This is a genomic window from Kitasatospora sp. NPDC001660 (genome assembly GCF_053596725.1).
The window spans coordinates 1-50757 of record NZ_JBSFGU010000052.1 but is presented as its reverse complement, the minus strand read 5'-3'; the positions used below and the strand labels follow the sequence as shown (position 1 = coordinate 50757).

59 protein-coding genes and 2 pseudogenes are annotated in these 50757 nt (G+C 71.5%); 32 read left to right on the top strand and 29 right to left on the bottom strand.

Annotation, left to right across the window (positions count from 1 at the left end; translation table 11 throughout):
• A pseudogene (locus ACWCXH_RS33905) lies at positions 1-757 on the top strand (hypothetical protein); the annotation flags it as partial.
• A gap of 1246 nt (positions 758-2003) precedes the next feature.
• On the opposite strand, the gene ACWCXH_RS33900 reads toward ACWCXH_RS33905, so the two are convergent.
• The 6 genes from ACWCXH_RS33900 to ACWCXH_RS33875 form a co-directional block, all read right to left on the bottom strand.
• On the bottom strand, positions 2004-3284 hold the full coding sequence (locus tag ACWCXH_RS33900; RefSeq protein WP_449805352.1) for a hypothetical protein: 1281 nt from the start codon (positions 3282-3284) through the stop codon (positions 2004-2006).
• Positions 3281-3808: a hypothetical protein gene (locus tag ACWCXH_RS33895; protein ID WP_449805351.1), complete on the bottom strand. Its 528-nt coding sequence runs from the start codon at positions 3806-3808 to the stop codon at positions 3281-3283. Before ACWCXH_RS33895 ends, ACWCXH_RS33900 begins: the two co-directional genes overlap by 4 nt.
• Positions 3805-3993, bottom strand: coding sequence for a hypothetical protein (locus tag ACWCXH_RS33890; protein ID WP_449805350.1), 189 nt, complete (start codon positions 3991-3993; stop codon positions 3805-3807). The genes ACWCXH_RS33895 and ACWCXH_RS33890 overlap by 4 nt, the downstream gene beginning before the upstream one ends.
• Entirely contained in the window at positions 3990-4181 is a 192-nt protein-coding gene (locus ACWCXH_RS33885; protein WP_449805349.1) for a hypothetical protein, read from the bottom strand. The genes ACWCXH_RS33890 and ACWCXH_RS33885 overlap by 4 nt, the downstream gene beginning before the upstream one ends.
• A 251-nt stretch (positions 4182-4432) precedes the next feature.
• Entirely contained in the window at positions 4433-4642 is a 210-nt protein-coding gene (locus tag ACWCXH_RS33880; RefSeq protein WP_449805348.1) for a hypothetical protein, read from the bottom strand.
• A gap of 541 nt (positions 4643-5183) precedes the next feature.
• Complete coding sequence (locus ACWCXH_RS33875; RefSeq protein WP_449805347.1) at positions 5184-5450, bottom strand: hypothetical protein; 267 nt, start codon at positions 5448-5450, stop codon at positions 5184-5186.
• A 103-nt stretch (positions 5451-5553) separates the two neighbouring features.
• On the opposite strand from ACWCXH_RS33875, the gene ACWCXH_RS33870 reads away from it, so the two are divergent.
• Both ACWCXH_RS33870 and ACWCXH_RS33865 read left to right on the top strand, forming a co-directional pair.
• Entirely contained in the window at positions 5554-5685 is a 132-nt protein-coding gene (locus ACWCXH_RS33870; RefSeq protein ID WP_449805346.1) for a hypothetical protein, read from the top strand.
• A 92-nt stretch (positions 5686-5777) separates the two neighbouring features.
• Positions 5778-5960: a hypothetical protein gene (locus ACWCXH_RS33865; protein ID WP_449805345.1), complete on the top strand. Its 183-nt coding sequence runs from the start codon at positions 5778-5780 to the stop codon at positions 5958-5960.
• Positions 5961-6306: 346 nt separating this feature from the next.
• Here ACWCXH_RS33865 and ACWCXH_RS33860 read toward each other — a convergent pair whose 3' ends face one another.
• Positions 6307-6657: a hypothetical protein gene (locus ACWCXH_RS33860; RefSeq protein WP_449805344.1), complete on the bottom strand. Its 351-nt coding sequence runs from the start codon at positions 6655-6657 to the stop codon at positions 6307-6309.
• 309 nt (positions 6658-6966) lie between these two features.
• Here ACWCXH_RS33860 and ACWCXH_RS33855 point away from each other — a divergent pair, with 309 nt between their 5' ends.
• From ACWCXH_RS33855 to ACWCXH_RS33840, 4 genes are all read left to right on the top strand, one after another.
• Positions 6967-7380, top strand: coding sequence for a plasmid mobilization protein (locus ACWCXH_RS33855; RefSeq protein WP_449805343.1), 414 nt, complete (start codon positions 6967-6969; stop codon positions 7378-7380).
• The gene (locus ACWCXH_RS33850; RefSeq protein ID WP_449805342.1) at positions 7377-9611 is read left to right on the top strand and encodes a relaxase/mobilization nuclease domain-containing protein; all 2235 of its coding nucleotides are present in this window, start codon (positions 7377-7379) and stop codon (positions 9609-9611) included. The genes ACWCXH_RS33855 and ACWCXH_RS33850 overlap by 4 nt, the downstream gene beginning before the upstream one ends.
• Positions 9612-9739: 128 nt before the next feature.
• The gene (locus tag ACWCXH_RS33845; RefSeq protein ID WP_449805341.1) at positions 9740-11176 is read left to right on the top strand and encodes a hypothetical protein; all 1437 of its coding nucleotides are present in this window, start codon (positions 9740-9742) and stop codon (positions 11174-11176) included.
• Positions 11177-11188: 12 nt separating this feature from the next.
• Entirely contained in the window at positions 11189-11638 is a 450-nt protein-coding gene (locus tag ACWCXH_RS33840) for a hypothetical protein (protein ID WP_449805340.1), read from the top strand.
• A 61-nt stretch (positions 11639-11699) separates the two neighbouring features.
• On the opposite strand, the gene ACWCXH_RS33835 is transcribed toward ACWCXH_RS33840, so the two are convergent.
• The 8 genes from ACWCXH_RS33835 to ACWCXH_RS33800 all read right to left on the bottom strand — a co-directional run bounded on the left by ACWCXH_RS33835 (position 11700) and on the right by ACWCXH_RS33800 (position 20326).
• A complete protein-coding gene (locus ACWCXH_RS33835) occupies positions 11700-12401 on the bottom strand; it encodes a DUF4913 domain-containing protein (protein WP_449805339.1) in 702 nt (233 codons plus the stop codon).
• On the bottom strand, positions 12398-14143 hold the full coding sequence (locus ACWCXH_RS33830; protein ID WP_449805338.1) for a type IV secretory system conjugative DNA transfer family protein: 1746 nt from the start codon (positions 14141-14143) through the stop codon (positions 12398-12400). The genes ACWCXH_RS33835 and ACWCXH_RS33830 overlap by 4 nt, the downstream gene beginning before the upstream one ends.
• A complete protein-coding gene (locus ACWCXH_RS33825; RefSeq protein WP_449805337.1) occupies positions 14140-15561 on the bottom strand; it encodes an ATP-binding protein in 1422 nt (473 codons plus the stop codon). Before ACWCXH_RS33825 ends, ACWCXH_RS33830 begins: the two co-directional genes overlap by 4 nt.
• A 130-nt stretch (positions 15562-15691) precedes the next feature.
• The gene (locus ACWCXH_RS33820) at positions 15692-17149 is read right to left on the bottom strand and encodes an SCO6880 family protein (RefSeq protein ID WP_449805336.1); all 1458 of its coding nucleotides are present in this window, start codon (positions 17147-17149) and stop codon (positions 15692-15694) included.
• Positions 17146-18792, bottom strand: coding sequence for a hypothetical protein (locus ACWCXH_RS33815; RefSeq protein ID WP_449805335.1), 1647 nt, complete (start codon positions 18790-18792; stop codon positions 17146-17148). The genes ACWCXH_RS33820 and ACWCXH_RS33815 overlap by 4 nt, the downstream gene beginning before the upstream one ends.
• Entirely contained in the window at positions 18789-19577 is a 789-nt protein-coding gene (locus ACWCXH_RS33810; protein ID WP_449805334.1) for a hypothetical protein, read from the bottom strand. The genes ACWCXH_RS33815 and ACWCXH_RS33810 overlap by 4 nt, the downstream gene beginning before the upstream one ends.
• 7 nt (positions 19578-19584) lie before the next feature.
• Entirely contained in the window at positions 19585-19899 is a 315-nt protein-coding gene (locus ACWCXH_RS33805) for a hypothetical protein (protein ID WP_449805333.1), read from the bottom strand.
• Between the two features lie 16 nt (positions 19900-19915).
• A complete protein-coding gene (locus tag ACWCXH_RS33800) occupies positions 19916-20326 on the bottom strand; it encodes a hypothetical protein (RefSeq protein ID WP_449805332.1) in 411 nt (136 codons plus the stop codon).
• A 162-nt stretch (positions 20327-20488) separates the two neighbouring features.
• On the opposite strand from ACWCXH_RS33800, the gene ACWCXH_RS33795 reads away from it, so the two are divergent.
• Both ACWCXH_RS33795 and ACWCXH_RS33790 read left to right on the top strand, forming a co-directional pair.
• Positions 20489-20983, top strand: coding sequence for a helix-turn-helix transcriptional regulator (locus ACWCXH_RS33795; protein ID WP_449805331.1), 495 nt, complete (start codon positions 20489-20491; stop codon positions 20981-20983).
• Positions 20947-22002 carry an NlpC/P60 family protein gene (locus ACWCXH_RS33790; protein ID WP_449805330.1) on the top strand — a complete coding sequence of 352 codons (1056 nt, stop codon included), beginning with the start codon at positions 20947-20949 and terminating at the stop codon, positions 22000-22002. The genes ACWCXH_RS33795 and ACWCXH_RS33790 overlap by 37 nt, the downstream gene beginning before the upstream one ends.
• A 75-nt stretch (positions 22003-22077) precedes the next feature.
• Here ACWCXH_RS33790 and ACWCXH_RS33785 read toward each other — a convergent pair whose 3' ends face one another.
• The 3 genes from ACWCXH_RS33785 to ACWCXH_RS33775 are packed head-to-tail and all read right to left on the bottom strand — an operon-like array spanning position 22078 to position 22786.
• A complete protein-coding gene (locus ACWCXH_RS33785) occupies positions 22078-22275 on the bottom strand; it encodes a hypothetical protein (protein ID WP_449805329.1) in 198 nt (65 codons plus the stop codon).
• Positions 22276-22334: 59 nt separating this feature from the next.
• The gene (locus ACWCXH_RS33780; RefSeq protein ID WP_449805328.1) at positions 22335-22565 is read right to left on the bottom strand and encodes a hypothetical protein; all 231 of its coding nucleotides are present in this window, start codon (positions 22563-22565) and stop codon (positions 22335-22337) included.
• A gap of 8 nt (positions 22566-22573) precedes the next feature.
• Positions 22574-22786: a hypothetical protein gene (locus ACWCXH_RS33775; RefSeq protein ID WP_449805327.1), complete on the bottom strand. Its 213-nt coding sequence runs from the start codon at positions 22784-22786 to the stop codon at positions 22574-22576.
• A 302-nt stretch (positions 22787-23088) separates the two neighbouring features.
• Between ACWCXH_RS33775 and ACWCXH_RS33770 the strand changes: the two genes are divergently transcribed.
• The 3 genes from ACWCXH_RS33770 (at position 23089) to ACWCXH_RS33760 (ending at position 26305) form a co-directional block, all read left to right on the top strand.
• Positions 23089-23814, top strand: a complete 726-nt coding sequence (locus tag ACWCXH_RS33770; protein ID WP_449805326.1) for a hypothetical protein — start codon at positions 23089-23091, stop codon at positions 23812-23814.
• Between the two features lie 32 nt (positions 23815-23846).
• Positions 23847-24215, top strand: a complete 369-nt coding sequence (locus tag ACWCXH_RS33765) for a hypothetical protein (protein ID WP_449805325.1) — start codon at positions 23847-23849, stop codon at positions 24213-24215.
• A 422-nt stretch (positions 24216-24637) separates the two neighbouring features.
• Entirely contained in the window at positions 24638-26305 is a 1668-nt protein-coding gene (locus ACWCXH_RS33760; RefSeq protein ID WP_449805324.1) for a DUF2637 domain-containing protein, read from the top strand.
• A 74-nt stretch (positions 26306-26379) separates the two neighbouring features.
• Here the strand turns inward: ACWCXH_RS33760 and ACWCXH_RS33755 are convergent, their stop codons facing one another.
• Together ACWCXH_RS33755 and ACWCXH_RS33750 are read right to left on the bottom strand one after the other, a co-directional pair.
• Positions 26380-26610: a DUF397 domain-containing protein gene (locus tag ACWCXH_RS33755; RefSeq protein ID WP_449805323.1), complete on the bottom strand. Its 231-nt coding sequence runs from the start codon at positions 26608-26610 to the stop codon at positions 26380-26382.
• On the bottom strand, positions 26607-27473 hold the full coding sequence (locus tag ACWCXH_RS33750; protein ID WP_449805322.1) for a helix-turn-helix domain-containing protein: 867 nt from the start codon (positions 27471-27473) through the stop codon (positions 26607-26609). Before ACWCXH_RS33750 ends, ACWCXH_RS33755 begins: the two co-directional genes overlap by 4 nt.
• Before the next feature lie 242 nt (positions 27474-27715).
• Here ACWCXH_RS33750 and ACWCXH_RS33745 point away from each other — a divergent pair, with 242 nt between their 5' ends.
• From ACWCXH_RS33745 to ACWCXH_RS33720, 6 genes are all read left to right on the top strand, one after another.
• A complete protein-coding gene (locus ACWCXH_RS33745; RefSeq protein WP_449805321.1) occupies positions 27716-28207 on the top strand; it encodes an ATP-binding protein in 492 nt (163 codons plus the stop codon).
• 170 nt (positions 28208-28377) lie between these two features.
• Positions 28378-28761: a hypothetical protein gene (locus ACWCXH_RS33740; protein WP_449805320.1), complete on the top strand. Its 384-nt coding sequence runs from the start codon at positions 28378-28380 to the stop codon at positions 28759-28761.
• Between the two features lie 89 nt (positions 28762-28850).
• Entirely contained in the window at positions 28851-29183 is a 333-nt protein-coding gene (locus ACWCXH_RS33735) for a hypothetical protein (protein ID WP_449805319.1), read from the top strand.
• The gene (locus tag ACWCXH_RS33730) at positions 29180-30076 is read left to right on the top strand and encodes a hypothetical protein (protein ID WP_449805318.1); all 897 of its coding nucleotides are present in this window, start codon (positions 29180-29182) and stop codon (positions 30074-30076) included. Before ACWCXH_RS33735 ends, ACWCXH_RS33730 begins: the two co-directional genes overlap by 4 nt.
• Positions 30073-30363 carry a hypothetical protein gene (locus ACWCXH_RS33725; RefSeq protein ID WP_449805317.1) on the top strand — a complete coding sequence of 97 codons (291 nt, stop codon included), beginning with the start codon at positions 30073-30075 and terminating at the stop codon, positions 30361-30363. The genes ACWCXH_RS33730 and ACWCXH_RS33725 overlap by 4 nt, the downstream gene beginning before the upstream one ends.
• On the top strand, positions 30360-30833 hold the full coding sequence (locus ACWCXH_RS33720; protein WP_449805316.1) for a hypothetical protein: 474 nt from the start codon (positions 30360-30362) through the stop codon (positions 30831-30833). Before ACWCXH_RS33725 ends, ACWCXH_RS33720 begins: the two co-directional genes overlap by 4 nt.
• Positions 30834-30884: 51 nt before the next feature.
• Here the strand turns inward: ACWCXH_RS33720 and ACWCXH_RS33715 are convergent, their stop codons facing one another.
• Positions 30885-31739 (bottom strand): sugar phosphate nucleotidyltransferase, encoded by an 855-nt coding sequence (locus ACWCXH_RS33715; protein WP_449805315.1) that lies wholly within the window; start codon positions 31737-31739, stop codon positions 30885-30887.
• A gap of 42 nt (positions 31740-31781) precedes the next feature.
• Between ACWCXH_RS33715 and rfbD the strand changes: the two genes are divergently transcribed.
• The gene (rfbD, locus tag ACWCXH_RS33710) at positions 31782-32633 is read left to right on the top strand and encodes a dTDP-4-dehydrorhamnose reductase (protein WP_449805314.1); all 852 of its coding nucleotides are present in this window, start codon (positions 31782-31784) and stop codon (positions 32631-32633) included.
• Between the two features lie 99 nt (positions 32634-32732).
• Here the strand turns inward: rfbD and ACWCXH_RS33705 are convergent, their stop codons facing one another.
• The 3 genes from ACWCXH_RS33705 to ACWCXH_RS33695 form a co-directional block, all read right to left on the bottom strand.
• Positions 32733-33665, bottom strand: coding sequence for a hypothetical protein (locus tag ACWCXH_RS33705; RefSeq protein WP_449805313.1), 933 nt, complete (start codon positions 33663-33665; stop codon positions 32733-32735).
• 332 nt (positions 33666-33997) lie between these two features.
• A complete protein-coding gene (locus ACWCXH_RS33700; protein ID WP_449805312.1) occupies positions 33998-34315 on the bottom strand; it encodes a hypothetical protein in 318 nt (105 codons plus the stop codon).
• A 20-nt stretch (positions 34316-34335) separates the two neighbouring features.
• Positions 34336-34617 carry a hypothetical protein gene (locus tag ACWCXH_RS33695; protein WP_449805311.1) on the bottom strand — a complete coding sequence of 94 codons (282 nt, stop codon included), beginning with the start codon at positions 34615-34617 and terminating at the stop codon, positions 34336-34338.
• Between the two features lie 195 nt (positions 34618-34812).
• On the opposite strand from ACWCXH_RS33695, the gene ACWCXH_RS33690 reads away from it, so the two are divergent.
• Positions 34813-35130 carry a hypothetical protein gene (locus ACWCXH_RS33690; protein WP_449805310.1) on the top strand — a complete coding sequence of 106 codons (318 nt, stop codon included), beginning with the start codon at positions 34813-34815 and terminating at the stop codon, positions 35128-35130.
• 53 nt (positions 35131-35183) lie between these two features.
• Positions 35184-35837 carry a hypothetical protein gene (locus tag ACWCXH_RS33685; protein ID WP_449805309.1) on the top strand — a complete coding sequence of 218 codons (654 nt, stop codon included), beginning with the start codon at positions 35184-35186 and terminating at the stop codon, positions 35835-35837.
• Positions 35838-35903: 66 nt separating this feature from the next.
• Here ACWCXH_RS33685 and ACWCXH_RS33680 read toward each other — a convergent pair whose 3' ends face one another.
• The 5 genes from ACWCXH_RS33680 to ACWCXH_RS33660 form a co-directional block, all read right to left on the bottom strand.
• Positions 35904-36059, bottom strand: coding sequence for a hypothetical protein (locus ACWCXH_RS33680; RefSeq protein WP_449805308.1), 156 nt, complete (start codon positions 36057-36059; stop codon positions 35904-35906).
• Positions 36059-36547 carry a hypothetical protein gene (locus tag ACWCXH_RS33675; RefSeq protein WP_449805307.1) on the bottom strand — a complete coding sequence of 163 codons (489 nt, stop codon included), beginning with the start codon at positions 36545-36547 and terminating at the stop codon, positions 36059-36061. Before ACWCXH_RS33675 ends, ACWCXH_RS33680 begins: the two co-directional genes overlap by 1 nt.
• Positions 36547-38178: a 3'-5' exonuclease gene (locus ACWCXH_RS33670; RefSeq protein ID WP_449805306.1), complete on the bottom strand. Its 1632-nt coding sequence runs from the start codon at positions 38176-38178 to the stop codon at positions 36547-36549. Before ACWCXH_RS33670 ends, ACWCXH_RS33675 begins: the two co-directional genes overlap by 1 nt.
• A 172-nt stretch (positions 38179-38350) precedes the next feature.
• On the bottom strand, positions 38351-38947 hold the full coding sequence (locus tag ACWCXH_RS33665; protein WP_449805305.1) for a hypothetical protein: 597 nt from the start codon (positions 38945-38947) through the stop codon (positions 38351-38353).
• Positions 38948-39002: 55 nt separating this feature from the next.
• The gene (locus ACWCXH_RS33660) at positions 39003-39296 is read right to left on the bottom strand and encodes a hypothetical protein (protein ID WP_449805304.1); all 294 of its coding nucleotides are present in this window, start codon (positions 39294-39296) and stop codon (positions 39003-39005) included.
• Between the two features lie 558 nt (positions 39297-39854).
• On the opposite strand from ACWCXH_RS33660, the gene ACWCXH_RS33655 reads away from it, so the two are divergent.
• The 11 genes and pseudogenes from ACWCXH_RS33655 to ACWCXH_RS33605 form a co-directional block, all read left to right on the top strand.
• Positions 39855-40214 (top strand): hypothetical protein, encoded by a 360-nt coding sequence (locus tag ACWCXH_RS33655; RefSeq protein ID WP_449805303.1) that lies wholly within the window; start codon positions 39855-39857, stop codon positions 40212-40214.
• A gap of 91 nt (positions 40215-40305) precedes the next feature.
• Positions 40306-40851 (top strand): hypothetical protein, encoded by a 546-nt coding sequence (locus tag ACWCXH_RS33650; RefSeq protein WP_449805302.1) that lies wholly within the window; start codon positions 40306-40308, stop codon positions 40849-40851.
• 203 nt (positions 40852-41054) lie between these two features.
• Positions 41055-41615 carry a hypothetical protein gene (locus ACWCXH_RS33645; RefSeq protein ID WP_449805301.1) on the top strand — a complete coding sequence of 187 codons (561 nt, stop codon included), beginning with the start codon at positions 41055-41057 and terminating at the stop codon, positions 41613-41615.
• A 78-nt stretch (positions 41616-41693) separates the two neighbouring features.
• Positions 41694-41993: a hypothetical protein gene (locus ACWCXH_RS33640; protein ID WP_449805300.1), complete on the top strand. Its 300-nt coding sequence runs from the start codon at positions 41694-41696 to the stop codon at positions 41991-41993.
• Positions 41990-42229 (top strand): hypothetical protein, encoded by a 240-nt coding sequence (locus ACWCXH_RS33635; RefSeq protein WP_449805299.1) that lies wholly within the window; start codon positions 41990-41992, stop codon positions 42227-42229. Before ACWCXH_RS33640 ends, ACWCXH_RS33635 begins: the two co-directional genes overlap by 4 nt.
• Before the next feature lie 90 nt (positions 42230-42319).
• Complete coding sequence (locus ACWCXH_RS33630; protein ID WP_449805298.1) at positions 42320-42934, top strand: hypothetical protein; 615 nt, start codon at positions 42320-42322, stop codon at positions 42932-42934.
• A 196-nt stretch (positions 42935-43130) separates the two neighbouring features.
• The gene (locus tag ACWCXH_RS33625) at positions 43131-44873 is read left to right on the top strand and encodes a hypothetical protein (protein WP_449805297.1); all 1743 of its coding nucleotides are present in this window, start codon (positions 43131-43133) and stop codon (positions 44871-44873) included.
• Between the two features lie 85 nt (positions 44874-44958).
• Entirely contained in the window at positions 44959-45420 is a 462-nt protein-coding gene (locus ACWCXH_RS33620; protein WP_449805296.1) for a hypothetical protein, read from the top strand.
• A gap of 277 nt (positions 45421-45697) precedes the next feature.
• The gene (locus ACWCXH_RS33615) at positions 45698-46300 is read left to right on the top strand and encodes a hypothetical protein (RefSeq protein ID WP_449805295.1); all 603 of its coding nucleotides are present in this window, start codon (positions 45698-45700) and stop codon (positions 46298-46300) included.
• A gap of 666 nt (positions 46301-46966) precedes the next feature.
• The gene (locus ACWCXH_RS33610; RefSeq protein ID WP_449805294.1) at positions 46967-49501 is read left to right on the top strand and encodes a hypothetical protein; all 2535 of its coding nucleotides are present in this window, start codon (positions 46967-46969) and stop codon (positions 49499-49501) included.
• 433 nt (positions 49502-49934) lie between these two features.
• Positions 49935-50757 (top strand): annotated as a pseudogene (locus ACWCXH_RS33605) (hypothetical protein); the annotation flags it as partial.

Sequence of the window (50757 nt, the reverse complement as noted above, 5' to 3'; positions counted from 1 at the left end):
TGCCGCGTCGGCGACGGCCCGCGCGGAGTCGGCGGAGGCCGAACGCCGGGCCGCCGACCAGCGCACCAAGGCCGCGGAGTTGGCCCAGCACCAGGCCGAGCGCGACCGGGACGCCGCCGAGCGGGCCAAGGACGATGCCGAGCGCCGGGCCGCCGACGCCGAAGCACGGCAGCGGCAGGCCGAGCAGGACCGCACAGCCGAGGCTGGGGCACGGGTCGCCGCCGAGCTCGCTGCCGCGTCGGCGACGGCCCGCGCGGAGTCGGCGGAGGCCGAACGCCGGGCCGCCGACCAGCGCACCAAGGCCGCGGAGTTGGCCCAGCACCAGGCCGAGCGCGACCGGGACGCCGCCGAGCGGGCCAAGGACGATGCCGAGCGCCGGGCCGCCGACGCCCAAACCCGGGCCACCACCGCGGAGGAGACCGCCGCTCGCGCGGTCGACGCTGAGAGGAGCGCGGCCGCGGCGAAGGCCGCCGCAGAGAAGGAACGGGAGCGCCTCGCCGCCGAGCTCGCCGAGCAGACCCAGGCCCGCGAGCTCGCCGAGACCGACCGCGACGAGGCTCGTCGGAATGCCGCCGACACCCAGCAGCGGGCGGACGCCGCGGTGGCCGCCGCCGACAAGCGGGCCGAGAAGGCGGAGGCCCGCGTGGAGAAGGCCGAGGAGCGGGCCGAGAAGGCGGAGGCCCGCGCGGAGAAGGCCGAAGAGCGGGCCTTCGACCGCGCCGCGGCGGAGAACACCGAGGAGGCGAATCCGGCATGAGCAAGATGCCGTGATCACCGCCTCAACAGGACCGGCCCCGAGCGGAGTTGTCCGCCCGGGGCCGGTCCGTCCCGCTCAGCCGTCCGTCACAGCGCGCCCGGATCAAAGCCAGTCGCCGGGCCGCCGGGTGCCGAAGCGGCCGGACGCCCCGGCGAGGACTGCGCGGGCGAAGCCGGGCGGCCGGGAGCGGGCGGGACCGGTCGCGTCGAGGGGGAAGCCGGAGCCGGGCGGCCAGGAGCTGGCCGAGGCGGGGCCGGGTGGTGTCCGCCGGACGGTGCCGCCGGCCCCCGGCCCGCCGAGTCGTCCGCCTCGGGTGTTTCGGGGCCCGCCGGTGAGGGAGTGCCCGGGTCGGGGCTCGGGGGCGGCAGCATCGGCAGCGTGGTGGGCGTGGCCACCGGCGACGGGACTGGGCGCCAGCCCGCGCGAGCTGAACGGGCGTCACCGTCCGGTGGGCGGGCCCGGGTTCGGTCGCGCGGGCCGTGCTCCTTCTATTGACAACGGCGGGGTGGATACCTACTCTTGTCGAAATCCCAATCCGCCCGGGGCTTCAGCATGCCCGCGTGGATCGGGAATTCCGGAGCGCTTGACGCGTCTCCAGGATGAGTGGCAGCATTTTCGCCAGAGAAAAAGGAAAGGAGAAAGCTGGGCTGTTTTTGGCATTTCCATGTTTAATTTCGGCAGGGCCATGTCCCTGCCTTTCGTGTTATCTGAGACAAAGTGAGGGCGCAGGAATGAAGAATAAGAAGAACAACAACAACCAGGCCTTCCGGTGTGAGTGGAAGACGGCCGGCAGTCGGGGGCGCATGAACGTTCCGCTTAACCGCAGGTCAGAGGCGGTTTACCGACGTTTCGGAGCACTCGCTGCGGCGGCGGTGAGCGCCATCGTGGTCATGTGGGGGAGTCAGCATCAGGCGACACCCGCGCCTCCGGGAGTGACCGTTACCCAGAATGTGAACATCAACCAGGGGGCCGCGCAGCCCAGCGCGCCTCCACACTGACGGAGCCGGTCCGGTCGACTCCGCCTGAGCATAAGCTCACAGCGGTTTTATTTTTGCCATTTTCCGATCCGGTGAATCGGATTTAGAAAATGTGGCGGATTTCCAATCTTGCGGTTTTTGGATTCGGGAGAATCAGGTGAGGAGGGACGAGGTGTTCGACGCGCGGCCGCCACGAGCGGCCGACCCGGCACCTTGCCCCCCTCGGGCTCCTGACGCACCGCTCCCTGACCTGCCCTGTCCGGGGGCGGTCAGATCAGGGCCACGGTGCCGTTGCTCTCCCATGGCGGCACGTCATCGAGGTAGCGGCCCAGGGACCGCGACCCGGGCCGGTACCGCCCGTGCTGTTCGATGATGTGCCGGGGCCGTCCCCGCCGCTGCATCGCCCGCAGGCAGCCGCGCCGCATGGAGTGACCGGTGTACCGCGGCCGCGACCGCCGCAGGGCCCGCCGCCGCTTGCGCAGGTCGGCCCGCAGTTCCTCGCGCCGGTAGGGGTCCGCGACACCGGCGAGCGCGGCCCGCTCGGCGGCCGTGCTCAACAGCTCGCGCTCGGCCGGCCCCCAGGCCCGGACCAGGCCGGCCCGCTCCGCCGCCGTGGCGATGATGTTCCGTACGGTGCGGTCCCCGATTCCGTACGCCCTGGCCGGGTCGGCCGGTGGCCGACCGGCCACCGGCGCGGTACCGCCGATCCTCCCCCACCGGTCGATGCGCCGCAGCAACGGCCCGCCGGGCGGCACCTGTTGGGCGTCCAGGAGGGCCGTCCACGCGCGGTGGGCCAGCACCGGGCACAGCTGCGGGTCGTCCTGGCCGACGATTCGCACGCGCTGCGTGTGTCGGCCGTACGGATTCGTCTTGGACGTCCGCACGGTGATTTCCAGGGCTGGGCGGACGACCGGCCGGCCGGTTTCCGGGTCGCGGTAGCGGGCCGTCACCTCGGCCACGTCCAGGCGGTTGAGGGCGGCCGGCTCGCTGCAGCGGCCCGCCATGAACCAGTCCAGCAACATGGTGTAGGCGTCCCGCGCGCCGCGGGGCGTCGAGCGGTGGCAGGTGCCGACCATCGCGGCCAGGTCCTCCACGGTCGCCTCGGTCGCCTGCAGCGGGCCGGGCGCCTCGGAGCCGTCGGCCGCCTCGGTCGCGGACCGCTGGTCGACCACCGCCCGGCACAGCCGTCGGTCCTCATCGTCGAGGCCCTGGCCCGTCATCGACAACCACGCGGCCAGCGTGCCCAGGTGGGCGACCAGCGTCGCGGCCGGGTGGTGCAGGTCCGCTAGGTGTGTGAGGTAGTCCGGCACCGTGCCGCCGTCGGTGGCGATCCGCCCGTGGTCCCGACACCACCGGGTGAACAGATGGACGCGCGATCTACGCGCCGCCCGGGTGCCCCTCGGCACCGAGTTGGCCACCCGCCAGGCTGTCCGGCCGGAGATGGTTTTCCCCGAGGCCGTGACCACCCGGGCGCCGCGGTCCGGGTAGCCGGCGCCGTCGAGCAGGGCCACCGCGCCGTCCGGCTCGCGCGCCACCAGGTCCGCGCTCACCGCGAGGCCTCCGCCGCCGTCGGGACCGGGCGGCCGCAGTCCACCAGCAGCTCGCCGGGCACCCCGTGCTGCAGCCACTCGCGGCACACCGCCCCGTGCGCCAGCAGCGGTTCACGGTGGTGGCCCATCAGGTCGGAGGCGGTGCGCGGGTCGACCGGCAGCCCGAGGTACGCGGCGGCCGTCTCGCGCCACGTTGGGTCGAGCGCGCGGCCGTGCGGGTCGCCGCACCAGGCGTGTTCCATCGGGAACATGCCCGTCCAGGCCATCCCCTCGACATAGGCGAGGGTGTCCGGCGAGCCCCAGGCCCAGGAGACCGAGTCGACGTAGCAGCGGCCCGGTTCGCCGGGGATGCCGTCCGGGTGCGGCCACGGTGTCGGGGTGAACAGCCGGCCGACGTCGAGCAGCAGCGCGTACACCGAGCCGTACCGCCAGCCCGGCCGCGGCGATGCGAACGAGGCCATTCCCCGCATGTCGTCGACCATCAGCGCCTCGGCCGACGACAGCGCGGCGTCCGTCCCGCTCACCGTCCGCTCCGGCCCGCGGGCATCAGGTGCCGCAGCAGCCAGCCGGCGAGCGCGCCCCACGCGCCTCTGTAGAACGTCAGGTAGGTGACGGTCGGGGCGTCGTCGGCGCCGGTCCGCGCGCACAGCAGAGCGGTGGCGAGCGCGGCGACGACCAGGACGAGGGCGAGTGGTGCGTGCTGGGTCACCGGCTTTCCTCCGGGACGGGGCCCCGGCCGAGTGGGCGCCGCTGCGGGTGCGGGCCACCGGGGGCCGGGGCCGGGACCTCGGCGACGTGGGCCCGGTGATGGCGCCGCAGTTCCTCCATGTACCCGAGCGCGTCCCGCAGGCCGGCGCGGTCCAGGCCGTCGCCGGTGCTCTGCTCCGTGTTGTCCACGGTGCCTCTCCCTCCCTCGGGACCGTCACCCAACGTACCGACTATTGACGATCCGTGATTACCGATAAGGGCAGCGTATCGGAAATCAGAACCGCGAACGGGGGTTGACCACCCCTCAACCAGGGGTTCCGAAATTGGCCGCCGTCCGGCCGAACCGGTCGCCGTCCGGTCGGCTCGTGATGAGCCGTGGCCGGCTCACCTCGAGCAGCCCGGCCGCCGAGGGCGTTACCTTCCGCGGCGCCGACGCCGGTTCAGCTTCCCTCCGCCAGCGGCCGCAGCCAGCGGGCCGGTACCACCCACCTGTCCGCGTCCGGGAGCTCCACCCGGTTGCTGGCGGCATCCTCCACGGGCCCCCAGATCGTGTATCCCATCCCGGCCGGCAGGCCGAGCGCCGCGGCCTGGTCGTCCGTCAGCTCCACCCGCGCCTCGGGACCGGTGCGGAACTCCAGGCCGGACCGCACTGCTGCATCTCCCTCTCAAGCCCATAATCTCGCTGGGAAACCGTGTCGGCGAGCGGGAAGAAAATCAGAGTGCGGCGCCCCTATTAATCCCAAGAGCAACCGGCGAACCGGTCCACGCGACCGGTCCGGCGGCTCTCCGGGCCCGGCCCGGGGTCGGGCACCGTTCCCGACATCCGGCCCGTACGGGGGCCTGACGCACCTTACGGCCCGCAGCCGCGCTGACTGCCCGTGCTCACCGGTGCGGCGCCGTTGAAGAAATGCGCGGCGGGGCAGGCGTGGGGGTGGACCGCCGTTACGGATCGGGGATGTGTGGTCGCTGCCGGATCGGGGGCCGCTGTCCGGCGCGGGGCGCCGACCGGCTCTGTGCTCTCCGCATCGGTCTGCCGACTCGGCCGCCGGTGGGGGTGACCCTTCATCGGTTGATCTCCGGCACGGGCGCGGAGTTAGGCCAGGTCCGGCAGGGCCGATTGTTGACCGGCGTCAGCTCCGGTGGCCGCCCGGCCCTGCCGCCGGCTTTTCGGCAACTGGAAGCCGGCCCGGCCTACTTGCCCTTGGCGATCTGGTCGACGCGGGCGGTGGAGAGCCCGCCGAGCTTTTCGCCGATCTCGCGCAGCGTGAACCGGTCCCGGCGGAGCTCCAGGACGGCCCCCTGCCGGATCTCGCGCGCGCCACGGGCGATCTCCGGCAGCACCACGTCCAGCAGCTGCCGGGCAGCGAGCTCGCGATCAACGGGATCGGTGATGTCGGCGATCTCAGCGAGTGCCGTCCGGGCTGCTGCGGCGACGTGGTCGCCAGGGGTCTCTGTCATGGGTGCAGCGTAGTGCATGCCCTGAAGATTTTTCTAGACTGGCTTGAAATCCATCTAGTCACACTATAAACTGGAGTCACAAGGAAGAGGGAAGGAGGGGGAAATGCACGAGGAGATTGCGTTCATCGCGACCATCGTCGGTGCTGTCGCAAGCAGCATCGGCGCTGTGTTCACTGCGTGGGGCGCGTGGCATGCTCGCGAGGCCAACAAGGCTCGCGGGAAGCACCGCCGCTAGCAGAACCGGGGAGGGGGCTATCGCAAGTAGCCCCCTCCCCGGGGCTCCAGTCTCCCATACCAGTACCCGAATTTGAACCCAAGGAGAAGGACATGCAGGCGCGAAAACTCACCCGGTGGGCCGGCGGTTTCACGGTGGCCGCCGGCGGCGTCACCCTGGCTGGTGCCGCCGGCCTTGGCCACGTCGCCGCCGGCTGGTGGATCCTGTGGGCGGTGTGCGTGGCCATCACGGCCGCCGCCTACGTCGACCGCCACCGCTCAGAGCGAGCCGGCTGAAGCGCCACCAGGAGGAAGCTTGCGCGGCCCGACCAGCGGCAGGTGCGGACGGTCACCGGCGGAGGCCGGCCACGACCGAACCGCACGGGTGGGGCCGCCCCCATAGTGGCCCGGGTCCGGGGCAAGAGGCCGGCCGGGTCAAGCCAGCGCGCTAGGTGGGCCGGGCGAAATAAGCGAAGCGCGTCCGGCTCACCGTCGCGCGAGGGCTTGAGGCGGCCGGCCGGGCCCCGGATACTGGCCGCTAGGGGGTGGTCACACCCGCACCCGACAACGAAGCCCCGCCCTGTCTGACCCGTCGTTGACGGAGCCAGACGGGGCGGGGCTTTGCCGTACCCGCAGGATTTTTCTACTCGCTGGAGCTCTGCCCGCCGACGGTCGGCGAAGCCGCGCCGGCCTCAGCGCCGGCACTGGTGCCCTGAACGGGAACGCTCGACGACTTCCGGGGCCGGCCCCGACCGCGCTTCGGCCGCACCGCCGGCTCGCTCGCGCCCATGCTCGCAAGCTGCTGCACCGACCATCCGGCAGCCTCCGCCGCCGCGTACGCCTCACCGTACGGGCCGTCCGTCTTCGCCAGGGCGTCGATCAGGTCCTGTCGCTGCTTCAGGATTTCTTCCAGCGGCCCGAGAGCATCGAGCATCGGCCGCAGCTTCGCCTCAGCCTGCTGCCGCAGCGAGGCAGGCGCGTCATTGGTCGTCATGACCGCCATCGTAGCGGCCGCCCAGCTCCACGCAGGGGAGAACTTCCCGTCCTTGCCGAGCATGATCGCCGCGCGCCGGGGGGCACATCCCCCCGGACCCCCCTGGACCGGACCTACGGCCCGGGCACGACGCCCGACTTGGGGCACCGCACACCACCCTTTTACAGACGAGCGGTACCCCAACCCGGGCGGAGCAAGATATTGCTTAACGTAACGTTAAGCATGATGCGCGCCCCCTGCCTCGCTATGCTCGGCGTACCGGGGTCGCGCGGCGGCCCAGGGATGGGCCACCTTTTGGGATGGGATCGGATGAGCGATCAGACTCCGTCGGTGCCACGGCGTCGGGCGCGTCGGCGCGGCCGCGACGTGCCGCGACCGCACCGGGTGAACCTCGCCTTGTCGGACGACGAGCACGCGGTGATCAAGGCCGCCGCCGCACTTGCCGGCATGACACCGGGCGCATGGGCGTCGGACGCCGCGGCGGCGGTCGCGCGCGGTGAAATCGTGCCGATCCCCACGGGTGAGAAGGACACACTCCACGCTTTCATGGAGGCTCAGAACCAGGTCCGCGCCGTCGGTGTGAACCTGAACCAGGCCGCTCGAAAGTTGAACATGGAGGAGGCAGCGCCCGAGCTTCCGCGGATTCTCGGCATGGTCGAGCGTGCGATGGAGCGGCTGGACGAGGCCATGGTGGCCGTGCTCGGGGGGCGACGGGGACGATGATCTTTCGGGAGCTCAAGCGCGGAAAGCGGACCCTTGGCGCACTGCTGTATCTGTACGGTCCGGGCAAGGCCAACGAGCACACGAACCCTCACTTGGTCGGTGCGTGGAGCGACCACGTGAAGGACCCAGCCCGCAGCAGCGAGAGCAGCTTGGAGCACCTGGCCATGTTGCTGGACATGCCTGTGCACGCGATGCGGGCGAAGAAGCTGGATCAGCATGTCTGGCACGGCGTGATCGCACTGCCGGACGGAGACCGGCAGCTCACTGACGCGGAGTGGAAGGAGATCACCGCGCAGGCCGTTCAGGCCGCCGGTCTTACCGACGGACCCGACGACCCCGGGTGCCGTTGGGTGGCGATCCGGCACGCCGATGACCACGTTCACATCCTCGCGACGCTTGCCCGGCAGGACGGTACCCGGGCCACCAGCGGCGACCGGATGAAGAACAACTGGCTGCGCATGCAGGAGGCCGCCGCCGAGTGGGAAATCCGGTACGGCTTGCAGCAGACGCCGAAGGCGGAGCGGACGGCGAAGAAGCGTCCGACCCGGGGCGAGGTCGAGAAGGCCCAGCGCAATGCGCGCCCAGAGACGCCGCGCGAGACGCTGCAGGCGAAGGTGCGTCAGGCCGCCGCCGTCGCACGATCGGACGACGAGTTTTTCGCAGCGCTGCAGAAGGCTGGCCTACGCGTTCAGCGCCGCGTGGCGCCGGACGGCAGGACCACCGGCTACTCGGTTGCGCTGCCGGGCGACCGCACGGCCAGCGGCCGGGCCGTGTGGTTCTCCGGCAGCAAACTCAGCCCGGATTTGTCGCTGCCGAGGGTGCGGGAGCGATGGGGAGAGACCACGCCCCGTGCCGCCGGCACGCAGGAGCCGGCGGTGGCGAGCCGGGCCGAGGCGTGGCAGCGGGCGGCCGAGCACGTCCACCAGGCCGCCGCGCTGCTTGGCCGGCAGGGCCAGGAGGCGGCAGCCGGGGAGCTCGCCGCCCTCTCGGACTTCCTGACGACCTATGCGACGGATGCCCCGCTCGCCGTGCGCGACGAGATCAAGGCGGCCGCTGTCGCGTTCGAGCGGGCCGGACGCGCGCCGACGTCGCGGCGGCTGGACAGCGAGGCGAGCCGCCATTTCCAGTCGGCTACCCGCCTGATTGTTGGCGGAGCCGCAGCGGTCGCTGGCGGGGGCGAAGCCGCGGCCGCCGTCGCGCTGCTGGCCGCCGCCGCGCTCGCCATCATCGCCGCGATCAGGTGGCACCAGGCCCGCAGGTTCGCAGCCCAGGAACAGGCCGCCCGCGCGGCCGCCGTCCACCTCAGGGCCGCAACCGAAATCGCCTACGGCGCGACCTCCGGCCGAGGCCGTGGCGGTGGCTCGATGTGGCACCGCACCGCGATGCAGCCCGCCGGACCCGAGCTCACCGCGCACTACGAGCAGGCTGTCCGCGCCGCACTGCCGCAGCACGCCGGCACCATCGTGACCGAGGCCGCGTGGCCCGCGCTCGCCGCGACGCTCCGCACGCTGGAGAACGCCGGATACGCACCCGTCGACGTGCTCTCCCAAGTCTCCCGCGCCCGGGGATTCGGCGACGCCGACAGCATCAGCGAGGTTCTGGTGTGGCGACTTCAGCGACGGATGGAACAGGACGCTAGGACCGGCCGACTCCCCCAGGCCGCCGCCACGGCCGCCGCCGCCGGCACCGGAAAAGACGACGCGAGCCCTGCACGTCCCACCCTTCCCGGGCAGTCCACCGGACAGCCCGCGGAGACCATGCCGGGGCATCCGCCGATGCCACCAGTGACCCGGGGTCAGCAGCGCGGACCGGCCGACCCGGACACCCGCCTTGGCGACGCCGACGACGCGCTGACGCTCGCCGAGACCGTCCACCAGGCCGTCCCCGAGCACGCCGCCGCAGTGCTCGCCGATCCCGCCTCAGCCGCGCTCGCCGCGACCCTGGCCACCGCAGCCGGCCAGGGCTACCGGCCCGCCGAACTCCTGGCCCAGGTAGCCGCTGTGCGCGAACTCGACAGCGCGGACAGCGTGGCCGAGATACTGACATGGCGGGCCCAAGGACGCATGCGCCGGGACCAGCAGCCTGCCCCGCGCACCCGCACCGCCCAGGCCCGCACAACGCCTCCAAAGAGCCCAGCGCCGCGCCGCACACTCGGCGAGCAGAGCCCCGCCCAGCGAGCCGCCCAGCAGGCCGCGCAACAGCGCAACCAGCCCCGCCGGCATGGCCGGTAATCCGCCGTCAAATGAAGGGAATCCCACTCGGAGAATTACGGCATCCAGGCCTTTAAAAACCGCTACCGTCGAGCTATGACACCCCGCCGAGGAGGACGCACAGCCATGCGAAAAGGGGCGATGATCGAATGAGTGATGTACAGGCGATGGACAACGCTGCCGCCCAGGCCGGACAGAGCGCGAGCATCGCCCTGCAAGCGCTTGTCCTGTTGGCCCGCGCCGCCGCGAACCGCAGCGCGAACGCCGGTACGAAGACGGCCGATCCGGAGTTGGCCCGGTACGCCCAGGCCGTCCGCGAGCAGATCCGCCCGGAAGCACTCGCCGAGGCGGTGCTGAACAGCCCGCAATGGCCCCAGCTCGCCGCCGAACTCCGGACACTGGAACGGAGCGGCGTCGACGTCCGCCAGTTCCTGAAGGACGCCGCGCCGCTGGTTGCCCGGATCGATGCCGACGTGCGCGCAGCGGCGCCGCATCCCGGGGTGAGCGTCCCGCCGCACGCCATGCAGCCGCGCGACCCGTGGGCACCGCCGCCCAACGACCGCGACCGCGACCGCGGCAGCGACAAGCGGCCCGGCCTCGGTCGCCGTGCCGTCGAGCGCACGACGAGCCCGATCCGGGAAGCGTGGAACCGGTGGCGCGAGCGCCGCAGTCCCTCCGCCCTCGGAGACCGCGCCGGCGAGCTCGCAGCCCAGGGAATCAGCCCCCAGGTCAACGCCCGGTTGGTGATCACGGCGCGTGAGGCCATCGCCGACGAGCGCGTGTTGGGATCGCTGGTCACGTCCCGGCAGTGGCCCGCCATCGCCGGCCAGATGAACCGGCTCCAGGGGACCGGCCGCAACCCCCGCGAGGCCCTGGCCGGAGTTCCCGCGCGAATTCAGCAGGCCGCAGCCGCCGGCATCCGGATCAATGCCGCCGAAGCCGCCCAAGGCCTGCTCACCGAGCAGGCGAAGACGCCGCCCACTCCGACGGAGAATATGCGGCAGACCAACGCGGACCGGCGAGCCGAATCCCCGGCCGTCCAAGCAGCACCCACCGCCGTACCTGCCGCGCCCACCCCGGTACCTGCTCCCGCGGCAGCCCCCGAACCGGCACAGAACGCGGCCGCCCAGAACACCAACCGTGAAGTCTCCTACCGGTGGGAGATCACCGCTCCCGGGGAGAACCAGGCCGAGACACTGGCCCGGGGTGAGGCCGTCGTCCCGGCAGGCCCGGGAGAGCGTGCGGCGGTCGAGGCGGTTGCCGCTCAGCAGCTCGCCAACGCGGCGCGGAACGTCCCGGCCGGCGATCCCCGCCGTGGGGATCTGGTGTTCTCCGCGATCGGCCCCGGCGGGTCCGCCGGGGCCGTCAACATGCGCGGGAACGACCCCAAGGTGACGGCAGCCGTACCGCAGCCCACGTCACCTTCGGCGCGCACCGCCGCTCAGGCCCAGGCCCGCGCCGCGGCCGCCAACGCGCGGTCCACCACGGTCCCGCCCAGCGCGGCGCCCGGCCGCAGCCCCGCCACGCCCGCCCCCGCAGCGAAGCCGCCCACGCCGCTGCCACCCACTCGCAGCCGGACCCGCTGAGAGGAGGCAGCCATGGCAGACCAGCACCGCATCTCCCACCCTGGCCGTGACCGAGACCGCCCGGCCGACGCCGAGCGCCGTCCCCAGCACGCCCCCGGCGGCGCGGCCGCGCGGGAGGCGGAGCGGGCCGCCGCCGCAGTCGCCCGCAGCGTTGCCGACCATGAGGACCGCTCGGCGCTCGCCTTCGCCGCCGCTGACGTTGCGCGCGGCCGCTCCGACGAGGCGGCCGCCCGGGGGGACTTCGGCCTGGCCGCCGCCGCGTGGTCGGACGCCCACGCCTTCGAGGTGATCGGGGCGGAGGAGCACGCCGACGCGATCACCGTCCGGGCACAGGCCGCCCGCGCCCAGTCGAGCACCCTGCCCGCCGACGGGCCCAGGCCCGGCCCGAGCCCCCAACCCGCCACCGGTGCCCGCTCCGTCCCGGCCCCGGCCCGCGTCCCCGGCCGGCAGCGGACGAGCTGACCGGGACACCGAAGAGGGCCGGAGGGAACATCCCTCCGGCCCTCTTCGTGTTGTCCGCCCGTCAGCTCCCAGACCCAGGGGCCGGGAACGCCGGCAGCGGCACGGGCGCCACGCCGGCCGGCTCGCCGTCGGCGCCCGCGGGCACGGGCAGTGCGTACGGGAACGGATCGAGCAGCGGCGCGGGCAACGTCCGGTGCTGTGCCTTGTTCGGGGTGACCATGCAGGCCGCGAACGGCCCGGCGGAGTCCCGCAGTTGGGCCACGGCCGGGTCCAGGTGGTCACGGTGCCACACGCTCGGCCCCAGCCGGCCGCCCGTTTCCGGGTCGGTCAGTTCCTGCCAGGCCAGCCACAGCCCGTGCAGCCGGGCCACCGCTTCCTCATGCTCCCACCAGCGCGGACACCACGGCGCGAGCGACCCCGGTTCCCGCATGTACACCGGCACCAGGACGTTGGCCACCCAGTGGGCGAGCGCTGCCAGCTCCAGGGCGTACGGGTCGCCGTCGAGGCGCAGGATGAACGGCGGTACCGGCGCCTTCTCCTCCTTTTCCTGGCCCTTGCCGCGCTTGTTGCTCTGGCCGGTGTCCTCGGCCGGCTCGCCGCCGTCCTGGCCGCTCTCGTCGTCGGTGGCCGGTTCCTCCGGCGGGAGCTCGCGGAGCTCGTCCAGCAAGTCCTTGTGGAGCTGCAGTTCCGCGGCGAAGCCGTCGCGGTGGGCCTGCAGGTCCGCGATGTCCTCGGCCAGGCTCTCCAGGGTGGGCCCGCTCATTCGCCGATCACCGCCGCCACCGCACGCCGGGCGATTTCCGCTGTCTCGGTCTTCTCGCTCGCCGCGAGTTCCGCGGCGTCCGGCTCGTTGTACCAGGGCCGTAGTTTGATCATCGCGACCCGGGTCCCGGTTGCCAGCAGCAGGGCCCGCCCCTTGGGCATGGCGCGGATCTCCGCGGCTTCCATCACCCGCTCGCGCCGACGACTCGTGCTGACCGATCGGCCGGAGGACGAGCGGGAGACCGAGGTCTCCGTGACCAGGTGAGTGCCCACCAAACTGGAGATGTCTTCGGCGAACTTCGGGTCGTCGATACCCGACCCGAGAAGCTTGATGGTGGCCGCCGACCAGAGCGCCGCCATGCCCGAATCACCCCAGACCCGTTCGCCCTGCCGGTAGGACTGCAGGATGGTGAGCGGGAAGATTCCGCGCGAACCCAGGTGCGAGTACAAGTCCGGGAGGTCTGCGATTTTGCAAATATTCGCCGCCTCATCCAGCACCGCCACCAGCGGCACCGGCATCCGGCCGCCGGCCCGCTCGGCCGCCACGACACCGGCCCGAAGTACGGCATCAGCGGCCGCCGCGATCACCGGAGCGGCACCGCCGCCACCGTCCTTGCTCAGCAGGTACAGCGTGTCCGAGGACTTCACGAATGCGTCGGGCCGGAACTCCGGCACCCGCGAATCAGGGGTCACCCACGCCGCGATCTCCGGGTCGATCAGGCAACTGACCGCCTCACGCGCCGTCTGGTAGATGCCGTCACGGGTCTCCGTCGAGCCGGCGATGGTCGCCGCCAACTGGTCGGCCAGCGCCTGCTTTCCGTACGCGGCCAGGGCGTCCGTCGAGGCACGATCGGCCGGGGTTGCCAGCCACCCCATCACGTCCGCGACGGTCCCGCCGGACAGCGACGCCGAGTGGAACAACGCCGTCAGCAGGTTCCGCGCCGCCTTCATCCAGAAGTCGTCATAGCTCTTGTCACTGCCGCCGCCGAGCGCGAAGTGACCGGCGAGGCGCCGGGCCCCCTCGATGGTGTGCGCCATCGCGAGCATGTTCCACCACATCGCGCGGGGGCTGTGCGTCACGCCCTGGGGGTCGAGGTTCCACACCGTCCCGCGCTCGCGTCGGCGCCCGACAGTCACGGTGTACACGTCGCTCTTGTTGCTGGTGGCCACCGCGGCGCCGGGCGCCCGGACGATCGCCGGCACGGCCAGCGTCGTCGTCTTGCCCGAGCGCGGCGCCATCACCGCAACCGCCACGTCCTCCCAGGACGCCCGCAGCTCAGGACCCGCCACCGCATCGAGCTCGCCGAGCAGGACACCCAGGTCATCGGGGCGGATCTCGTCCTGATCAGCCAGCGCCGGCCGCAACTTGCGCGTCTTCGGCGTCAGCACCTTGGCCGTCAGGTCCCGCACGTCCCGCAGGCTCGCCAGGCCCGAGCGGTGGCCGAAGTAACGGCGCCCGTACCACCCGGCGACCCCGAGACCCGCGAGCACCAGGACGAGGACCAGGACGGCGCCGACTGTCGCCGCCGTGCCGTGACCCGGCCACAGCCGGCCGGGCCCGCCGCCCACCAGGTCGAACAGTGCCGACACGGAGAACGCCGGCGGCCGCCAGCCGCCGCCAACCAGCAGCACGCCGAGCGTGCCGCCGACCCAGGCGCCGGCGAACAGCACCGCCGAGCCCGCGATCACGCCCAGGATGATGAACGGGGCAGCCTCACTGCCGCCCCGGGAACCGTCGTTCATGCCGTCGCCCCCTTGTTGCGCATCGCCGCGTCGGTGTCGTACAGCTTGAGCTCGTCCGGCGTCAGGTCGAGCCTGGCCGGGGCACCGGCGCGGGTGCCGATCTTGATCAAGTAGCGGCCGCGGCCCGGGTGACGCTGTGCCGTGCCGTCAATCCCCGTGCTGTTGGGCGCCGACCAGGACGCCACCAGCTCGCGTTCGGAGCCGGTCAGGGGTTTCTGGGCGTTCACCCGTTCCAGCTCGCCGACGCTCAGCGCGCCGAGGATCAGCGAGTCGCACCGTTCCATCAGGCCCAGTGCTTTAGCCCTGTCCTCGGGGGTCGGGAGGCTTTCCGGGTCGCGCAGGCTGTGCGTGATGAACATGGTGACCTCGCCCTTGGAGCGGTTGAGCCGCGTCATGGCGTCCATCGCGTCGACCATGCCGGGTCCGGCCCGCAGGGCCCGCCACATCTCGTCCAGCGGGATGACGAGCTTCTGTCCCATCATGCCGAGCGCGCGGGCCGAGTCGATCGCGCCGTAGGCGTATGACCAGGTGGACAGCAGGCCGGCCGCCACGACGTGATCGCCCGTCGTCAGCAGCGCGGACAGATCGACGGACAGGGCCGGCGCTTCCAGGTCGAGCGGCTGCGTGGTGGGCCCGTCGTACAGGCCGGCCAACGGGCCGTCGCACAGGTTCTCCAGGGCCATGGTCACCTCGCGCACGAGGGCCCGGTAGTCCTCGCGGGTGTCGACGAGGAGACGGGCCCACAGCTGTTCGGGCCCCTCCCGGAGGATGTTCACCACGTCCGGGATTACCGGATCGTCCGCCAGTTTCTCCGCCACGAGCGAGATCGCGCAGTTGACCACGTTCGCCTCGGGTGCGGTGGGGCGCCTGTTCAGCCCGTGCACGGTGGCGAGCAGGGAGTGGAGCAGGTCCGAGCGGCGGCCGTTGATCTCCGCCCGTAGCGTGGCCTGTTGCTCGGCCGGCAGGCTGGGCAGGCGCCGCCGCAGCGGCCCCGAGTCCAGCGGGTTGATGCGGTCCAGGCCGCGGCCGATCTTGACGACCTGCCCGCCGAGGCGGTGGACCAGCGGGGAGTACTCACCTTTGACGTCGCCTGGCACGACCAGCTTGTACCCGTACGCGGTGTAAACGGTCGAAATGCGCTTGGCGATGGCGGACTTGCCCGACCCGGGCTGAGCCATGATCCAAACACCCGGGTTCTGGACCAACTTTCCGACCCAGCCGCCCGGGTCGAAACAGACCAATTCGGCCGTCAGCAGGTCTGGGCCGATCGGGACCCCCTCGGCCGGCAGGCTTGCCCCAAGCACGAACGGGAAAAAGCCGGCCACCTGACTGGTGGACCCGATGTACACGGCCCCCTTGTCGACGTGCGCGGCCCGGCCGGCACCGGCACCGGGCCACCCCTTGCGGGGGGCGACCACCGACGCGTTCAGCCGGAAGCTAGGCTGTTCCTCAGCGGTCCCGGCCCCTTCGACGGGCCGGGACTGCACCTTTGACCAGCGCTTGCGTCCTGGCATCGCTCCTCCTCTCTACTGTCTTGGTGACGGCCCGTCAGGCCAGCGGGTGAATGCCCACGGGCAGGCCGTAGACGAAAGCGGCGGCCTGGCCGCCGTAGGCCGGGCGGAACCGCAGTCCGCCGGCCCGCCGGGCGGCGGTGCGGATCTCCCGCTGTGCTTCCTTCAGCCGGGCCGCGTCCGGGGCCGTGACGGTGATCGAGATCGTCCACTGCACCAGGCCGGCGCCGTACGCCTCTTCCTCGGCCGTCCGCTCGGCGGCCGCCGCGTCGGCCCGCTCGCGCCGGGTAGTGGAGCGCTGCGTGCGCCGCCGGTACTGCTCGCGCGCGTCGCTCGCGTTCAATTCCCTTTCGACGACCGCGGCCGCTTCCTTGCTGGAGAGCACCCGGTACCCGAGCGTCACCCGGCGGGGAAACTGCCCCGGCGACAGCAACGGCAGCAGCACGTCATAGGTGATCGGCCGACGCGGCGCCTCCCGCAGGACGTAGCTGACCGACACCGCCCCGTCGTGGTGGTAGGCGCCCCACAGGTCCTCGGCCGCCACCGGGCCGGCCTGATCCCACGTGAGCTCGCGGACCTCGGCCTCCGGCGCGTCGCCGTCCTCGGGCCGGAACGCGCCGAGCACCAGGCGCACGATGTCCGTGTCCGTGGCCCGGCGCACCACGTCCGCGCCGGCGCCCATCAGATCCACACCGTCCAGGCTCCGCAGCGTCTCGGCCGCCGCCTCGGCCGGGGTCCGCGGCCGGTCGGCGCCCCGGCCAGGTGTGGTCACCAGGGTGAACCAGGCCGCCAGCGAGGACGAGGCCCGCGGTGCGGCGGCGACCAGCTCGCGGACGGTGGCCGTCGCCGCCGCGGGCGCCGACTTGTCGAGCCGGTCCCGTACGTGATCGGACAGCGCGGCACCGCTGTTCGGGGTGATCTGCAGCGTGAGCGTGGCAGCGTCCACGTCCGCCTCATTGGCCAGACCGGCCAGCGCGTTGCCCCACGACGCCACGTTGACGTCCACCTGCGACCTGTTGGCCAGCAGCGCGCCGTTGGAGGCCAGGAGCAGGGTGCCGGCCATTTTGCCGGTGGCCTGATTCCAGACCAGGCCGACGCGGCCCGCGCGCGGCCCCGAGGTGTCCTCAACGCTCAGCAGCCGCGTGGGGGCCGCGACGCCGGGCAGGTCGAGCGCCTGGGGGTGGGGCAGGAACTGACCGCGGAACGACGTCTCGCCTTTCAGCGCGGCCAGCTGCCACCGGGACCGGGCGATCGCGAGGTCCAGCAGCGGCATGCCCTGCCACTGCCAGCACGCCAGGACGATCACGACCAGGGCGACCGGCACCGTCACCGGGAGGGTGGTCTCCCAGCCGACGAAGTTGCCCAGCATGATCGGCGCGAGGATCGCCGCGACGACGATCGCCGTCTGACCGGTGTTCAGCATGCCGATGCCCATGGACCGGCTCCGGCGCCATCCGCCGTAGAGGCGGACCTGATTCTCAGGCGCGGTTGTCACTGCTCCGTGCTCCCTTCCGAGACGGTGTTCCCGACCTGCTGGATCCCGCGCGCCCCAGCCTCGGCCGCGCGGAACGAGACCGCGATCCCGGGGCCGCCCGACGACGACGGGCCGGCCGGCGCCGGGGTCGTTCCCTGGCCGGGCCCGTTCTGGCCGGACCCGCCCGCCGGGCGGGATTCGCCGTTCTGGCCGGACTTGCCGCTCTGGCCGTTGCCGGCCCGGCCGGACTCGCCGTCCTGGCCGCCAGCGGACTTGCCGCCCTGGCCGCTGCCGGTGGACTGCTTGGGGACGCCGGCGGCCGGGTTGTCCGCGCCGGACACGGCGTTGCCCGCGTTCTGCTTCGCCTGGTTGACGACGCCGACGCCGGCCTGAACCGCGGCCGCCGTCGGGTTGGCGGCCGCCGCCGGATTGGTGCCGCCCTGCTGCGACATGTTGGAGGCCTGCTGCACGGCGGAAGTCTCCGAGCGGCCACCGTCGCCGGACTTCCCGCCGGCCAGCTCGCTGAACGAGGCGGCGCCAGCGAGCGCGCCGGCGAACCCGCCCGCAGTCGCCCCCGCCATCGACATGCCCAGCGGCGCGAACAGGCCCATGAGCGACTTGAGCGCGATCACCGATAGGAGCAGGGTGACGATCCCCCGGATCCAGTCGACGGTCTCGTTGCCGTTCGCGATCTCGACGAATCCGGCGGAGATGATCAGCGCGGCGAGTGGCTTGTAGGCGATCACGGCGAAGATGGACGTGTAGAGCCGGGGGAGCCACTGCCGGGACTTCTCCCCGCCGACCTGGCCGGCCCCCGCGATCGGCAGGAGTAGGGCCTGAATCGGAATACTCGCCTGACGTAGGAACAGGAGGCAGAACTGGATCAGGCCGATGATCAGGACGATCACAGCCATGGTCATCAAGCCGATTGGATTGCCGGCCTGCGGCAGCAGCATCGCCAAAACGCGTTCGGGTAGCTTGTCGTTGCCGTGGAACGACACGTTGATGATGGTGGTTGTGAGCGCGTCGGACGCCACGAGCAGCGCATCGATCACGGCAATGCCGATGACCCCCACCAGCGCGTTGACGAGTAGCCCCTGCAGCGCTTCGACCAGCGGTTTTCCCTTGCGCTGGATCATGGTCCTGATGCCCTGGAACATCAGCAGGATGACGGCGATGACCTCGCCGACGCCCGCGCAGATTCCCTGTAGGGAGTAGGTGACGGTTGCGCCGCTGCTGTCCGTTCCCGTCTGCGACGAGGTGACACCGGAGTTGCTGACCTGCACACTTGGCGTGGTCAGCCACCAGGTGAGCCCCACGCGCAGGACCTGCGCGGTGAACTCCCTCATTCCGTCCGCCATGGGCTTGATGATGGTGCTCTGTAGGGCCGCTGAGACCTCTTTCTTGATCTCAGGTGCCGCCACCTTGCCCGCCTCGCAGAGCGCGCCGCCGCCGGCGCCGAAGACGGGGAGAGCGATCGTGCCGCAGACCGTTCCCCAGATGTCCCAGGTGGGAGCCAACTTGGGTCCGTAGGCAGGGGCGGCGACGACTGAGGAAGCCACCGGGGCCGCCGGGGGTGCCGCCGTTGCGGGTGTGGCCGCGGGCACGGCGAGGACCAAGAGTGCGGCCAGTGCCGCGAGCACCCGGCCGACGGTCGACGTCATCGAGTGTCCCCTTCCTGGATCGCCTTCCACCCGGCCCGGTTGAACCCGTCGCTGCCGAGGTCGAACGGCTCAGGCGCGTGCTGAGGGGGACCGCTCTTGGTCCGCCAGTCGTCGCCCGCCCAGACGATTGAGTTGGTGCTGGCCCACAGCTGCGTCGTCTCGGCCGTGCTGCTGCCGGGGGCGTAGACGATGCGGGTGAGAACGCTGACACTCACTTCGTCCGCGCTGACCGGCGTCCACTGCACACCGATCGGTGCCACTGACAGGTGGGCGCCGGGCGGAAGGGCCCCACTGCCGGGCAGGCCCACCGAAATACGGGACGCGCTCACACTCTGCTCAACCATCTGCTTCGCACGCTGCAGGTCGTCCGGCAGCGAGTACGCCTCGGCCGCGCGATCGGCCACCGTCACGTCCCACGTCCAACTGTTGCGGGTCGCGGTGACCGCGGCCGCGGCGGCGCCCTCTGCGGTGTGCGGGAAGCCGGTCGGCATGCCAAGCCGGGTTCCGGTCGGCTTGGGCAGGAGCGCCCAGGACGACGGCGCGACGAACGTGCCGCCCGGGGCTTCGGTCGGCAGCGGCTTCGTGCTGGGCAGGCTCGCGGTCGGTGCTGGCGTCGGCGCCGGGGCGCCGGAGGAAGACGGGGCCGCCACCGGAACGGATGGCGTGGAGCCGCTGTTGAGGACGAGCGCCACCACGGTGACGGCCAGGACCACGACGACGCCGACCAGGACCACGACGACGCGGCGCATCCGGCGGGCGGCGGCCCGCTGCAGGTCAAGGGTCATGGTCGGCTCACACCATCGCCGTCACGATGCCGACCGCCAGCGACACGACCGACAGGCCGCCCAGGACCCAGACCAGGCCCATGGCGCCCTCGGTGGCGAGGTGCCCGCGGTTGCGGCGGCCGATCATCATCATCATCGCGCAGGCCATCAGGCTGATCACGCCCACGATCAAGGCGACATATTTGGTCCATGAGATGAAGTTGCTGAAGGTGCTGTCCATCCCGGGCGGCGACTGCGGGGCCGGGTTGGGGACGACCGCCGCCGGCGTCGGCGACGGGCCGGCGAGCACCACGTGGTGCGCAAGGTCAAGCAGTTGGGACACGGGTTCTTCTTCCTTGTCAGTCGGCGATGCCGAGGCGCCCGCGCAGAGCACGGCCGGCCTTGGCGATCGGTCGGGTGGAGAGCGCTTCAGATGCGTCGTCGACGGATCGGAGGCCATAGAGGTACGGGACCGTGACGACGCCGAGGACGCGGCCCGCCAGGGTGCGAGAGCGGTAGCGGACAGCCCCGGGCAGTGGCGCGGGTGCATCGCGCACGATCACCAGCCACGGCCGCGGCACGGAGGCGTGCCAGCGGTTCAGCACGTCGACGGCCCGCAGCAGCCCGTACGACGTCGAGCGGGCCACGAGGACCGGGGTGCTGCCCAGCGGCAGCGGCTGACCCTGCGCGAGCTCCGTCGCCCGGCCGACCGCATGCGGGTCGAGGAGGCGCGCGACGGTCGTCGTCCCGGCGCCCCCGTGCGCTCCCATTACGGTGAACTGCCCGGCCAGGGAGTCGAGATGAGGCACAGACGGCGAGCCCTGGCGAGAAAGAAGTCCCATCGGTGCCCCCGGCTTCCAAAACAGGATCTTTACTGAGATGCTATCACTCATAACTGACAGACACTACTGATAATTTCTGGGAGACCGACCGTGGCCGACCCCGACGCGCCAAGGGCATCCCGCCTACGAACGCTCCGAGAGGAGGCCGGGCTGAGCAGGGCTCAGCTCGCTCTCGCGGCGGGCGTGAGCCCCGAGACCGTACGAAGCGCCGAGATCGGGGTGTGCGCGCCGTCGCCACGCGTCACAGCCGCGCTCGCGAGGGTACTAGGCGTCACTGTCAAAGCGTTGGCCGGAAAGCCCCTCACGCTAAAGGAGTTGCGGGGGACGACGGGGTTGACGCAGCGTGCCATGGCCGAGGTGATCGGCATGAGCGGCGGCATGGTCAGCAAAGTCGAGGCGGGGCTGTACGGGGTGAGCGACGTCGGGCGGTGGGCCGCCGGCTACCAGGTCACGGAAGAGGAGTGGACGGCGGCCTGGGAGGCCGGTCGCGATCAGAAGAAGCGTCAGATCACGGCCAGGGCGCGGACAGCACGGAGGGGAGCGAAGACGTGGCAAAAGGACTCGCAGCCGGAGCCGGGGCCGTAGGCGGGGGGCTGGTGCTGCTGGTCGTCCTCGGCACGGCCGCGATCGGCGGGGGGAGCTCGGCCGACGCGGCCGGCGCCGGTGCCGCCGTCGGCAAGGGGTTGCTGGACGGCGCGGTGCCGGCCGAGTACGTGGAGTGGGTCAAGAAGGCCGGCGCGCTCTGCCCGGGCGAGAGCCCCGCGCTGATCGCCGCCCAGATCTGGGCGGAAAGTAACTTCGATAAGAACGCCGTCGGACCGGACACGTCGGCCGGGCGCGCGAAAGGGCCGGCCCAGTTCACTGATTCGACGTGGGCCACGTGGGGGCGGGACGAGCACGGCGACGGTACCCCCGTCTCGCCGCACGACGTCGGAGACGCCGTCATGGCCCAGGGCCGGTTCATGTGCTCGCTGATGGAGCAGGCCCGCACCTCCGGCTATCCGGGCGGATCCGACAGCCTGGCGCTCGCCGGCTACAACGCCGGCTGGGGCGCGGTGGCCAAGTACGGCGGGGTCCCGCCGTACAAGGAGACGACGGACTACGTGTCCAAGATCCTCGCCAAGGCGGCGGTGTGGAACATCGGCGGCGGCGCGGTCGTCAGCGGCACCGGGGCGGGAGCCGACGCCGTCCGCAAGGCACAGCAGTACCTCGGAGTGCCGTACGTCTGGGGAGGCGGGACCGCCGGCGGGCCGAGCGTGGGATTCTGCTCGGACGGTAACGGCATGCTGAACGGATCATGCTTCGCCGGCTCGCACGAGGGGTTCGATTGCTCAAGCCTCGTGCAGAACGCTTGGTGGGCAACGATCAAGCTCCCCCGCGTCGCGCAGGACCAGTACGACTTCACCAGCGCGCACCCGGTCGCCCTGAACGCGCTGCAGCCAGGAGACCTGATCTTCTACCGTCAGAGCAACTACGGCACGATCACCCACGTCGCGATGTTCTACGGCGACGGCAAGATCATCCAGGCCCCCAAGACGGGCGGGGTGGTCGAAATTGTTCCCCTCTATACGAACGGATTCGCAGGAGCGACCCGGCCGGCCTGAGCCCCGCCTAATAGCCCGAGGGCCCGCGCCGGACGACGGCGCGGGCCCTCGGGTGTTTTCTGGCGGCTGGTCAGATCACTTTCGGCCATCCACGTAGAACAGCGGCACACCCGGCATATTCAGCGCCTCGGCCACGGTCGCCCAGGCGTCCGAAGGGTCGGCCGGCGCCAGCTCCACCGGCGGCAGGATCGACCAGCCGCCCGCCGGCTCCTCCAGGACCGCAGCACTGGCAGCGGCCGAGTTGTCCGGGAGGTACACGCTCAGGTCATCCATCACAGATCCTCCAGTCAGCGGCCGGGCGCGGCCTACCTCGTCCGCCCCGGCCGACAAGGTCAGAGCTCGCGGTGACCCGCACCCGAGCGTCGAAGAGCGAGCACGCCACGGATGACAACCGCGAGCGGCCACACGACCAGCAGCACCGCCCAGACCACGACAGCCGCCGCGATCTCACGCCCGCGTGGGGGGCCGGTCCGGTCCGCCTGCAGATCCAGCAGGGCATCAGCCGGAGTAGTCCCCCACCCCAGATAGGCGAAGAGCCCGAGCAGCAGGTAGACGAGCAGCATGGCCACGCTCACGCCGCCCGGCGGTCGACGAGCACGCCCAGGACATTCGCCACCACCACCAACTCGTCAGCCGGAGGCCGCGGCGCCGGGACCGTCGACCGCTCCGGCGTCGACCACCGCCCCACCGCGAACCGCACCGGGCCTGCCGAGCCGGCCGGGACCGCCTCCACCGCCAACTCACGGCGACGCCCGGACGGCGCCACGTCCACTACCCTGACCATCTGATCCTCCCTAAAGGATCAAGCCCGGCCGCCGTCTGCGCGGCGAGCAGGGCACCCCATGAGGGGTCAGGCTGTAGGAGGCCTGGCCCCTCTTTGTGTCCGCCACCCTAACTTCCTAAGTCTTGAAGTTCAAGACTTAGGAAGTTAGGGTGTGTCAGAGACTTGAAGTCGTGTTGTTGATGTCATCCCGAGCATCAGAAGTCTTGGGATCGGTACATTTTGCCGGTGGGTGCGGTGAAGGCCGCACCAAAGCCCTGGACGTCACAGCTTCAAGACTCTTGAAGTTTGGAGGGATCAAGACCATGAATGATCAAGATTTGCCGCGGTGGCTGGCACCGCCGCGACCCGAGGAGGGACCGTTCGTCATCTCGGTTTGGGGTGGCAAGGGCGGTATCACGAAGTCCACGGTCGCGTTCGTGTTGGCCTATGAGCTCGGGAAGATCGGGCCTACGTTGCTGATCAACGCCGATGCTCTGCAGAAGGACGGCGGGGTGACCGAGATGACGGCGTCTCTGCGGGTGCCGGCCACCTTCGAGTTGACGGAGAGCGATGATCCGGCCGAGCTCCAGGCAGTCCGGCAACTGAAGCAGTTTCGGTACGTGATCACCGACAACCAGCCGTTCCGGGACCGGGAGAAGCTGAAGGCCGCCGCGGAGGGTGACCTGGTGGTGGTGCCAATGCCGCCGCGCCGCTCTGACACCAAGTCGGTGCTTCGCAGCATCCGGGACGTTCTGCAGCCCGCGGGCGCCAACTACCGAATCATCCTGTCGATGATCGAGCACAGTGCCAAGGGCCGGGCCAAGACGATGAAGGACACCCTCAACGCCCTCAGCATGCCGGTGTACGACGGGTGGATTCGTAAGTACACGGCTCACGAAATGGTGGGCGGACTGCCCGTCACCTTGAGCGAGGAAGACAACGCGGACAAGGCGGCGGATGACATCTACATGTTCGTTGATGCCACCCTTGCCTACCTCGGAGAGCCCTACAAGGCCATCCGCCGGCAGGCGACGGAGGTGATGGCATGAGCGCGGGAAATGAGCCCCGAGGTTTCGGGGACGTGTTCAAGGACGCCGCTGCGGCCACCGCTGCTGCGGCCGCCAGCAATTCCGGCTCGCAGTCGGCGAGCCAGCCGGCAGCTGGCCGACCGAAGGCGGCCGAGAAGCAGCCGAGCGTCCGGCCGAAGTACGCGCAGATCAGGTCTGACCAGTGGACCGGGCTCGACGAGACCGCCCGCATGCTGATGGACGCACGGACCAGGATCGGCGGTCCGCGGATCACTGCCAACACCCTGATTCGGGTTGCGATCGATGCCCTGTTGGCCACCCGCGGCTCACTGGTCGGCAACGAGGAAGACGAGCTGCGACGCCGCTACTTCGAGACTCTGGGAATCCGGAACATCCCGAAATCCGGACAGCAAGACTCTTGATGTTTCACCCGTGCATTCTCCTGCCAAGGCAAGCACTGCACGAGCTCCCGCCGGAGATATCCAAGAGTTCAGGACTCTGGAAGGCCAATATGCCGGAAGTTCAAGACTCTTGAAGAACTGACCTTCAGGCTCGGAATCCAAGAGAGCCCCAGGAGCGCGGAACGCTCGCCAGCAAGCGCCCCCGGGGACCCAACGACGAGGAGAAGACTCCCCATGTCCCACCACGGTAAGGCCACACACAAACATCTCGGTACCACGCCTGTCCGGACCGCCGCAGTCTTGCCGACGCCCCGGCGGCATCTCGGGTGCGGTCCCTCGATCTCGGAGGCGGCCGGCCAGCCGCACGCCGGATCTCGGAAGCGCCCGCCCGAGCCTCGGGCATATCCCCTCCCGATCTCGACGCTGGCTCAGGAGGGGGAGCGGTGACCACTGCGACAGCAATCGACAGCGCACCGGCGACCGTGCCGACCGCGCGACCGAGCGACGACATCTCGGGGGCAACCGGGCCGGTCTCGGAAGCGGCCCGGACGGTCTCGGCCCCGGGCTGGACGGTCTCGGACAGGGCCCGGCGAGGGCTGGTGATCGCCTTCGTGATCTTGACTGCGCTCGGTGGCGCGGTCCTCGCGGTCGTCGGGTTCGCCGGCTCGTACTCGGCACTGCGTCACCTCGCGGTGAAGCACGAATTCGGGTGGTTCAGCCCGTATTTCCCGATCGGCGTGGATGTGGGCATCGTGGTGCTCTACGCCCTCGATCTGGCGATGATCCGCATCCGCAGGCCGCTGCCTCTCCTCCGTTTCGCGGCGCACGTCTTCACGCTCGCCACCATCGTGTTCAACGCCGGTTCGGGCGGTCCCGTGACTGCGGACCCGCTCGGCGCGATGATGCACGCGATCATCCCCTGTTGCTTCCTGCTCTCCGTCGAGGCGGTGCGGCACTTCCTGACGGGTTGGGTTGAGCGGGAAGCCGGCGAACAGCGCCCCAAGGTGCCGCTGTACCGCTGGATCCTCTCCCCGTGGCGGACGTGGGCGCTCTACCGCCGGATGCGGCTGTGGGAAATGCCCTCCTATGAGGCCACGGTCGCGGCCGAGCAAGACCGGACGGTCTACCGGGCCATGCTGCGGCGCGACTATGGGAGGGGGTGGCGCCGGAAGGCTCCGGCAGATCTGAGGCTGCCCATCGACATGGCGCGCTACGGTCTGACCGTCGACAAGGCATTGGAACTCCCCGAACAGCGGGAGGAAGCGGCCGCGGCTCGCGAGCAGGCCAAGAAGGAGCGCGAGTTGCAGCGCATGGCCCGGGACGAGGTCATGGAGGCTGACGCCCAAATCGCCTCGATGCGGACGGCGAAGAAGATCGCTGGCGCTCAGATCGCCATCGAGACCGAGCACGACATCATCCAGGCCCAGGCGGAAGCCGACCGTGTCGAGGCAGCGGGCAGGGTCGCGGTCAAGCGGTTGCGTGCGGACTTCGACCGGCGTGCGGCCGAGCAAGAAGAGCAGCGGCTCGCCCAGGTCGCCGCCGACGAGGCTGCCGCCAAGGAGAGCGAGGCCGCCGCCGAGACGCGGAAGGCCGCTGCCGAGAAGCTGAAGGCCGCCGCCAAGGCTGAGGCCGACGCGGCCGAGATCCGTGACCGCGCCGCCGAAGCGAAGCTGCGGGAAGCCCAGAACACCAAGGAGGCGGCAGAGGCCGCGCGGCAGGCGGCCGAACTGAAGCTCGCCGCCGCCAAGGACGCTCAGACCGCTGCCGAGATCCAGGAAGCCGCCGCCAAGACGCGGAGCCGTGCCGCCGAGATCGAGCTTCGTGCGATCGAGACCGAAGACCTTGCCAAGCTGACACCCAGGCAGCGCGCTGTCCGCAAGGTGGCCCGGATGATCCTCAAGGAAGCCGGCGGAGTCCCCGAACACCTGCCGCTGCAGACGATCGAGGATGAGTGCCGCGTGTCCAACGGCACCGCGAGCGAGTACCGAACCGAAGCGGCCGAACTTCTCGCGGAGGGGTACCGGCCGGCCCCGGAGCAGGTAGCCGAAGCCCGCACGGTCGCCGTGATTCCCCAGCCCCACCAGCTCCGCGACAACCAGTTGACGGCGTAACGCGCTCGGCAACAGAGAGGGGCCGACCCGAACTCGGGTCGGCCCCTCTGCTGTGCGTGGTGTGTGAACCCGGGTTAGGCGGCCGGCAGGTCGAATTCCCCAGCCTTGACGCCCGCCAGGAAGTCGCTCCACGCCGCGTTGCCGTAGAAGAAGCTAGGCCCAGGCCGGTCCTTCGAGTCCCGGACGAAAATGCCATCACCGGGAACGCGCGCGGCTTCTACACACGCCCCTTGGTCGCCGCTCGCCGTTGCCTTAAACCACGTCAGGGATTGGGGGTCGACGGCAGGTCGGTCGCTATTACTCATGGGCGGTACTCCTTGACAGCCTCACGAAGGCGGTCGATTGTCTCGTGCGGGTCCATCGCCCCCGCAGTCAGGCGGTTGTAGTCGTGACGGAAGCTCTGGATTTGGTGGTCCCGCTCCAGGAACGTATTTCCCGCCGGTCCCTCCACATAGATGATCGGTGACTCATTCGGCGCGAATTCAAGGATGCTGAAAGATCCACGCAGGCCCGGGTGCATTCCCTTGCTCAGTGGGAGGATTTGCAGGGTCACATTGGGACGGTCGGCCATTATCTGCAGGTGCGTGATTTGGGCTGCCATCACCTGGGGATTGCCGACGGGGCGCATGAGGACCGACTCGTCCATAATGGCCCACAGCTCTAGCGGGTCGGTCTCCGTGAGAAGTCGCCCCTGCCGCTTTTCTCGGATCTCCAGCAATCTCCGCACCGTCTCCGGTGGGCTCGGCTTGCCACCCGCCAGGACAGCAGCCGCATAGTCTTCGTGCTGCAACAGCCCAGGAATCCAACCGAGTTCCCAGGCGTGGACGGTTCGAGCATCATTTTCGAGACCGACATAGACGCCCAGCCCCTGCGGCATGATCGACTCGTATTCCGCTTGCTCCCACCAGCCGCTTTCCGCAGCGCGCCGTGCGAGGTCGAGCAGGCCGGCCACCTTGGACTCGTCGGTCACCCCGTACAGCTCCAGCAGGGTCCGGAGTTCCATCGGTTTGATGAGGCCCTTGCCCTGCTCCTGCCTGCTGATCTTCGAGGCAGAGCAGCTGAGCGCGCCCGCAGCGTCCTTCTGCTGGAGCCCGGCAGCCTCCCGGAGCTCTGTCAGGGCTGTGCCCAGCGTGCGACGACGCACGGTCGGTCCACCTGTCTCCGTCACGCGGCCCTCCCTGCCCCTACGCGCGGTTGCGTGCTGCAAGTCTGCCCTACGTGGGCGGCGTGGATTCGGCACGGTACCTCTCAGACGTCCGTGAGCACGGGTTAAGCGGCTAACGCTCGGTCAGTTTCAGTCTTGCACTTGCATGATGGGATTGCATGGAGCAATCTAAGTACGCTCCCGCTACCGCGTGTAGTCCCCTGGTAGCGGGGGGTCCGCCTGCCCGCGCAGCGAGAGGGGGGTACGTGCGTACGCGCTACCCGGCCGGAGCCACCGCAGCTGACCAGCCGAAACGAGTCCCCGCGCCGTGGCCGCGCTTCGCGCCCGCTGTCCGGCCCGCGCTGTCCGTGCTGTGCACGATGGCCGCCGAGCAACGGACCGTCCGCGAGATGCGGGCACTCGCCCGCGCGCTCGGCGAGTTCCGCAGGATGCCGGACTCCGTGGTGGACGACCTCCTGTTGGTCGTCTCCGAGTACGTCACCAACGCGGTGACGCACAGCGGCAGTCCGGACGTGGCGGTGAAGCTCGTGTTCGGCCCGCGAAGCGTGTCCGTCGCCGTCCGCGACACCGGACGTTGGGTCCAGCCGAAGCCGCCCGGCGACGCTGCCGAGAGCGGGCGCGGGACGCGGCTCTGCCGCCGTCTGCCGTGCGTGCTGGCGGCCGGCCGCCACCACCCTGCCCGCGGCGGCACCGTGGCGTGGGCTCACCTACGACTCGCCCCGCCGACCGACACCTAGACCGCCGGTCCGGCGTGTCTGAGCCCGCACCCAGCCCCGGACCGGCTCGCCGCGGCGCGTAGTCCCCTCGCGCGCCGCCGGGCCGTCCCTGCCGCCCGTGTCCACGACACCGGCGGGGACGGCCGCTCGACAACCACCACCAGGAGCACCCTCACCCGAGGAGAGACCCCGTGTCGACGCTGTTACTTCCCGCCGCCGTCCAGCCGCCGCCCCAACTCCCGGTCGCGGCCGTCGTCGACGGACCGTTCCTGTGCGAGGCCGACGTGGAGTTCGGCGCCGGCCCCACCACGATGCTGGTGAGCCGTACCACCGCGCGGACCAACTCCCTGGCGCTGGCCTGGCTCCAGCTGCGGGCCGGCCGGCTCGCCGACTGCGTCGCCCCCGCGTTCCGTGCCCCGCTGGACGCCTGGCTGGACGACGCCGACGAGCACGAGAGCATCCGACGCACCCTCGCCCTCGGCCAGCCCTACACCCTCACCGTGGACGGCGGAGACGCCGTGCACCGGATCTCCGCCCGGCTCGCCACCAGGCCCACCACCAGGGCGAGCCGATGAACACGCCGCCGTCGCTGATGTCGTGGCCGCTGTCGGGCGACCTTCGCACTGTTTACCCCCCTGCCGTGCCCGGCGGGATCGTGCTCCGGGTGACGCGCACGGCCCCTGACGGCGAGGAGCGCGAGCGGGTGGAGTCCCCGCCGGTGCCGAAGCCCGGCGAGGCCATGCGGTCGATGCGCCGCGCGGCCCTGGCCTACGCCGTCTTCATGACCACCCGCAGCCGGATCAACGCCGCCCTGTGGGACCGCGACACCGAGGAGCTTTACGCCGCTCTGTCGTGTCTCTCCAGCCGCCGCTCATACAGCCGCAGTTGGGCACTTCGCAACGGCGACGTCCTCACCCTCTCGGTGGTGCCCGCCGGCGCCGCCGACGCCCGGCCGGCCGCCGTCGGCCCCGAGCAGCACGGAGTCCCGTCCCGATGACCCACCACCACACCGCGCCCGCTGCGGCTCCCGCCGAGGCCGCACCCGTTCTGCCCCCGGCGCTCGGCCACCTCATCCGCCGCGGGGATCGCGTGCTCGCCATCGGCCCCGGCCCCCTGGCCGTCGCCCTGGCCGAGCGGACCGCCTGCCAGGTCGTCAGCGTCCACGCCACCCTCGGCGACGTCGAGGCCGTGCGGGCCGCGCTCGGCCCGCATGGCCGTGCCGTCGTCACGGTCGACGCCCAGCTCGGCGACCTCTCCGCCGGACGTCCCGAGTCGGGCCCCTACAACGTGATCGTGCTGACCACCGGGATCTCCGGGATCTCCCCGCGCTGGATTCGGCAGCTCGCCCCGCGCGGCGCGATCGTGGCGCCGGTCGCGCTCGGCGGCCTGCACCCGTGGCTCGTCGCCGGCACCGACCGGTACGACCGCCAGTGGTACGGCGCCCTTGTCGGCGTCGACGAGCCAGGCCCGGACGCGGCCGCGTCCGCGGACGAGCGTCCCGTCCCGCAGTTCGCCGCCCAGTGGGCCGGGGTCGTCCCGCCGCGGCTGACGCGCTCGGAGTACATGGACCTGTGGCTGTGGCTCGCGAGCCGCGACGACCGGATCACCGCAGCCACCGCCGCCGGTACCAGCTGGGGCCCGGGGCCCGCGCTGGTCGCCGGGGCCAGCGTCGTGTACGTGCTGCCGAAAGGGCTGTGGGTCAGCGACACCGGGCCCGCCACGCTGGCGCTCGCCCAGGACCTCGCGGACGAGATCGTGCAGTGGAGCCTCCACCGCCCCGAGCTCGCCGATCTGACGTGCCGCCTGGCGCCGCCGCCCGGGGCGGGCCCGGATGCGCCGTGGCTGCCCGAGGAGTGGGCGACCGGTCGACCGCTCGCCCTGCCGCGGTGAGCGCCCGGCTCGCCGGAGTCCGGGCGTGGTGGCAGTACACCGTGTGGCTGCCCGCGTGCCGCAGCCCGGCCCTCCGGTGGATCCACGGCCCGATCCGGACGGCGATCTGGCGCAGGCGGTACCGCCGCGACCCTGCCGGGACGATCACCCGGGCCGCCGAGGACGCCGTCCGGCAGCTCGCTGGCATCGCCCGCCTCCAGCAGCTCACCGCCGACCGCTCCCCGCTGTGCCGGCCCTGCAGCACCCCACGGCCGCATCCCAACCACGAAGAAGAGGACCCACGTTGAACGAGACCACCGAGCCCACCACCAGCGCGCTGCCCGCGGTGATCCCGGCCCAGCCCGTCGCCCTGACCGACCAGCACCCCGCGGCGCGCGCCCTGAGGCACGACATCAGCCGGGCCGCCGGAGCCGTCCGGGCTATGCGGCACTACGGCCAGCAGTGGCACGACGACACGGCGGACGTGTCCGTGGTCGCCTACGCCGCCATCGTCACCTCCGGCGAGACGCCCGCCCAGGCTATGCAGGCCTCCGTTGACTGGATGCTGCACGCCCCCGATGCCGAGGTGCACAGCATCTCGCTGGCACGCGTGCCCGGCCACCGTGCGGACGCGGCCGAGTTCCACGTGACCCTGGCCGTGAGCTACCCCGACCAGGAAACCGGCGAGTACACGGGCGACACCCACCACGCCGCCGGCGCAATGGCTCACGTTGTCGTCGGCGGCAGCGCGAGCGACACCGCCCCGGACGCCGACTGACTGCCCGAACAACCCTGAGACCGGGCGCCCGCCTGGCATCGGGGCCCGGCGTCAACGCGTGCTTTTCCGTGACGAGTTGGAGGAATGGACGTGATCGGGGCCGCTGTCCAGCAGGTCCAACAGGTACCGGCCGTAGCCGGAGTTCATAAGGGGCTCAGCGAGGGCGGCGAGCTGCTCGTCGTCGATGAACCCGGCCTTCCGCGCTGCTTCCTCGACGCAGCCGATCTTGATGCCCTGGCGGTCCTCGATCGTCCGGACCCAGTCGGACGCCCGGTCTCGGTCCTCGGCCGTGTGGACCGACATCCAGGCCGTGCCCCGGTACAGGAGAGTCTCGGTGAGCTGCCCGGCCCTCATGTAGTGGCTGGTGACCCGGTTGAGGCCCGTCGCGTGGCGCTGGGAGGGGATCAGGGAGCGGGCAATGGCGGCGGCCTGGTCGTCGAACATGTACAGCCCGGCGCGGACGGCGGCACGGTGGTCGGGGGCGGCCACGCGGTGCGTGTAGATCTGCGCGCCCTTGGGGTCGGCGCTGAAGCTGGCGATGACCGAGGCGACGGAGACGTGGTCTTCGCCGTGGAAGATACCGTCCCCGCAGATGAGAGCTACGGGCGCGTCGTCGATGAAGTCGTTGCCGGTGAGGAGGGCCTGGTCGACGTCGCCGGGGTCGGACTGGGCGGCGTATTCGAGCCGCATGCCGATCTGGTGCCCGTCGCCGAGGGAGCGCCGCACGTGCGGCAGATCCTCGGGAGCGGTGATGACCAGGACCTCCCGAATGCCGGCCTGGATGAGGCCGCTCAACGGGTAGTACAGCATCGGCTTGTCGTAGACCGGGAGAAGCAGTTTGCAGACGGCCCGGGTGAGGGGCCCCAGGTCGTCTGCGGGGCCGCCGGTGAGGATGATTCCGCGCATGTCATCAGCGTAATGCCTTCACACCAAGGGAGTTGACGACCAGTGAGGTGGCTCATCACGGGTGCGGGGGGGCTGCTCGGCCAGGAGGTCGAAAAGGCTCTCGAACATGAGGAGATCAGCGCAATGACGCACACCGAGCTGGACATCACGGACCAGGCTGCGGTGATGAAGGCCGTCGACGGCCACAGGGTGGTGATCAATTGCGCCGGGTACACCCGGGTCGACGAAGCCGAGTCCCGCGAGGACGAGGCGACGGCGGTCAACGGCCGCGGCGTGTGGAACCTGGCGAGAGCCTGCGCGCACAACAGGGTGCGACTCATCCACGTCTCCAGCGACTACGTCTTCGACGGGCGCGCGCGCACGCCCTACGCGGAGGACGCTGTACCGAATCCGTTGAGCGCGTACGGCCGCTCGAAGCTGGCCGGGGAGTTGGCGGTGCGACAGCTGCTTCCGCAGGCGGGCTATGTGGTGCGTACAGCTTGGCTGTACGGGTCCTCGGGGCCCTGCTTCGTGTCGACGATGTTGCGGCTGGCAGGTGAGCGCGAGACGGTGGAAGTGGTGGCCGATCAGGTCGGACAGCCGACGTGGGCGCGTGATCTGGCGAAGCAGTTAGTTGCACTGGGGCGCTGCGAGGGCGCGCCGGCGGGCATCTACCACGGCACGGCGACCGGCGCGACGACCTGGTTCGGGCTGGCGCAGGAGACGTTCCGCCTCTCGGGTTTGGATTCGCGGCGGGTGCGGCCGATTCCGGCGTCGCACTATCCGACGGCGGCGCGCCGGCCGGCCTTCAGCGTGCTGGCCCACGACCGGTGGCAAGCGACAGGGATCGGGGAGCTCGGACCGTGGCGCGACCGTCTCAGGCTGGCCCTGGAGGCACCCGACTTCAGCCGGTGACCCATCACGTCGGCGGCAGCGGACACTGCCGCCGACCGGGCGGCTCAAGGCGCCCCGGTGATGAAGCGGTGTACGGCTCACGCCTCCAGGTAGGCCATGTCAGCCAAGCGTGTAGGCGGGCTGCAGCCACAGCACGGTTGCGCACCCCCACGCGTCGAGGTGAGGGGCGGTCGGCGGCCGGAACGGGTCCGTGGGGCATACCTCCCGCGCCCCTGCCTCGGACAGATACACCGCGTCCCAGTCCCCCGACACCGCATACCAGTGGGGGAACAAGTGCGAACCGTCGCGGGTGGCGTGGTCCACCGGGTTGGGGTACTCCCGGACCAGGGTGGCGAGGTCGTCCGCGCTGTCGATCAGCACGATCCGCGCGTCGGCCGAAGGCGTGATCCGCACGTGCTCGCCGTACCAGTCCACGTCAGGCGCGCCCGCGCTGGGCCCGCCGAACTCCCTGCGCCACCACACCGACCACACGGTGTCCAGCACCGTGCCGTCCTCGTCCTGCCGCGCGACGGGAGAGGTCCACAGGCCCGTGTACCGCCCCGGGCTCGTTTCACGCCGCGGCGGGACCGGGACCAGCGGCCGGAAACCCTCCGGGGGGACGTGCGACCGGTCGTGGTGAGGGGAGCGGTACGAGTACGCGAGCGGCGGCAGTTCGGTCGCGTCGACCGAGCGCACCCGGCGCCCGGCGGCGGCCTCCCACCTCCGGTCGCTCTCCGCGCGGGCAGCGGCGGCCGCCTCCAAAGCCTCCTGCCCGGCGGCCTGTTCCTCCGCACGGGCCCGGGCCCTGGCCTCGCGGCGGGCATCGCGCTCCTCCGCCGTGACGGCGCGCACCAGCAGCGACCACAGGCCCTCACCGCCGAGCGGCAGTAGCCGGCCTTCCGAGGTGTAGGCGTCGGCCGCCAGCGTCCACGGGCAGCTGCCGGACTCCAGCCGGGCCCGCGCCTCGGTCAGCGCCATCCGCCGTCCGAGACGATCGGTGAACCCCGCCGGCTCGACGAAGGCGACCCGCAAGCCGCCGTCCTCGGAGGTCACGGCGAGATCGTTGCCGAACTCGGCTAGCCAGTCAGACAGTTCCCCCGCAGTGGGCTGCAGGGGAACCGACGGGGCGGGGGAGGACTCAGACATGGGGCGACTCCGCTGCGGGGTGGGGTGGGACGCACGGGAAACGCCCCGTGCCGCCCCGCGCATGCGGGGGAAGAACCGGCCGCCATGAAGAGCGGACCGGAGAGAGGTCGTGTGGTGGAGCCAGCCCCGCGTCTGCGGGGAACGCCGGCACGCGGCCGGCGGAGCAGGGGCGGAAGCGGTCCGCACACCCTGTCCCGCCATGGTACCCCGGACCCCGGGGCCGAGACGTCTGTTCCGGCTCAACTGCCCTTAGGGCCACGGATACTGGTGATCGTGATCACCGGCGGATCGGTGCGCTCGGACACCATGTACGTCACGGCGTAGATGCCGGCGAGCAGGGCCACCCTGTCGTCCTCGGAGTCGCCGGTCCGGGCCAGGGTGAGGCCGCCGAACGGGTCCGACGAAAGGTCGTCCAGTGAGGCCAGCAGCTCGCCCAGCGCGGTGCCCGCCAGCAGCGCGGACAGCGCCGGCCCGTCGAGTGCGCCGGCTGGAAGGTGGGCAAGCCGTTCCGCGCCGTCGAGCGCGAGCAACTGGCGTTGGGCGTCGGCGGTGAACACCGCTCGGTACACGCGAGGGGTCACCGGGGGTCCGCCAGGACGGGGAAAATCTCGTCCAGGCCGCGCACCGGTTCCATGCCCGCGCGGACGGCCGCGGCAGCGGCGTCCACCTCCGGATCGGCCGCCGTCTGCGCGACTGCCCCCCAGAGCCCCACCAGGGCGAACAGGTCCTCGGCGGGCGTGCTGTCCAGCGCTGCCCGGAAGTCCTCGCGGCGGGCCGCCGGCAGAGTCCGGCGGATCGCACCGGGCGTACGCGGCCGGTCGATCGGCCCCGGCACCGGGTACTCGGGCTGTGCGGTCATCAACGCGCCTCCGGTCCTGCTGGCAGGCCACCAGACTACTCGCGACCGCGCCGGCCGTCGGCCGCTCCCCAGAAAGGGGACACGCGCCCCGCCCCGCCGTGACCGAGCGCCCCGAAGAGCACCCGAAACGCCCTCCGTAGAGCCATGATCATCTGACGTTAGGTTTTCATCGAACTAGTGTTCGAGAATATGTGCGTGCCCACGTACCCACCACGCCGTCCCACCCCTCCCGGCGCCGCCGGGTCCTGGCGTGACGCCCGGCGGGCGCCGGCCGACGAGGTCGACCAGGCCGCCGAGCGCGAACAGCCCGCTTGGTCCCCCGCGGTGATCCGCGTCGGCGGCACGTGGCTGGTCGGCGTCGTCACCGCGTGGCGCCCGCTCAGCGCCGGGCGGTGGGCCGCCCACGTCCTGTGGGGCCCACCCCTTACACAGGAATGGGTGATCCACAGCCGCTCCACACTCCGCCCCGCCCGGCTCACCGCCGCGCTGCCCCCCGAAGAGCGGGAGTCGTGACCGTCCTCCCGCTCCACCCGGGCCCTAGCGACCCAAGCGACCGGCTCGCCGGCATGCTCGCGGAAACCTCCCCGGCCGCGCGGCTCGCCCGGGTCGAAGCCGCCACCCGGCCCGCCCACCCCGCCCTCGCCCCGGTGCTGCCGGACGGCCGGCTCCCGCGCGGCGCCGTCGTCACCGTCCAGCAGGACTACAGCCTCTTGCTCGCCCTGGCCGGCGGCGCCGTCACCCGCCACGACTGGGTCAGCATCATCGGCATGCCCGATATCGGCCTGAAAGCCGCACAGGCGTACGGGATTCCATGGCCGCGCACCGTGCTCGTGGACTCACCGGGGCGGCACTGGGCTCAAGTCGCGGCGGATCTCGCCCCCGCGACACCGATCATGATCCTCCAGCCCACCACGCCCGCCCAGCCTCGCCAGCTCCGCAGGCTGGAAGCCATCCTGCGCGAGAGCGGCACGACCCTCCTCACACCTTCACCCTGGGACGGCGCCGCCCTCACCCTGTCCGTCTCGGACATCCGGACCCACGGCGTAGGAGACGGATGGGGTGCCGTGTCCCATCGTGAGATCACTGTGCACTGCACCGGACGTGGGCGGGCGCGTCCCCGTTCTCTCCGGCTCCTACTGCCCGGACCCGACGGCACGGCCCAGCCCCTCGCTCCTGCCGCCGAGCAGACCACCCCGGCGGACGACGCCGTCACGGCCTAGCCCCACGCGCCGGCACCGGCCGCCACCATCGATCGCCCAACGGCCGGCGGACCTGCGCGGCTTCCCCTACTCCCAGCCGTCGGGGCCGTAGGTGAGCCGGCGGTCGTGGGCATCGCACTCGCACCGGCAGGTGTGCGAGAGCATGCAGTCGCAGTAGTCCAGGCAGATGTGCACCCCGCAGCGGTCGCAGAAGAAGCGCCCGCAGTCGTTGCAGCGGTCCATCACTCGCCACCCTTCCGCCGGGCGGGTGCCCGGCGTAGGTCGTGCTGAGCCACCCCGATCTCCGGGTGCCCATGCACTTCCCAAATCACCACGTAAGGGTACGGGCTGGGGTAGTCCCGCACATGGACGACACGACCGCGGGTGCCGGCGGGCAGGTCGTAGTGCATCCGTGCGTCCTCCCCCTCGTCCTCCAGGCCCTCATGGATCCAGTAGCCGGACTGGCGGACTTTCAGCTCCACCTCATCCCCGACCGCGAACAGCAGGCTGCCCAGGTGCTGTTCCCGCCTGACCCGCACCAGCGTCAGCAGCCGTTCGTCTGCCGTCGCGGGCCGGACGTCGAGTACCGCCCGGAAGCCGCTGCCCCGGTGGGTGAGGCGTGTCGGCTCGCCCACCGTCAGAGCCACCGCGTCCCGTAGTACCGGCAGCAGCAACTCCATGACCTCTTCGCCGACCGCTTTGTCATCCGTCATCAGCGTGAGCCGCACCATCAGCCGTTCAACCCCTTCGGACCAGTCGCCGCGCCAGCCGGGTGGAACGCGGTGCCGCGGCCGGCCGCCATGGACACCAGCACCTCCCGCGCGGACAGGCAATCCCCCAGGGCCCGGTGCGAGCCGCCCAGCGCCACCCACCGGCTTCGGCCCAGCCAATCGGAACGGGCGTTCATCAGGCAGGCCCAGGTGTCCCGTTCGCCCAGGTGCATCGGCCGCTTGCCGATGCGCTCGGTGTCGGCCAGGACCCGCGCGCGGTCGAAGTCCGCGTTGTACGCCAGGATCGTCCGGTTCCGGGTGACCTTCCGCAGCTTCGGCAGCACCCGCCCCCAGTCCGGGGCCCCCACCAGGTCGTCGTCCGTGAGCCCGTGGACCGCGTGCGCACCGGCGCTAATCGGCTCGGTCGCCCGCACCTTGGAGTTCAAGAGCTTGCGGCCGGTGGCCGCGTCGACCACCGCAATTTCGATGATCTGCCCGTCCAGGTCAGTCGTCTCGGTATCGAGGATCACCGCCACGTCCGGCTCCAGCATCTGCCGTGCCCAGCTTGCCATGCGGCCCCAGGACGAGCCCAACCGGATCTCGTCCACGTAGGAGCTGGCCGACGTGTCGCCGGCCAGCAGCTCGCGCACTTCCTCCGTGGTCACCGCTTCGGGGTCGCTCTTGTCCCAGTCAAGCGTCCACCGGTCCGCACCGCCGTGGTAGTCGGCCCACACCTCCACCCCGTGCAGGTCGGCCAGCCGCTGGGCGAAGGCCTTCACCACCTCGGCCCGGGTGGGCAACTTCGGCGCGAACTCCCGCAGGACCGAGGGCTGACCGGCCTTCACCGACCGCACTTCCTCCCAGTCGACCCCGGGAATGTCGAGCACGCTCCGCACGTCCGCGGTGCGGTACATCGGCACGTCCACCGTCCGCCGCGTGCCGGTCTTCATGGTGTTGATCTCCGCTGGCTTCACCCAGCCCGCGGCCACCACGTGATCCCAATCGGACCGGCGGATCTCCAGCAGATCCGCCGCCTGGTCGGGGCCGATCAGCCGGTCTGCCTCCACCTGCGCGGCCAGGTCTTCGTCTGCCTTGAGGGCGTCCAGGTCGGCCAGCGCGTACCGGGCGAACCGGCCCGGCTCGATGCCGCGTCCCTTCACCACCTTGGCGAACTCGCGCAGCCTCCACCCCAGGTACTCGGCGGCGGCAACGTTCCCCAGGCTCGCCGCCATCCACTCTGTCCGCTCCGCCACCAACGCGGCCACCAGGTCGACGTCCACGCCTTCGGCGGCTCCCACCGAGTACAGCGGCCACCCCTTGTACTCACCCACCACCGGCAGTAGCCCGCGCGCCGCCAGCTCCACCACGTCCTCGGTGCCGACCGCGACGCCGGCCCGCTCGGCGAGCAGGCCCGCAATCCGCGACGCGCCCCAGCCCTCGGACGCCCGCACCGCGGCCGCGATCTCCGCGGCCCTCGCCCGCAGTTCCCCGGCCACCTCCGCAGACCAGCCCTCGGACGTCGTGCGCGGAGGCACCACACCCAACTCCACGCCCCGCGACACCTGCCAGAGCTTCAGCCCCAGCTCCGCGGCGAGCCCGTCCGCGCTCAGTACCGCGGCGCCTTCCCCGGGGGCGCCGTCGGCCTCCGCCACCAGCACAGGGCTGGATTCACTCATGATCCACTCTCCCTTCGACGGTAATTCAACCCTACCCAAGGAATACATTTCGCGGCGTCAAAAAGCAAGCACAGCACGGTTTCGGAAACGCTTTCGAACTGAAATGCGGAAACGTTTGACGTGGACGGGTTTAATTGAAGGAGATCCTTTAATTCTCGGTCGGCACAGGGGCCACCGGCGCCGGAACGGGCCCATACCGGTCGAGGGCTTCACGCACGATCCGCCCCGGCGGGTAGAGCCTGGCGGCGAGCCGGGCCCGCTCGGCCTGCTCGGCTTCGCTCAGCCCGAGGGTGGCCGGGCCGATCATCCCCAGGGCCTCCAGCCGACTCAAGGGCTCCTCACTCATCCGCCAAGCAGCGGTGCGGAGTTGGATGACGAGGGGTGCCGGCAGGTCGTAGGAGCGCTGCACGTAGCGGGTCCTACGGCTCTGCGGGCCCGGCCAGCCGCCGGAGAGCGACAGGCGGGCGGCCTCCGCCTCGGTGAGGGGCGGCCACGGGCCGGCCAGGTCCGGCTCCGCCAGCCGCTCCACCAGGGCGTGCGCGACGACGACCGCGATCTGAGGCCACCGCTCAGCCCGAACCGCAGCCGCCCGAATCCGCGCGTCCCTCCGCATCACGCGCTCTTTCACCAACGCTTCCACGTATTCCGCCTCGGCCGCTCGGTGATCTTCCGACATCTTCGAGAGAAGCCGAGCCGCTGTCCTGTCGATCCACACGGTCACCGATTTTTTCACTGGTGAATTCATTGAAGGAGATCCTTTATTTCGGGCCGGCTCGCGCGGGACGGCCGATGACTGGCTGTCAGCTGAGGGTGGAAGAACGGGGCTGCTCGGCCGCGGCTCGCGCAACGGCGTTGGCAACGTGGTCCCAGAGTTCGCGGTCGGGGTCGTCGCCGGCCACCCAGAGCTGTGCCGAGGCTGCGGTGGCGGCGTAGGTCCACAGGCGGGAAGCCCTGCCGGTTGTGCCGGCCGCCGCGCTGTTCAGGAGCGGCAGCAGCTCGCCCAGGACCAGCCTGCCCGAGGGCGGGGTGAGCCACCCGCCGCCGGCATCCTGCAGCCGGGCGAGGAGACCGGGGATGTACCGCTCACCGTCCACCGCCTCAGCGTGGCACAACCAGGACGCCCGGAGCGTACGAACCGCCAAACGGCGACCGGGTTCCTACCGCCAGAGGGTGCCGCCAGCACCGGTCAGAACAAGTCGCCTCCGGCGCGGACCACCCAGCAGAGGGGGAGGGGGCTCCCTGCACGGGTGTGCACCGTGCGTCGTGGTGCGGGCTCGGACCGGCGGGGGTCTTCCCTCCGAGCGCGGCACCGGAGGCTCGCATGGAACCCCGGGGACCTACGGAGGACGCTTCGCGCCGCGCAAGCGCGGTCGGGCAAGCCCGACCCCCCTCCGGCCCCCGAGAACCCATGCAAGGGCTGAAGCCTGCCGCCCTCGGAGGGAAGACCCCCGCTCAGCCCGACCCCTGGGGCGGGTGGTCGGCCGGCCGCGTGCCGAACGCTCACGCAGGAGCGAAAAGCCGTTCTGAACAGCACTTTTGCTGCCCGATCACCTTGCCATTGAGCGTCATTTGCCGTAAACTAAATGTTGTCGAGAGGGGGAGGGGGCGGCACCCCCCCCGAACCCTCGGATCCCACCAACCAGGAGGCAACAGTGGACATCGTCGTGTGGCGCGAGTCGTGCGAGTGCGGCGGCAACTTCCTCGGCTACACCGAGGAGCCGTGCCGGCTCGACTGCGCCGGCTACCTGCCCGACGAGGTCGAGACCGCCAAGGCCCGCCTGTTCGCCGCCGCCGACCGCGGCCACAACGGCGCCACCCGGATGGCGTTCATCAACAACGGTGGCCGCAGCAAGCTGATGCCGACCGATCACGACGGCCGCGCGGTCGCCCTCGCCCCCGTGCTCCACCGGCGGATCGGCGCCCAGGTGGTCGAGGCCGCCCATGTCTACGCCCGCACCGCCTACGGCACTCGCCGCAACTGGCCGGCCCGCTTCACCGTCGAGCGCAGCTGACCACCACGGCGACAGCCCCGGGGGCCGGCCGGCACCCGGCCCCCGGGGCGCCACCTCCCACCAGCACCCACCGCCCGAAGGAGAACCCGCGATGCGAAGCCTGACCCCCCTGTACGCCCCCGTCCCGAAGTCGATCCGGCTCGCCACCGTGCAGGACTTCCGCCGCGGCGCCGAGCCCGGCACGTTCACCGAGGAGGACGTGGCGCTGGTGCTGGTTGGGATGACCAACGCCCAGGTGGATGAGTGGGATTGGCTCACCGAGGCGGTGTTCCCCTGGGGGTCGTGCACGCCACGCGGCACGATGGTCTACCAGCAGGCTGACGGCACGTTGCTGGGCATCATGCTGACCGCTGGCCGCGGCACCGGGTGGCACGTCGAGCACTACGACCCCATCTGGCTGGGGGACTACGAGGCCGTGCCGTTCGCCGGCCTGAAGGGCACGGCCCGCACCGAGCGCATGGCGCTGCAGCAGCTGTTCAACGCCCGCCAGTCCGCCGCATGGCGCCTGGTGCTGCGACAGCAGCAGCGGGAGGCCGAGCGCGCCGCCGCCGAGCAGGCCCGCCGGGACGCCAAGCAGGTCGAACGCGAGGCCGCCGAGAAGCGCCAGGCGTACCACCAACGGCTGTACGCCGCCTGACACACACCGGCACCAACGCGAGGGCTGGCGGGTATCAACCCGCCGGCCCTTCGGCATGTCTGACCAGGCAGTTTCCCGGCGAAAACAGGCGCCCACCTTGCCATTGAGTGTCATTTGCCGTAAACTAGATTATGTCGATAGGGGGAAGGAACGGCACCCCCGAACCCTCTCGACTCCCACCAGCAATCCCGAAGGGAACGGCAATGACCGACCAGACCACCACCGCCCCCGCCTACACCGACGACGAGGTGGAGCGCGCCACCGCGCTGTTCATTGAGAACCAGTTGGAGCCGGCCGCCAAGCGCACCGGCCGCCCGCTCGGCGACCTGATGAACCAGGTGTCCGACGACCTGTTCGGCGCGTGGGTGCTCGTCTACATGATGGCCGGCCGCGCCGCCGACCGGGGCGAGATCACCCCCGACCGCGTGGTGTCCCACGCGAGCGTTCTGTTCGTCGGCGCCCTGCGCAAGCTCCCGGGCCGCGAGGCTACGGCCGCCGCCGTCGTGAGCGCGATCTACCACGGGGCCCGCGCCGCCGCCGGAGTCGAGGACGACCAGTACGCCGCCGACCGCGCGGTGGTCGAAGCGGACATGCGGGCCGCCCAGTTGCTCCCGTTCGACGCCTACGCCGGATTCCTGGCCCAGTACGGGACCAAGCTCCGGCAGCTCGCGGAGAAGCACAGCGCACCGGAGGCGGCTTACCTCGTGCTGCGGGACCACGCGGACGCGGTGCTGGCCCAGCTCAACGGCGACGACGACCAGTAGCCGCCGCCAGCCGCGGGGCGGGACGGCACCCCGCCCCGCGGCCCTCACCTCCCACCAACACACCACCAGGAGCACGAGTTGATCATCACGTACGAGTTCGAGGAGAAGGCGGACCGGGAGCTCACCGAGGGCATGGCGCCCGACGGAACCCACGCGGTCTACGCCGAGTGCGACGGCGACATCATCGCCCGCCTGTTGTGGAACCCGGAGACGGGCGTGGTCGAGTCGGTCACGGTCGAACACGTCTGGAAGCGCCAGGGCATCGCCACGACCCTGTGGCACGAGGCCACTATGCAGGCCATCATGCGCGGACTCGCCAAGCCCCGGCACGGCGAATACTGGACCGAGGCCGGCCGCGCGTGGGCGGCCTCGCTGTGACCGCCGCCGTGGCCGACCATCGCCGCATCCTGGACCAGCTGCCCACCGCCCAGCTCCGCCGGCTCCACACCGAGCTCCGCGCCCGCATCGAGGAGCACGTGGAGCTCGGCCAACCGGCCCCGATCCGGGATGTGATGCGCCGAGTCGAGCAGGAGGCCCGACGCCGCAAAGTCGCGCTGTGTACCGCGTGCAGCGGCACCTATGGCGTGCACGCCGCCGACTGCCCCCACCGGTAGCCCGGTCCGATCAACACCACCCCGGGGCGAGCGGGAACGGCACCCCCGTTCCCCCGGGGACACCCCACCAACCACAGGAAGGCACCACCGATGAAGAAGACCACCACCCTGAGGGTGACCCGGGTGCAGCGTGCGGCGATGACCGAGGCCGCCACCGAGTGGCTGGGCAAGCTGTCCGGCGCGCTCGCCGGCGTGACGCTCGACTCCCTGGTGTCCAAGCGCCTGGCCTACGAAGGCGACAACCGGGGCCGCCGGATCCGCCCCGCCCGCTTGGCCGGCTACACCGGCTTCTCGTCCTACTACCTCACCCGCGAGGCCTACAGGGTGCTCGGCATGCCGATCTTCCGGCAGTGCGACCGGTGCGAGCGCGGCACCTACGTGCCGGCCGGCGAGCCCCAGTGCTGGCGCTGCACCACCCCCGAGTGCGGCCGCCGGATCACCCGGGACGAGCTGCAGCTGACGGCCGACCAGTACCCCGAGATGCGGGACGGCCGGCTGGCCATCCTCACCGCAGCCCCCCAGATGACCGGTACCCCGGGCGCCGACGCCGGAGTCTGCGACCAGTGCGGAGTCCTGATTGTGTGGGACCGCGCCGGCCGCCGCGTTCACGACGAGTACGGCGAGTACTGGTGCAGCACCACCCGCCGTGAGGCCGGCCGCAATCCCACCGGCCGGAGCTCCGTGCACGTGCTCGCCGCCGACTGATCCACCTCGCCCGACCACGGCCCCCACCCCCAAGGGTGGGGGCCGTTCGTGTGCCCAATTCGCGCTCTGACCAGCCGATTTCGTGGCTCACCAGCTTGCCAGTGGATGTAATTTGCCGTATTCTAGATGGTGTCGAGAGGGGAGGGGACGGCACCCCCGAACCGCTCGACTCCCACCAATGAAGGAGCACAGCACCATGGCGAAGACCGCCCGCATCTGCCACTACACCCGGGCCGACCTGGCCCAGCTCGCCGCCGCCGAGCACCCGGTGATGGTCCAGCTGGTCACCGGCCAGCCCGGCCGGTGGACCAGCACCGGCGCCGCCCTCACCGGCACCATGACCACCCCGGCCACCATGCTCAACCCCTCCCACGTCGCCGCGCCGGCCGTCGAGGGGCTGTTGGCCGCCGAGGTCACCGTGGCCGCCGAGCTCGCCCAGGCCAGCGTCCGCCCGCTCAACCCGACCATTGCCGACCCCTACCGGCCCCGCCACGGTGAGCCCGCCGTGCGGCTCGTTGGCCAGCTGGTCGGGCTCGGCCAGCGCGTCACCGCGCGGCTGGAGTTCAGCGACACCAGCAAGCGCGGCCCCGAGCGGCGCCGGCTCGCGGTTTCCCTCGCGGCCTACTACGAGGTCGAGTTCGAGCGAGTGGTGACGTGGCACCACCGCGACATTGACACCGGGTACGCGTACGACGAGCAGGGCCGCATGCACGGCACCAGCCGTCGCGAGGAGTACGCCAAGCACTCCTACGGCCAGGGCCGTACCGACGCCCGGGTGTGGGGCGAGGCCGAGGCAGTGGCCAAGTTCTGCGCGGTACTCCCGATCGTGTTGGAGGAAATCGACCGGCTGTCCCTCACGTGGGGCAAGCGGGTGTCCGCCTGGCTCACCAGCCCGGCGGGCGAGCACTACACCACCCCACGCGAGCGCCGCGGCACCGTCACCCACGCTCGCCGCGAGTTCGCGGCAACGCTGGCCCACTGCCTCGGCCGGCACGGCTCGCCGACCGGGGTCCGTGACGAGGTCGACCCGGGCCGGTCCCTGCCCTACCAGGCCCGCTCCGCCGCCATCGAGGAGTTCAAGGCGATCGGCCAGTCGCAGTGGCTGGAGCAGTGGCAGCGGCCCCAGACCGAAGCCGTCTACGAAAGGTGCGCGGCCCTGGCCGGCCACCTGGCCGCCCACATCCAGGAAGAGCGCACCAAGGCCGCGGCCGCCGCCGACCTGCAGCGAATCGAGCAGCAGGCGGCCGCCGAGGCCGCGGCCGCCGCCGAGATCGCCGCCCAGGACGCGGCCCACCGCACCATCGTGTTGACCGAGGAAGAGATGGCACAGCTGGACACCGCCGCCGCCCAGGTCGAGCCGGCCGAGACCGAGGAGCCCACCACCGGCCACCGGGAACTCCCGCTTACCGAGCCGGCCCACCGGGTCGAGCCTGCGGTGGAGACCGCGGACGATCTGCGCGCCCAGGCCGCCATCCTGCAGAAGTTGGGCGCCCCGAGCGTGGCCGCCATGCTGCTAGCCCAGGCCGAGGAGCTGGAGGCCGCCGAGCTCGCCGAGCACCAGGCCGACCAGGACCAGCCCGCCGCGGAGGTGGACCCCATCGAGGCCCTGGTGGAGGAGTTGCTGAGCACGGGCAGCACCGGCCCGGTGCAGCGGACCCGACGGCCCCTGAAGACGTCGCCGGCCCGCCCGCGGAGGCCGTGGCGCCGGATCTCCGACGGCGCCGACCTGTTCCCCAGTACGGAGGGGGCGCGGCCGGACAACGCGCCCCAGTTGCTGGACCACGTGCCCGTCCACCCGCTCAGCCCGATCGAGCTCGCCGGGCAGCAGGCGGCCGGAGCCGGCCACCTCACCGTCGCGGACTGGCACCAGGCCGACGCCGACACCGGCGCCCCGAGCAGCCGCCCGGGCCGCCTGCAGCGGCTCGCCCTGGCCGCGTAGCAGCCCCACAGACCCCCGTCCCGGGGCCGGTCGGCACCCGACCCCGGGACGGGTCTCCCACCAACACCCAACCCAGGAGTGCGAGTTGAGCAACCACAAGACGTACGGCGAGCGCGCCGCCGAGGCCCTGGCCAACTACAACAACGAGGCCCCGGACGACATGCTGACGCTCACCACCGCCGACCGCATCCGGCACGGCACCGCCGCCCTGCAGGCCACCACCGCCCGGCGGTTCGCCACCCGCCACCAGGCCGCGCGCGACTTCCGCGCGCTGGTCGCCGACCTGTTCCACCTCGCGCACGGCCGGATCACCGCGGCGGGCCTGTGGCTCGCCGCCCAGGAGATCCGCCACCACCGGCTCGGCGTCGAGCACAGCGTCACCGTGCTGCGGGCCGTGGAGGTGGACCAGTGCGCCGCGTTGCTGGCCGCGCTCATCGAGGCCGCCGAGGCCCACGGCGTCGAGACGGCCGAACTGTTCAGCGAGGCCCGCGCGCAGTTCGAGGCCGAAGCCGAGGCCGCCGACCGCAGCCGGCACGCCGCGGCGTAAGCCGCCCCAGACCGGCGGTCCGCTGCCCCGTGTCGGCAGCGGGCCGCCGACCTTGTCCGCGGACAACAAAAGGGCCGGTGGTCACCCCAAGGGGTGCGGCACCCACCGGCCCTACATGCCTCCCACCAACGGCCCGAAGGCCAGGAAGCACCCCCAGTGTAGTGCGACCGTTCGAGCCGGCCGACCAGCCCAGCCCTCCTGCCGGCCGCCGCCCGTATCCTCACCACCAGCACCACGGCCGCCCACACGGGCCCGGCCCCGACCAGGAAGAGACCCGATGATCCAGCACGGCCGAACCGCCACCGACGTGTCCGGAGTCGCCCAGCTCGCCGGCATGTCCGTGCAGAAGTGGCGCCGCACGCGGCACGCCGAGTTTGCCGAGGCCGTCAACCCGTTGGCCTGCAGCAAAAAGCCGTTGCTGTACGACGTCGAGCAGGCCCAGGCGTTCATCAATGGCCAGCCCATCCCCAAACTGCCGGCCAGCCCGGCCGAGCACCCCGCCGACCTGCTGACCGACGCCGAGGTGGCCGAGGTGGCCGGCATCAAGCCGTCCACCGTCCGCGACGAGGCGACCGACGGCCGCATGGACAAGGGCACCGAGGTAGCCGGCCGACGATTCTGGACCCGCGCAGCCGCCGAGGCCCGACGCGACCGGCCAGCCGAAGAACGCCGATACCGAGGCCGCACCCCCGGCAGCAAGAACAAGGCCCCGCGCGAGCGGCCCAGCGACGAGCGCGCCGCCGAGGTGGCCGCCGAACTCGCCGCCGCCGAGCGAGGCGAGCGAGAGCCGGTGACCACCAAGGAGTTGGCCGAACGGTACGGCGTTAGCGAGCGCACCGCCGAGCGCGCGATGGTCCGGGCCCGGGAACTCAGCCAGTGACGGGCCCCCAGGCCGACGACGAGGAGTCGCACGGGAGTTGACCAACCGACAGCCTCATAATCGGGCAAACCGCCCATATGTGGGTGTCCGTCAACACCCGGCCCAGAAAAAAGTCCGCGCCACACCGTGAAAGTTGTGCCGCACTATCGCGTCACGCCCTAGGATCTTGACCATGCCAGCACCACGAGGAAAGCAGCAGCGCGGAAGGTCGGCGACGTTTCACGCCGACAAGCCCGCACGGGCTGACCTTCGGTTGGCCCCTGGTGACCCGCTTCGGTCTAAGTACGAGGGTCTGGTCAGGGCGATGGGTGTGTCCGGCGTCGAGGTGATCCGTCACGCTCTCGCGGCACTTCCCATCGGCGAGGACGGCCGGCCGGTTGGTTGGACGCCCCCGGAGGAGGTGGCGCAGGCCGGCTAAAAAGACGAAGGCCCCCAGAGGGGGCGATTTGATCACCGGACAGATGAAGACTGAGCAGTACCCGTGAGGGCCCCTCTTCCTAGTTGTGGCGACCAGGAGGAGCCCCAAACAAACAGCCTGGACCGCTTGGCGGCGGTCCGAATCCCTAGCCGTGGTGGTTGGCGCCACCGGGCCAGTTTTCTCGTTCCCTCAACAAGGTGCCGAGGAGCGTTGCCATTCTGGCACACACCCGCGGCGGCGGTACAGCCATGCCTGAATCCGGTGTGTTGCCGGATTGTCGACTTAGCGACCCGCGCGCCGCTTTTGACGAGAACCCGACACGTGTTTTGACCGTGTTGGTCACCGCCCTGCACCCGCACGCCCAGGTGCGGGCCGCGGCCGAGGACGGCCAGGGCGGCCACCTGAACAACTACCCCGCCCACACGACCATGGACGTGACCGAGGCCGTTACGAATCACCCGTCACGTCCTGTGGTGCTGTACCTGACGCAGCGTCGCCGTGGGGTGGACCGATTCGTGTGCCTGGTAGGGGATTTCGACACCGGTCGGCACGGTGTGGAGGCCGCGGAGGAGCACGCCGGCGAGTACGCGTCGATTCTCGCGGCCGAGGACATCGCGCCGGTGCCCGCGCGGTCTGGCCCGTCCGGCGGGTGGCATATCTGGTCGGGGTGTGCGGCCGGGTGTTCGGCGGAGACGGCGGCCCGGATCAACGCGGCGGGCGCGGCGTTGTGGTCGACGTGGGACACCGGCCCTCTCAGCAACCCGGTTACCGGGGCGGTTCGTCCGCCCGGGGCGCCGCACCGCCACGGCGGGCACAGCCGGCTGACGGCCCACACGGTCGAGCAGGCGGTGCGGCTGCTCGGCCCCTCCTCGGCCGGGCCGGAGGCCTACGTCAGGGTCGCGGAGCGGATGGAGGCTCTGGCAGCCGCCCGTGGCCGCACGATCGAGCTGAGGGCCGCCGCCGGCAGCCCGGCCCCGGGCAAGGCGCCGAGCGTGCCGCCGTCCATTCGATTGCTGGACCCGCGCGACCCGGCCCGGGGAGAGCGGCCGATCATGCGCCGGGTCGCCGTCGACGAGGAGGGCCGGCCGTACGTCGCGGACGTGCCGCGCCGAGAGCTCACCGGCCGGCCCGCGCGCCAGCTCGCCCGCAAGCTGAGCGACCGCCACGACCACAGCCACTGGTTTCACGCCCCGCTCGTCGCGATGGCGCTTCGGGGGTGGAGGTTCGAGCAGGTGGCCGCGGTGGTGCGGGACACCGAGGCCTCGCCCGCGCTGGAGTGGCTGCGGACCGTCAAAGACACCACCGGCACCCGGATCAAGCGCACCGACGACGACGCCGCCGACAGGCTGGAGAGGGCGTGGTGGCTGGCCGTCCAGGACGCCGCCCGCATGCCCCGCCGTCCCACGGACTGCGACGGGTACGACGAGCCGAGCGAGGCCGAGCGCGCCGCCGCCGATCTGCGCAGGCGCATGGATGCGGCTGGTGGGGACCGGTGGATCAGGCAGAGCGGCCCGGCGGACTACGTGCTGCTCTGCGTGCTGTCCTGGCTCATGATCATGTCGGACAGCCTGGACGTGTCCGCCGACGTCCGCCGTCTCGGCGTGCTGGCCGGCTACTCCCCCGATACCGCCGCCCGAACCCTTGGGCGCCTCATCAAGGACGGTTGGCTGGTCGTTACCAAGGAGGCAGTCAAGAGCAAGGGCGAGGCCCGCCGGGTCACGCTCGCCACCTCTCACGAGTGCCCCCCTGACGGCCACCACCACCGCTGTGCCGTCTACTCGGTTCCCAAACATCGCCAGGGGTCTGACAGAAGTGTCAACGCCGCCCCCCAGAAGGGTAGTGATGCGCACTCTCAGGACCTCCGGACGTTCCTCGGCACTGTGCTGGCCCACGCTCAGAGTGACGTCTGGCACCGTCTCGGACACCACGCGGCCCGCACGCATCGGGTGATCCTGGAGTCCCGCCGCGGCCTGAGTCTGGTGACCCTGGCGAAGCGCACCGGCTACACCCTCCGTACGACCTACAGGCACGTCGGCCGCCTTGAGGAGCTTGGGCTGGTCACCACGGTCCAGGGCGAGCACGGAACGGCGGTCAGGGCGGCTAGGGGGGCTTCTCTGTGGCAGGCGGCCCGTCAGTGCGGGACGGACGGGCGGATCGCAGGCCTGGCGGTGCGGGCCCGGGTGGAGCAGGAGCGGCACCGGTGGTGGCTGGCGGAGGAGGAGTGGTCCGGGTTGGGCAAGGAGGAGAAGCGGGCCCAGGGGCGGCGCCGGGAGGCCGAGGAGCTGGTGTTGCCGGGGATGGACCCGGGGCGGCGCAAGTACCCGCGGCTGAAGGACAAGAGGCCCGATCACCAGCGGGCCTACGCGATCGAGGCGGAACGGATCCAGGCGCCGGCGCTGCTCGTCCATGCCCTGCAGCTCGCCGCGGCCGGGGGGCTGGTCGACCCGCCGAGGCTCGTGCCCGTCGAGGCGGTGGCGGCCGTGCCGGAGCCGGCCAAGCGCCGCCGACGTCCCCGGCCGCGGCCCGCCGGGGCGAGGCCCCGCCGCCGGAGCGGCGCCGTGCAGATGGCGCTGCCGGGCCTGGCCGACGGGCGCGGTGCAGAGGAGCCGTCGGTCACGGCCCTGGTGCTGCAGCTGAGTTGCCCGCACTGCGACGCCCGCGCCGGGCGGCCGTGCCTCCGGACCGATGGCCAGCCGGCCGCGCGCCCGCACAAGGGCCGCCAGACCAAGGCGCGGCGGCTCCAGGAGCGGCAGCGTGCCGCCCGGTACCGGTACGGCGCGTGAACCGGGCCCGGGTGAGGACGCGTCCCAGGCCGCCGGCCAGCAGCGCCCGACCCGTGACACGCACGGGTGAACCTGGACCCTGATCACCCCTTAGGTGCGGTACGCTCAGCGGCAGCGAGCCACCAAGGAACCGACGCTGGCTTACCGGAGCAGGCGCCCCGGCGCCTCGGTGAAGAGAGACCGCCAGCTGAGGACCCTCGGTCCCGGAGTCGGCATCCACACGCGGGACGGGCAAGGCCCGGCCGGTTCGAGGAGTCGGCGGAACGCCAGCCGAGCAGGACCCGCCCGCGGTGAGAGCCTGCCAGTACCCCCGAAAATCCAACACGGCCCCGCTGGACGCTAATTTCTGGAATACTAGAAATAGTATTCCAGAAATTCAGACGCTGCCGGCCACCCGGCACCCGACGAACACATGAGGAAGGCCGCCGCCCCGATGACGACGTTCACAGCCGATGAGTGGCACGAGCCCGCCGACGACGAGCAGGCCGGCGCCGATGGCGCCGCGCCGGTTGAGGCCCCGTACGGGTACTGGCCGGAGCCCTGCACCTGGTGCGGGAAGGCGATCCCCCGGGAGAAGGCGGGGGGCGCCGGCCGTCCGCCGGAGTACTGCACCAACAACAAGAAGGCGTGCCAGAACGAGGCCAAGGCGTCCAGGGTCCGCGCGGCCAACTCCCCCGGTCTGCCGGGGCAGATCGTTCGGGCCGAGGAGGTCACCGATCGCCTGCAGCAGGTTGCCGGGGATCTCGCCGACGCCATCCGGTCGGTGACCAGCCCCCAGGGCGTCGAGGCCCGGATTTCCGCGGCCAGGGCCGAGACCGCGACCGCGCTCGCCCAGGCCAACGCCGCGGCCGCGGCGGCCCAGGCAGCCCAGACCGCCGCCGAGGCGGAGGCCGAGCGCCAGAAGCGGCAGGCCGAGGCCGCCAACGCCGCGAAGGAGGAGGCCCGCACCGCCCAGGAACAGGCCGAGCGCGACCGGGACGCGGCCCGTCGCGCCAAAGGCGACGCCGAGCGCGCCCGGGCCGAGGCCGAGGCCGGCCGGACGGATGCCGAAACGCGGGCCACCCATGCCGAGGAGAGGCAGCGTCACGCCATCACGGCGAAGGAGACCGCGGAGGAGACGGCCCGGATCGCCAAGGCCGAGCGCGACCAGGCTAAGGACATTGCCGCGTCGGCGACGGCCCGCGCGGAGTCGGCGGAGGCCGAACGCCGGGCCGCCGACCAGCGCACCAAGGCCGCGGAGTTGGCCCAGCACCAGG

Bases quoted from the DNA above. Each gene is read 5' to 3' on its own strand.
- ACWCXH_RS33875 (WP_449805347.1), bottom strand. From the start codon at position 5,450: ATGACAGAGACCCCTGGCGACCACGTCGCCGCAGCAGCCCGGACGGCA.
- ACWCXH_RS33870 (WP_449805346.1), top strand. From the start codon at position 5,554: ATGCACGAGGAGATTGCGTTCATCGCGACCATCGTCGGTGCTGTCGCA.
- ACWCXH_RS33865 (WP_449805345.1), top strand. From the start codon at position 5,778: ATGCAGGCGCGAAAACTCACCCGGTGGGCCGGCGGTTTCACGGTGGCC.
- ACWCXH_RS33860 (WP_449805344.1), bottom strand. From the start codon at position 6,657: ATGACGACCAATGACGCGCCTGCCTCGCTGCGGCAGCAGGCTGAGGCG.
- ACWCXH_RS33855 (WP_449805343.1), top strand. From the start codon at position 6,967: ATGAGCGATCAGACTCCGTCGGTGCCACGGCGTCGGGCGCGTCGGCGC.
- ACWCXH_RS33850 (WP_449805342.1), top strand. From the start codon at position 7,377: ATGATCTTTCGGGAGCTCAAGCGCGGAAAGCGGACCCTTGGCGCACTG.
- ACWCXH_RS33845 (WP_449805341.1), top strand. From the start codon at position 9,740: ATGAGTGATGTACAGGCGATGGACAACGCTGCCGCCCAGGCCGGACAG.
- ACWCXH_RS33840 (WP_449805340.1), top strand. From the start codon at position 11,189: ATGGCAGACCAGCACCGCATCTCCCACCCTGGCCGTGACCGAGACCGC.
- ACWCXH_RS33835 (WP_449805339.1), bottom strand. From the start codon at position 12,401: ATGAGCGGGCCCACCCTGGAGAGCCTGGCCGAGGACATCGCGGACCTG.
- ACWCXH_RS33830 (WP_449805338.1), bottom strand. From the start codon at position 14,143: ATGAACGACGGTTCCCGGGGCGGCAGTGAGGCTGCCCCGTTCATCATC.
- ACWCXH_RS33815 (WP_449805335.1), bottom strand. From the start codon at position 18,792: ATGACGTCGACCGTCGGCCGGGTGCTCGCGGCACTGGCCGCACTCTTG.
- ACWCXH_RS33810 (WP_449805334.1), bottom strand. From the start codon at position 19,577: ATGACCCTTGACCTGCAGCGGGCCGCCGCCCGCCGGATGCGCCGCGTC.
- ACWCXH_RS33800 (WP_449805332.1), bottom strand. From the start codon at position 20,326: ATGGGAGCGCACGGGGGCGCCGGGACGACGACCGTCGCGCGCCTCCTC.
- ACWCXH_RS33785 (WP_449805329.1), bottom strand. From the start codon at position 22,275: ATGGATGACCTGAGCGTGTACCTCCCGGACAACTCGGCCGCTGCCAGT.
- ACWCXH_RS33780 (WP_449805328.1), bottom strand. From the start codon at position 22,565: ATGCTGCTCGTCTACCTGCTGCTCGGGCTCTTCGCCTATCTGGGGTGG.
- ACWCXH_RS33775 (WP_449805327.1), bottom strand. From the start codon at position 22,786: ATGGTCAGGGTAGTGGACGTGGCGCCGTCCGGGCGTCGCCGTGAGTTG.
- ACWCXH_RS33770 (WP_449805326.1), top strand. From the start codon at position 23,089: ATGAATGATCAAGATTTGCCGCGGTGGCTGGCACCGCCGCGACCCGAG.
- ACWCXH_RS33755 (WP_449805323.1), bottom strand. From the start codon at position 26,610: ATGAGTAATAGCGACCGACCTGCCGTCGACCCCCAATCCCTGACGTGG.
- ACWCXH_RS33730 (WP_449805318.1), top strand. From the start codon at position 29,180: ATGACCCACCACCACACCGCGCCCGCTGCGGCTCCCGCCGAGGCCGCA.
- ACWCXH_RS33715 (WP_449805315.1), bottom strand. From the start codon at position 31,739: ATGCGCGGAATCATCCTCACCGGCGGCCCCGCAGACGACCTGGGGCCC.
- ACWCXH_RS33695 (WP_449805311.1), bottom strand. From the start codon at position 34,617: ATGACCGCACAGCCCGAGTACCCGGTGCCGGGGCCGATCGACCGGCCG.
- ACWCXH_RS33685 (WP_449805309.1), top strand. From the start codon at position 35,184: ATGCTCGCGGAAACCTCCCCGGCCGCGCGGCTCGCCCGGGTCGAAGCC.
- ACWCXH_RS33680 (WP_449805308.1), bottom strand. From the start codon at position 36,059: ATGGACCGCTGCAACGACTGCGGGCGCTTCTTCTGCGACCGCTGCGGG.
- ACWCXH_RS33675 (WP_449805307.1), bottom strand. From the start codon at position 36,547: ATGGTGCGGCTCACGCTGATGACGGATGACAAAGCGGTCGGCGAAGAG.
- ACWCXH_RS33665 (WP_449805305.1), bottom strand. From the start codon at position 38,947: ATGAATTCACCAGTGAAAAAATCGGTGACCGTGTGGATCGACAGGACA.
- ACWCXH_RS33650 (WP_449805302.1), top strand. From the start codon at position 40,306: ATGCGAAGCCTGACCCCCCTGTACGCCCCCGTCCCGAAGTCGATCCGG.
- ACWCXH_RS33645 (WP_449805301.1), top strand. From the start codon at position 41,055: ATGACCGACCAGACCACCACCGCCCCCGCCTACACCGACGACGAGGTG.
- ACWCXH_RS33630 (WP_449805298.1), top strand. From the start codon at position 42,320: ATGAAGAAGACCACCACCCTGAGGGTGACCCGGGTGCAGCGTGCGGCG.
- ACWCXH_RS33625 (WP_449805297.1), top strand. From the start codon at position 43,131: ATGGCGAAGACCGCCCGCATCTGCCACTACACCCGGGCCGACCTGGCC.
- ACWCXH_RS33615 (WP_449805295.1), top strand. From the start codon at position 45,698: ATGATCCAGCACGGCCGAACCGCCACCGACGTGTCCGGAGTCGCCCAG.
- ACWCXH_RS33610 (WP_449805294.1), top strand. From the start codon at position 46,967: ATGCCTGAATCCGGTGTGTTGCCGGATTGTCGACTTAGCGACCCGCGC.